This window comes from Spiroplasma endosymbiont of Seladonia tumulorum (genome assembly GCF_964020235.1).
Lineage (GTDB): Bacteria > Bacillota_I > Bacilli_A > Mycoplasmatales > Mycoplasmataceae > Spiroplasma.
In genome coordinates, this window is record NZ_OZ026545.1 from 1,672,473 (window position 1) to 1,730,143 (window position 57,671).

General features: G+C 27.7%; 60 protein-coding genes, 2 pseudogenes and 1 riboswitch (1 of these 63 only partly in view). Of the genes and pseudogenes, 58 read left to right on the forward strand and 4 right to left on the reverse strand.

Annotated features, from left to right (window positions below):
• Positions 1-2: 2 nt before the first annotated feature.
• The 45 genes and pseudogenes from AACL22_RS10675 (at position 3) to AACL22_RS10900 (ending at position 45,829) form a co-directional block, all read left to right on the forward strand.
• Entirely contained in the window at positions 3-2,198 is a 2,196-nt protein-coding gene (locus AACL22_RS10675) for an ATP-dependent helicase (protein WP_338992050.1), read from the forward strand.
• A gap of 126 nt (positions 2,199-2,324) precedes the next feature.
• Positions 2,325-2,588: an HPr family phosphocarrier protein gene (locus AACL22_RS10680; protein WP_338992052.1), complete on the forward strand. Its 264-nt coding sequence runs from the start codon at positions 2,325-2,327 to the stop codon at positions 2,586-2,588.
• Positions 2,589-2,724: 136 nt separating this feature from the next.
• A complete protein-coding gene (tsaD, locus tag AACL22_RS10685; protein ID WP_338992054.1) occupies positions 2,725-3,681 on the forward strand; it encodes a tRNA (adenosine(37)-N6)-threonylcarbamoyltransferase complex transferase subunit TsaD in 957 nt (318 codons plus the stop codon).
• 5 nt (positions 3,682-3,686) lie between these two features.
• Positions 3,687-4,502 (forward strand): MurR/RpiR family transcriptional regulator, encoded by an 816-nt coding sequence (locus tag AACL22_RS10690; RefSeq protein ID WP_338992056.1) that lies wholly within the window; start codon positions 3,687-3,689, stop codon positions 4,500-4,502.
• 266 nt (positions 4,503-4,768) lie between these two features.
• Positions 4,769-5,239, forward strand: coding sequence for a MurR/RpiR family transcriptional regulator (locus tag AACL22_RS10695; RefSeq protein WP_338992058.1), 471 nt, complete (start codon positions 4,769-4,771; stop codon positions 5,237-5,239).
• Between the two features lie 187 nt (positions 5,240-5,426).
• Positions 5,427-6,136: pseudogene (gene deoD, locus AACL22_RS10700) on the forward strand (purine-nucleoside phosphorylase).
• A gap of 20 nt (positions 6,137-6,156) precedes the next feature.
• A complete protein-coding gene (asnS, locus tag AACL22_RS10710; RefSeq protein WP_338992064.1) occupies positions 6,157-7,524 on the forward strand; it encodes an asparagine--tRNA ligase in 1,368 nt (455 codons plus the stop codon).
• A 148-nt stretch (positions 7,525-7,672) separates the two neighbouring features.
• Positions 7,673-7,969: a helix-turn-helix transcriptional regulator gene (locus tag AACL22_RS10715; protein WP_338993074.1), complete on the forward strand. Its 297-nt coding sequence runs from the start codon at positions 7,673-7,675 to the stop codon at positions 7,967-7,969.
• Positions 7,970-8,132: 163 nt separating this feature from the next.
• Positions 8,133-8,360: a hypothetical protein gene (locus tag AACL22_RS10720; protein WP_338992066.1), complete on the forward strand. Its 228-nt coding sequence runs from the start codon at positions 8,133-8,135 to the stop codon at positions 8,358-8,360.
• 91 nt (positions 8,361-8,451) lie between these two features.
• Positions 8,452-8,622: a hypothetical protein gene (locus AACL22_RS10725; protein WP_338992068.1), complete on the forward strand. Its 171-nt coding sequence runs from the start codon at positions 8,452-8,454 to the stop codon at positions 8,620-8,622.
• 173 nt (positions 8,623-8,795) lie between these two features.
• Positions 8,796-9,089 (forward strand): hypothetical protein, encoded by a 294-nt coding sequence (locus tag AACL22_RS10730; RefSeq protein WP_338992070.1) that lies wholly within the window; start codon positions 8,796-8,798, stop codon positions 9,087-9,089.
• A 10-nt stretch (positions 9,090-9,099) separates the two neighbouring features.
• Positions 9,100-9,312 carry a hypothetical protein gene (locus AACL22_RS10735; protein WP_338992072.1) on the forward strand — a complete coding sequence of 71 codons (213 nt, stop codon included), beginning with the start codon at positions 9,100-9,102 and terminating at the stop codon, positions 9,310-9,312.
• 70 nt (positions 9,313-9,382) lie between these two features.
• The gene (locus AACL22_RS10740; RefSeq protein ID WP_338992074.1) at positions 9,383-9,943 is read left to right on the forward strand and encodes a hypothetical protein; all 561 of its coding nucleotides are present in this window, start codon (positions 9,383-9,385) and stop codon (positions 9,941-9,943) included.
• Positions 9,944-10,058: 115 nt separating this feature from the next.
• On the forward strand, positions 10,059-10,418 hold the full coding sequence (gene rpsP, locus AACL22_RS10745; protein WP_338992076.1) for a 30S ribosomal protein S16: 360 nt from the start codon (positions 10,059-10,061) through the stop codon (positions 10,416-10,418).
• A gap of 25 nt (positions 10,419-10,443) precedes the next feature.
• Positions 10,444-10,695 (forward strand): hypothetical protein, encoded by a 252-nt coding sequence (locus AACL22_RS10750; protein ID WP_338992078.1) that lies wholly within the window; start codon positions 10,444-10,446, stop codon positions 10,693-10,695.
• Positions 10,696-11,187: a 16S rRNA processing protein RimM gene (locus AACL22_RS10755; protein WP_338992080.1), complete on the forward strand. Its 492-nt coding sequence runs from the start codon at positions 10,696-10,698 to the stop codon at positions 11,185-11,187. It begins immediately after the preceding gene.
• Between the two features lies 1 nt (position 11,188).
• Positions 11,189-11,920, forward strand: coding sequence for a tRNA (guanosine(37)-N1)-methyltransferase TrmD (gene trmD, locus AACL22_RS10760; RefSeq protein WP_338992082.1), 732 nt, complete (start codon positions 11,189-11,191; stop codon positions 11,918-11,920).
• Between the two features lie 25 nt (positions 11,921-11,945).
• Positions 11,946-12,302, forward strand: a complete 357-nt coding sequence (gene rplS / locus AACL22_RS10765) for a 50S ribosomal protein L19 (protein ID WP_422397491.1) — start codon at positions 11,946-11,948, stop codon at positions 12,300-12,302.
• Between the two features lie 66 nt (positions 12,303-12,368).
• Positions 12,369-13,214, forward strand: a complete 846-nt coding sequence (locus AACL22_RS10770) for a ribosome biogenesis GTPase RsgA (protein WP_338992084.1) — start codon at positions 12,369-12,371, stop codon at positions 13,212-13,214.
• Between the two features lie 58 nt (positions 13,215-13,272).
• Positions 13,273-14,163, forward strand: coding sequence for a ribosome biogenesis GTPase YlqF (ylqF, locus tag AACL22_RS10775; protein WP_338992086.1), 891 nt, complete (start codon positions 13,273-13,275; stop codon positions 14,161-14,163).
• On the forward strand, positions 14,156-14,779 hold the full coding sequence (locus AACL22_RS10780; protein WP_338992088.1) for a ribonuclease HII: 624 nt from the start codon (positions 14,156-14,158) through the stop codon (positions 14,777-14,779). Before ylqF ends, AACL22_RS10780 begins: the two co-directional genes overlap by 8 nt.
• Before the next feature lie 199 nt (positions 14,780-14,978).
• A complete protein-coding gene (locus AACL22_RS10785) occupies positions 14,979-15,596 on the forward strand; it encodes a DNA-processing protein DprA (RefSeq protein ID WP_338993078.1) in 618 nt (205 codons plus the stop codon).
• A 258-nt stretch (positions 15,597-15,854) separates the two neighbouring features.
• Positions 15,855-15,952: riboswitch (purine riboswitch) on the forward strand.
• A gap of 106 nt (positions 15,953-16,058) precedes the next feature.
• Positions 16,059-16,583, forward strand: coding sequence for a hypoxanthine phosphoribosyltransferase (gene hpt / locus AACL22_RS10790; protein WP_338992090.1), 525 nt, complete (start codon positions 16,059-16,061; stop codon positions 16,581-16,583).
• Positions 16,584-18,122, forward strand: coding sequence for a glutamine-hydrolyzing GMP synthase (guaA, locus tag AACL22_RS10795; protein WP_338992091.1), 1,539 nt, complete (start codon positions 16,584-16,586; stop codon positions 18,120-18,122).
• Positions 18,123-18,373: 251 nt separating this feature from the next.
• Positions 18,374-18,532 carry a hypothetical protein gene (locus AACL22_RS10800; protein WP_338992092.1) on the forward strand — a complete coding sequence of 53 codons (159 nt, stop codon included), beginning with the start codon at positions 18,374-18,376 and terminating at the stop codon, positions 18,530-18,532.
• A 30-nt stretch (positions 18,533-18,562) separates the two neighbouring features.
• Positions 18,563-18,799 (forward strand): hypothetical protein, encoded by a 237-nt coding sequence (locus AACL22_RS10805; RefSeq protein ID WP_338992093.1) that lies wholly within the window; start codon positions 18,563-18,565, stop codon positions 18,797-18,799.
• A gap of 29 nt (positions 18,800-18,828) precedes the next feature.
• Positions 18,829-19,797 (forward strand): uracil-xanthine permease family protein, encoded by a 969-nt coding sequence (locus AACL22_RS10810; protein ID WP_338992094.1) that lies wholly within the window; start codon positions 18,829-18,831, stop codon positions 19,795-19,797.
• Between the two features lie 178 nt (positions 19,798-19,975).
• Positions 19,976-22,942, forward strand: a complete 2,967-nt coding sequence (locus tag AACL22_RS10815) for a chromosome segregation protein SMC (RefSeq protein WP_338992095.1) — start codon at positions 19,976-19,978, stop codon at positions 22,940-22,942.
• 89 nt (positions 22,943-23,031) lie between these two features.
• Complete coding sequence (ptsS, locus tag AACL22_RS10820; protein ID WP_338992096.1) at positions 23,032-24,354, forward strand: phosphate ABC transporter substrate-binding protein; 1,323 nt, start codon at positions 23,032-23,034, stop codon at positions 24,352-24,354.
• Between the two features lie 2 nt (positions 24,355-24,356).
• The gene (gene pstA / locus AACL22_RS10825) at positions 24,357-26,465 is read left to right on the forward strand and encodes a phosphate ABC transporter permease PstA (RefSeq protein WP_338992097.1); all 2,109 of its coding nucleotides are present in this window, start codon (positions 24,357-24,359) and stop codon (positions 26,463-26,465) included.
• On the forward strand, positions 26,443-27,252 hold the full coding sequence (gene pstB, locus AACL22_RS10830; protein ID WP_338992098.1) for a phosphate ABC transporter ATP-binding protein PstB: 810 nt from the start codon (positions 26,443-26,445) through the stop codon (positions 27,250-27,252). Before pstA ends, pstB begins: the two co-directional genes overlap by 23 nt.
• Before the next feature lie 20 nt (positions 27,253-27,272).
• Positions 27,273-27,932 carry a phosphate signaling complex protein PhoU gene (gene phoU, locus AACL22_RS10835; RefSeq protein WP_338992099.1) on the forward strand — a complete coding sequence of 220 codons (660 nt, stop codon included), beginning with the start codon at positions 27,273-27,275 and terminating at the stop codon, positions 27,930-27,932.
• A 521-nt stretch (positions 27,933-28,453) separates the two neighbouring features.
• The gene (locus tag AACL22_RS10840; protein WP_338992100.1) at positions 28,454-30,130 is read left to right on the forward strand and encodes a phospho-sugar mutase; all 1,677 of its coding nucleotides are present in this window, start codon (positions 28,454-28,456) and stop codon (positions 30,128-30,130) included.
• Between the two features lie 41 nt (positions 30,131-30,171).
• Complete coding sequence (locus AACL22_RS10845) at positions 30,172-31,350, forward strand: hypothetical protein (RefSeq protein ID WP_338992102.1); 1,179 nt, start codon at positions 30,172-30,174, stop codon at positions 31,348-31,350.
• 8 nt (positions 31,351-31,358) lie between these two features.
• Complete coding sequence (locus tag AACL22_RS10850; protein ID WP_338992103.1) at positions 31,359-31,925, forward strand: 2-oxo acid dehydrogenase subunit E2; 567 nt, start codon at positions 31,359-31,361, stop codon at positions 31,923-31,925.
• Positions 31,926-31,969: 44 nt separating this feature from the next.
• Positions 31,970-32,911 (forward strand): 3'-5' exoribonuclease YhaM family protein, encoded by a 942-nt coding sequence (locus AACL22_RS10855; protein WP_338992104.1) that lies wholly within the window; start codon positions 31,970-31,972, stop codon positions 32,909-32,911.
• A 235-nt stretch (positions 32,912-33,146) separates the two neighbouring features.
• Positions 33,147-34,505, forward strand: a complete 1,359-nt coding sequence (locus AACL22_RS10860; protein ID WP_338992105.1) for an FAD-dependent oxidoreductase — start codon at positions 33,147-33,149, stop codon at positions 34,503-34,505.
• Positions 34,506-34,510: 5 nt separating this feature from the next.
• Entirely contained in the window at positions 34,511-35,497 is a 987-nt protein-coding gene (locus AACL22_RS10865; protein ID WP_338992106.1) for a lipoate--protein ligase, read from the forward strand.
• A 37-nt stretch (positions 35,498-35,534) separates the two neighbouring features.
• Positions 35,535-36,638: a pyruvate dehydrogenase (acetyl-transferring) E1 component subunit alpha gene (pdhA, locus tag AACL22_RS10870; protein WP_338992107.1), complete on the forward strand. Its 1,104-nt coding sequence runs from the start codon at positions 35,535-35,537 to the stop codon at positions 36,636-36,638.
• Entirely contained in the window at positions 36,638-37,627 is a 990-nt protein-coding gene (locus AACL22_RS10875; protein WP_338992109.1) for an alpha-ketoacid dehydrogenase subunit beta, read from the forward strand. The genes pdhA and AACL22_RS10875 overlap by 1 nt, the downstream gene beginning before the upstream one ends.
• Positions 37,628-37,646: 19 nt before the next feature.
• Complete coding sequence (locus AACL22_RS10880; RefSeq protein ID WP_338992111.1) at positions 37,647-38,930, forward strand: dihydrolipoamide acetyltransferase family protein; 1,284 nt, start codon at positions 37,647-37,649, stop codon at positions 38,928-38,930.
• Between the two features lie 16 nt (positions 38,931-38,946).
• On the forward strand, positions 38,947-40,329 hold the full coding sequence (gene lpdA / locus AACL22_RS10885; protein WP_338992113.1) for a dihydrolipoyl dehydrogenase: 1,383 nt from the start codon (positions 38,947-38,949) through the stop codon (positions 40,327-40,329).
• Between the two features lie 145 nt (positions 40,330-40,474).
• Positions 40,475-42,517: a hypothetical protein gene (locus AACL22_RS10890; protein WP_338992116.1), complete on the forward strand. Its 2,043-nt coding sequence runs from the start codon at positions 40,475-40,477 to the stop codon at positions 42,515-42,517.
• Between the two features lie 71 nt (positions 42,518-42,588).
• Complete coding sequence (locus AACL22_RS10895; protein ID WP_338992118.1) at positions 42,589-44,796, forward strand: hypothetical protein; 2,208 nt, start codon at positions 42,589-42,591, stop codon at positions 44,794-44,796.
• Between the two features lie 565 nt (positions 44,797-45,361).
• Positions 45,362-45,829: a hypothetical protein gene (locus AACL22_RS10900; RefSeq protein WP_338992119.1), complete on the forward strand. Its 468-nt coding sequence runs from the start codon at positions 45,362-45,364 to the stop codon at positions 45,827-45,829.
• Between the two features lie 348 nt (positions 45,830-46,177).
• On the opposite strand, the pseudogene AACL22_RS13925 reads toward AACL22_RS10900, so the two are convergent.
• Positions 46,178-46,481 (reverse strand): annotated as a pseudogene (locus tag AACL22_RS13925) (transposase); the annotation flags it as partial.
• An 840-nt stretch (positions 46,482-47,321) separates the two neighbouring features.
• Between AACL22_RS13925 and AACL22_RS10905 the strand changes: the two are divergent.
• From AACL22_RS10905 to AACL22_RS10945, 9 genes are all read left to right on the forward strand, one after another.
• Positions 47,322-47,606 carry a hypothetical protein gene (locus AACL22_RS10905; RefSeq protein WP_338989094.1) on the forward strand — a complete coding sequence of 95 codons (285 nt, stop codon included), beginning with the start codon at positions 47,322-47,324 and terminating at the stop codon, positions 47,604-47,606.
• A complete protein-coding gene (locus tag AACL22_RS10910; protein ID WP_338992120.1) occupies positions 47,561-48,052 on the forward strand; it encodes a hypothetical protein in 492 nt (163 codons plus the stop codon). Before AACL22_RS10905 ends, AACL22_RS10910 begins: the two co-directional genes overlap by 46 nt.
• Before the next feature lie 213 nt (positions 48,053-48,265).
• A complete protein-coding gene (locus AACL22_RS10915; RefSeq protein ID WP_338992121.1) occupies positions 48,266-48,424 on the forward strand; it encodes a hypothetical protein in 159 nt (52 codons plus the stop codon).
• An 11-nt stretch (positions 48,425-48,435) separates the two neighbouring features.
• The gene (locus AACL22_RS10920; protein WP_338989091.1) at positions 48,436-48,894 is read left to right on the forward strand and encodes a hypothetical protein; all 459 of its coding nucleotides are present in this window, start codon (positions 48,436-48,438) and stop codon (positions 48,892-48,894) included.
• Between the two features lie 18 nt (positions 48,895-48,912).
• A complete protein-coding gene (locus tag AACL22_RS10925) occupies positions 48,913-49,125 on the forward strand; it encodes a hypothetical protein (RefSeq protein ID WP_338992122.1) in 213 nt (70 codons plus the stop codon).
• Between the two features lie 50 nt (positions 49,126-49,175).
• The gene (locus AACL22_RS10930) at positions 49,176-49,439 is read left to right on the forward strand and encodes a hypothetical protein (protein WP_338988774.1); all 264 of its coding nucleotides are present in this window, start codon (positions 49,176-49,178) and stop codon (positions 49,437-49,439) included.
• Positions 49,440-49,579: 140 nt separating this feature from the next.
• Positions 49,580-50,293 (forward strand): IS3 family transposase, encoded by a 714-nt coding sequence (locus AACL22_RS10935; protein WP_338992935.1) that lies wholly within the window; start codon positions 49,580-49,582, stop codon positions 50,291-50,293.
• Between the two features lie 29 nt (positions 50,294-50,322).
• A complete protein-coding gene (locus AACL22_RS10940; protein WP_338992123.1) occupies positions 50,323-51,399 on the forward strand; it encodes a hypothetical protein in 1,077 nt (358 codons plus the stop codon).
• Positions 51,400-51,726: 327 nt separating this feature from the next.
• A complete protein-coding gene (locus tag AACL22_RS10945) occupies positions 51,727-53,046 on the forward strand; it encodes a hypothetical protein (RefSeq protein ID WP_338992124.1) in 1,320 nt (439 codons plus the stop codon).
• A gap of 90 nt (positions 53,047-53,136) precedes the next feature.
• On the opposite strand, the gene AACL22_RS10950 is transcribed toward AACL22_RS10945, so the two are convergent.
• The 3 genes from AACL22_RS10950 to AACL22_RS10960 are packed head-to-tail and all read right to left on the reverse strand — an operon-like array spanning position 53,137 to position 55,377.
• Positions 53,137-54,198, reverse strand: coding sequence for a hypothetical protein (locus AACL22_RS10950; protein ID WP_338992126.1), 1,062 nt, complete (start codon positions 54,196-54,198; stop codon positions 53,137-53,139).
• On the reverse strand, positions 54,188-55,114 hold the full coding sequence (locus AACL22_RS10955; protein WP_338992965.1) for an IS3 family transposase: 927 nt from the start codon (positions 55,112-55,114) through the stop codon (positions 54,188-54,190). Before AACL22_RS10955 ends, AACL22_RS10950 begins: the two co-directional genes overlap by 11 nt.
• Positions 55,081-55,377, reverse strand: coding sequence for a hypothetical protein (locus AACL22_RS10960; RefSeq protein WP_338992129.1), 297 nt, complete (start codon positions 55,375-55,377; stop codon positions 55,081-55,083). Before AACL22_RS10960 ends, AACL22_RS10955 begins: the two co-directional genes overlap by 34 nt.
• Before the next feature lie 91 nt (positions 55,378-55,468).
• Between AACL22_RS10960 and AACL22_RS10965 the strand changes: the two genes are divergently transcribed.
• The 4 genes in view from AACL22_RS10965 to AACL22_RS10980 are tightly spaced (at most 29 nt apart) and all read left to right on the forward strand, a layout consistent with a single transcriptional unit that may run on beyond the window.
• Positions 55,469-56,038: a hypothetical protein gene (locus tag AACL22_RS10965; protein ID WP_338992131.1), complete on the forward strand. Its 570-nt coding sequence runs from the start codon at positions 55,469-55,471 to the stop codon at positions 56,036-56,038.
• A gap of 12 nt (positions 56,039-56,050) precedes the next feature.
• Entirely contained in the window at positions 56,051-56,809 is a 759-nt protein-coding gene (locus tag AACL22_RS10970) for a hypothetical protein (protein WP_338992132.1), read from the forward strand.
• 14 nt (positions 56,810-56,823) lie between these two features.
• Complete coding sequence (locus tag AACL22_RS10975) at positions 56,824-57,555, forward strand: hypothetical protein (RefSeq protein WP_338992135.1); 732 nt, start codon at positions 56,824-56,826, stop codon at positions 57,553-57,555.
• 29 nt (positions 57,556-57,584) lie between these two features.
• On the forward strand, positions 57,585-57,671 hold the start of the coding sequence (locus AACL22_RS10980; protein ID WP_338992137.1) for a hypothetical protein. Its footprint extends 2,649 nt past the window's final position; 87 of the gene's 2,736 nt are visible here — the first part of the coding sequence; it begins with the start codon at positions 57,585-57,587; the stop codon falls past the right edge of the window.

Here is a 57,671-nt window from a genome sequence, read left to right on the forward strand (position 1 = left end):
TCATGGTCAATGAATTTATTGAAAGTTTAAATCCAAATCAACGCGAAGCTGTTTTAAGAATTACTGGACCAGTGCGAATTATTGCTGGAGCTGGAAGTGGTAAAACACGCATTATTACTAACAAATTAGCATATTTAATTAAATATGCTAATTTGCAACCATGACGCATTTGTACTGTTACATTTACTAATAAAGCTACTAATGAAATGAGAGCCCGTATTGTTGAGATGATTGGAAATAGTGGCCAGCGTTGTATGATTGCAACTTATCATGCCCTATGTGCTCGTATTTTACGAGAAGATATTATTCATTTAAATTATGATCGTTATTTTAATATTATTGATATGGCAAACCAAGATAGTATCATTCGTAATATTTATAAAACATTACCTATGAAATATGATGCACAAGAAGCAAAAATGGTAAAAAATTTTATTTCGAAATGAAAAAATGACTTTATTAGCCCTAATAGTGCAAAAGCATCAGCAAATGGTGATGAAATGCGATGAGCAGAAGTTTATGACACTTATGAAAAACGTTTACGAGAGATAAATAGCGTTGATTTTAATGATTTAATTTTATTAACATATAAGTTATTTAAAAATAATGGGGAAGTATTAAAAAAATGACAAAATCGTTTTGATTATTTTTTAGTTGATGAATTTCAAGATACCAATGAATTGCAATTTGATATTATTAAATGATTAGTCGGTGATAATCACAATATTACTATTGTTGGGGACCCTGATCAAACAATTTATTCGTGACGGGGAGCAAAAATTAATTTAATTTTAAATTTTGATAAATATTTTCCGCATACACAAACAATTGTTTTAAATGAAAACTATCGGTCAACACAAAGCATTTTATCATTAGCTAATAATTTGATTATTCATAATAAAAATCGGATTGAAAAAGATTTATTTACTATCAAAACTTCAGGGCAATTACCAATTTTATATCACGGTGCTAATAGTAGTGATGAAAGTGATTTTGTAGCTCGTAAAATTAAAACTTTAATTAAAGAAGAAAATTATGCTTATAATGATATTTTAATTTTATATCGTGCCAATTACTTATCACGTGATTTAGAAACGGCCCTTGCTGATTATGGTCTTTCATATCGTATTTTTGGGGCTTTTAAATTTTATGAACGAAAAGAAATTAAAGATGCACTTGCTTTTTTAAAAATAATTATGAATAATGATTCTTTAGCCATTGAACGGATTTTGTTGTTAACACCAAAAATTGGTCCAAAAGCATTTGAACAAATTATGCAAATATTAAAAGAGCAACAAATAATGTTTACAACATTACTAGAGCAACATTTTGATTTATTGCCATTAAATCTTCAACATAGTTTAAATAAAGTGCGAAAAGCAATTGTCCTAGCATTAGCACAATTACCAACTGCTAAATCAGTTGAAAGTTTATTAGTTCTTCTCTTAGATAAAACAGGTTATTTGCAGCGTTTACGAGATAACTATGAAGAAGAACGAGAAGAAAATATTTTAGAATTAATTGCGTCAGTTGGTAAATTTGATCAGCAAAATAAGGAATTAGCAGGAACAGAATTATTAAGTGAATATTTACAATTAATTTCATTACAAACTGATAGTGATAGTGATAATTTAACTGATAATACTATTTCTTTAATGACAATTCATAATGCAAAGGGATTAGAAAAAAAGGTTGTTTTTATTGTTGGTTTAAATGAAGGAATCTTTCCAACAACACAAGCTATTAAAATGGGAACTGAACAATTAGAAGAAGAGCGTCGAACCTTATACGTTGCCATTACAAGAGCAGAAGAATTGTTGTTTATTAGTTATGCTGATGGTTATTCATATATTACAGGTAATGAACGCTTTGAATCACGATTTATTAAAGAGTTAGATAACGATTTTTATGAAAAAGTTAATAGCGAAAGATTGTTTAGTAAGCCAAAGTCAATTACTATTTTTTATAATAATCAAAGTGAAAAACAATCAAGAACTGTCTTTAATCTTAATAAAAACATTGAATCAGCTTTTAAAACTAATCCATGAAAAGTAAAAGATATGGTTAGTCATGAATTATTTGGAATTGGAGTTGTTGTTAAAATTATTGCGCAAAATGTCCAAATTGTTTTTCCGCATCCTTATAATGTCAAGATTATTTCAGCAGATAGTCAAGCAATTAAAAAAGTGGAATCATAAAAGAAAATAACAATACCAAATATTTGAAATTTTTATTTAAAAACATAAAAAATTGTTAAGGGATAATATACTTATTTTTGTTTTTTTTGATATAATGAGTTAGTATATTTTAAAGGAGGAAATCTAATGGCATCATTTAAAGCTGTTATCACTGATCCTGTTGGGATGCATGCACGTCCAGCGGCATTAATTGTAGGAGAAGCAGGAAAATACCAGTCAGATATTACTATTTTCTCAGGAGGAAAAACTGGTAACTTAAAATCAATCATGACTATTATTGCATTGGGAATTCATCAAGGTGCAGAAGTAAAAATTGTTGCAAGTGGTTCTGATGAAGACGCTGCAATTGCAGGGATTGAAAAAGTAATGAAGGATAACAAGGTTATTTAGGGTAATTTTATTAAATATACAAAAATTAAAAAATAATAGATTTATCTATTATTTTTTTGTATATTTTTGTTACTTGTTTCTTTCTTAGTATTTTTTTAAGGAAAAATTATTATATAATAATGAGGAGGTGGATGAAATGGTAATTCTTGCAATTGAGACAAGCTGTGACGAAACTAGTATTGCTATTTTTAAGAATGGAAAAATTTTAGCAAATATTATTTCATCACAAATTAAGGAACATACAAAATACGGTGGAGTTGTGCCAGAACTTGCTTCGCGGTTACATTTAAAAAACTTTTCTTATGTTCTACTTGAAGCTTTGCAAAAAGCTAATATTCATATAACAGAATTACAATACATTGCATACACAGCAAAACCTGGTTTAATTGGAGCACTACATATTGGGAAAACAATAGCAGAAACATTGTCTAATTATTTAGAAATTCCAATTTTACCTTTAAACCATTTATATGGTCATATCTATGCTAGTGCAATCGATAATGATTTTTTATTTCCTCTTTTAGCAGTGCTAGTTAGTGGTGGCCATACTCAGTTAATATTAATGAAAAAACATTTGAATTTTGAAATTTTAGGCTCAACATTGGATGATGCAATTGGTGAATGTTATGATAAGGTTGCTCGAATGCTGGACTTAGGGTATCCGGGCGGACCTGTTATTGATAAGCTTGCAGCGACAGGAACAACAACACAATATCACTTACCACTATCATTAAATGAACAAAGTTATAATTTCTCTTTTAGCGGATTAAAATCAGCTGTAGCTAATTTAATTGCAAAAGAACAACGTAATACTAAAATTAACTTGTCTAATTTTTGTGCGACATTTCAAAAAACATGTGTTGATATTATTATGCGAAAAACAAAATTAGCAATTCAAAATTTTCAGCCTCAAATGGTTACGTTAGTCGGTGGAGTTTCAGCTAATAGCGCATTACGAGCAGCAATTTTAAATTTAGCAACACCAAATTTAAAAATAGTTATTCCAAAATTAGAATATTGTACTGATAATGCTGCAATGATTGCTCGCTTAGCAGCACAAGAACTACTGGAAAATAACATAAAAGGAGATTAGATAAAATGGCATCATTTTTATCAAAATTAGAAACATTCGATTCAAAGAATTTTACTAAAAAAGAAAATGAAATTATTAAATATATTAAAGAAAATATGAAGGAAGTAACAACAATGAATATTGAAGTTTTAGCACAACAAGTAAATACTGGTTATAGTGCAATATATGGTTTGTTACGAAAAATGCAGATTAATGGTTATCGAGACTTTTTAATTGCGATTGCTGCTGATATTGAAATTAAATCATTAAATTTTGAAAATATGGAGAGTCTAATGAAGAAAACATATTTTGATATTCTTAATCAAAATGATACGATGATTGATAATGAAAAGATGAATCAAACAATTAATGCAATTAAAAAAGCATATCGAATTTTTGTAATTGGGATGAGTTCAACAAATGCATTGTCACAAACATTAGCGCTAGAATTATATCGTTTTGGTTTTAATGCTTTTAATCTAAATGAAAATGAAGAAGACTTAATGGTTCGTTCTCGGATTATGAATAAAAATGATTTAATTCTAGCTTATTCATTATTTGGTAATAATGAAGCAGTTAACAAAGCATTAACAATTGCAAAAGAAAAAGGAGTAACGATTGTAGTAATTTCTGGGAAAGATATGTCAAAAGCAGTTAAATTAGCAAATTGGTCGCATATTATTTCAACCCCAAATCAACGAGTAAATGATTATAAAATTTATGTTAATAAATTATTACCTTGAATGTATTTTACTGATGATTTAATTAATAAAGTCTGGTCATCAGATATTGTTGATAAAGATTTTGTAATGGCTCAACAAGATAATCGTTGAAATTATTAAAACAATGGATAATATTTTAATTCTCTCAAAATTATCAATGATTCAAGGAACTTGCACAAAAAAAAAAAAAAAAAGAAATTAAAATTGCAAACTATATTCGTGAAAATATTCATAATATTTGAAACCTTAAAATTGAAGGTTTATCAAAAGCGACTGGAATCGGTTATTCACCAATTTATTCTTTAATTAAAAAGTTAGGCTTTATTGGTTATCGTGATTTTATTATTGCAATAGTTGCAGAACAAGAACGTTTAGAAACCAATAATTTGCATTTAGATAAAACAGAAAGTATTTTTTTATATTATCAAGATATGCTAGAGCGTAATCAACAAACTTTTGATGATGTTAAGTTTTTAAACACAGTTACCTTATTAAAAAAAGCGAAAGGAATTTATTTAGCTGGTTTAGGAATTTCATCTTTAGCAGTAAAAGAACTAGCTACCCGTTTATTTAGTTTTGGCTTTACTTGTAGTTTGTTGGTAGAAAATGAAAATAATATTATTACTCGTGCCAGTTTGATACAACCAGATGATTTATTAATCTGTGTAAGTTTAGAATGAAAAACAATGGCTGTAATAGCAGCAGCTAAGGAAGCCAAAAATAATGGGGTAAATGTAATTGGTGTTACATCAAAATATAATTCGGATTTATCAAAATATACTGATATTATGCATACTGTTGTTTCTTCAACTTTATATGAAAAAATGAAATTTTTATTTCTTCTTTATTACCATTAATATATTGAAATGATAATTTAATTAAAGCGCTTTTATTTATTAATAAAGAGCACCAATATTTAGAAAATCGGATTAAAAGTAATAAAATTTTAAAAAATATTGTTAAAATTAAAGGAACTAATGTTCTTTTTTTTTTTTTTATAGTACAATATAAATTAAATATAAAAAATGTTAAGAGGGAATGAAAATGACACCACATATCAATGCTAAACAAGAAGAAATTGCTGAAACAGTTTTAATGCCCGGAGATCCATTACGAGCAAAGTTTATTGCGGAAACTTTTCTCGAAAATATAAAATTAGTGAATGAAATTCGAAATATGTTTATGTACACCGGAACTTATAAAAATAAAACAATTACAATTGCTGGAAGTGGAATGGGATGTCCTAGCATTGGAATTTATTCATATGAATTATTTAAATTTTATAATGTTGATAATATTATTCGAATTGGTTCAGCAGGTAGTTATGATGCTGCACTAAAGATTTATGATATTGTTAACGCAACAACAGCTTATGGCGAAAATAATTATGCTAGAATTGTAGCAGGAATAGAAGATGATGTTTTAAATTCTTCACAACATCTTTTTGCAACAATTGAAGGAGTTGCAAAAGCAAAACAAATTAAAACTTTTCCTGGAATTGTTCATTCATCTGATGTTTTTTATCGTAAAAATGATGATGATTGAAAAAAATTAAAGCCAAGTATAAGACAGTATGTGTTGAAATGGAAGCATTTGCTTTGTTTGCAAATGCCTTAGCATTAAAGAAAAATGCAGCAATATTATTAACAATTTCTGATTCCTTTATTACTGATGCTGTGACAACAGCAGCTGAGCGGCAAAATAATTTTTACCAAATGGTAGAATTAGCATTAGAAAGTGCAATTAAATTATAAAAGAAAAAAGGAGAAAAAATATGACAACAGTTTTAGAGCTATACCAAGATCAAGTTAAAGATCAAAGTGAAGTTACAATTTTGGGGTGAGTTCGTTCTAATCGCAGTAGTGGTAAATTAGGCTTTTTAGTTATGAATGATGGAACAGTTTTTAATAATGTGCAAATTGTTTATAAAGCGGAGCAACTTGCTAATTTTTTAGCAATTAGTAGTTTACGAATTTCATCAGCAATTAAAGTAGTTGGAAAGTTTTGTGTAACAACATCTGCCAAACAACCATTTGAAATTCAAGCATCCGTAATTGAAATTCTTGACGAGGCAAGTGAAGATTATTCATTACAAAAAAAAGAGCATTCTTATGAATATTTACGTGAAATTGCTCATTTACGTGCAAAAACAAACACTTTTAATGCGGTGTTCCGAATTCGTAGTAGTAGTTCTTTTACAATTCATGAATTTTTTAATAAAAACAATTTTATTTATGTTCATACACCAATCATTACCGGAAATGATGCTGAAGGTGCTGGCGAATCATTTATTGTAACAACAAGAACTGATAATAATTATAATGAAGATTTTTTTGGGAAAAAAGCTAGTTTAACTGTTTCAGGTCAACTTCATGCTGAAGGATTTGCACAAGCTTTTCGAAATGTTTATACTTTTGGTCCAACATTTCGTGCTGAAAATTCTAATACAACAAGACATGCTGCTGAATTTTGAATGATTGAGCCTGAAATTGCTTTTATTGACCTGGAAGAAAATATGACATTAATTGAAAAAATGATTAAGCATATTATTAATTATTTATTTATTAACAACCATTATGAACTTGACTTTTTAAATAGTAATGTTGATGATAAATTATTGGAAAGATTAAAAAGTGTTTTAAATGATGAATTTGTTTATTTATCATATACAAAAGCAATTGAAATTTTGCAGAAAGCTGTTACAAAAGGTCAAAAATTTGAAAATCCAGATATTTTTTGAGGAATGGATTTACAAACTGAGCATGAAAGATATTTGTGTGAAATAGAAACAAAAAAACCAACCTTTTTATTTAATTATCCGAAAGAAATTAAAGCATTTTATATGAAAATTAATGATGACAATAAAACAGTTGCTGCGTGTGATTTACTAGTACCAGGAATTGGAGAATTAGTTGGCGGTAGTGTTCGTGAAAATGATTATGATAAAATTGTTAGTCGTTGTAATGAACTAAAAATTCCAACGACAGATTTACAATGATATATTGATTTACGAAAATATGGTTATTATAAAAGTGCAGGTTTTGGCTTAGGGTTTGAACGTTTTATCATGTATGTGACAGGAATGACAAATATTCGTGATGTGATTCCCTTTCCACGTACGCCGCGAAACTTATTATTTTAATTTGATGCATATAAAAATTTTATTTAATTATAAAATTTTTTTTGTTATAATTTTAGCATTGCATAGATAGGGGGACATAAAATATTTAACTTAGTTACTTATGATAATATGAAAGGAACATATATAAATTAACGAAGTTATTAAACAATTACGAATTCATAAAGGATTAACTCAACGTGAATTAGCCAAAATGTCAGGGTTACAACAATCGACTATTTGTCGAATTGAAAAAGATTGTTCAAAAACAAGTTGAAATAAAATTTTAAAATTACTTGTTGCACTAAAATTAGATGTTAAAAAATTTATTGACAAATTATATACATACAATGAATACAAAGTATATGAATTTTTATCATTAATTATTGATAACCCCAAAATTCGTAAAGAGCTTGATCAAAATCCACGATTATTAGCATTAAAAGTATTACGAATTTTTACTAATTAAGAAAAAAGTTAGATAATTTTGTCTTACCATGCAGTTGAATTAACTATGAAAATAAAATAAAGACCTAACAGGTCTTTTGTGTTTTAATAAACGGTTTAATAAAAAAATGATATAATAATGCTATATATTAATTATTAATTATAGCAATGTGAGGAATAAAAAATTGATTTGAGATTATTATTTTATCTTTGATGGTAACGGTAAAGAACAAAATTTACGATGTATTTGTAAAACAGCTACTGATGCAGAACGAGCGTTAGAAGATTGTTATTTAGATAACAAATATAATGCAGATATTATTAAAGCAATTTCATTTTGTTTAATATTTACATTTGATAGTACAACTGATAATTACGAACTAAACAAGCAAAAAAACAGAAGACTTTATTAAAAAGTTACCAATTTGTCAACAATGTAATCGTGTTAAAAGCAAATTAGCTCGTTATCAACTTTGTTCAGAATGTGAAAGTGAATTAGTTGGTTTGGAAATTTTTCAATGTGATTTATGTAAAAAACATTGTCTTGTTTGAGATGATTTTAATCGCGAATTATTTGGAAAATTATTAGTAAATAATAAAGAATATATAATTTGTTTTAAATGTGCTGCACAAAATTTTCAAAAGGATACAAAAACAAAAGGAATGAAAAGATAGCGAATACAATTAAAAATTTATATATTGTTTTTTTACACTGATAATGCTGATACTCCTAACCAAGGGAAAGTTGTTAAAGTTTTTACTGATAGTAAACTAGCAAAAAAATATTTGTTAACAAAAGTTAATTTAAATGGAAAAAAATTACAAAGGATAATAAATGAATTTTAAAAGTGTATGGTTATGTTGGATCTAATGATTCTTATGAATATTCAAAATGAGAAACAACTCAATTTAAAAATATGGTTGTTAATTGTATCCATTGTCATCAATATTTTTTACGAGAAAATAATGCCAATATGTGTGATGAGTGTTTAGGACAAGTGAGACAGGTCTTAAAAGAATGTGAAGTTTGTCATAATTTTTTTAATCCAGTTGGGATTAAATTTGTTTTAAATGGTGATGTTTTTCCCTCTTTAGCTTGCCAAGAATGTTCACAAATATTATTACATAATATTAATTATTAGGAGGTTTTTTATGTTAAAGTGAAATACTAAAATTTTATTTTATGTACAATTAAGTGTTTTATTTTTAATTTTATTTTTTTTAATTACTGATTTAGTGTTAGCAATAATTAGTCCACAACCTCAATTTCGTAATTTAGGATATGCAGAACGAGTATCAAATTATTATTCGTTTTTTACAACGCAAACTAATTATATTGTTGTTGTTTATTTTTTTTTTATTTAAAAACAAGTTTAAAATTCAAAGTCCTAGTTATTTAATTAAATTAGCTGTGACAACATATATTACAATTACAATGGTAGTTTTTTGACTTGGAATTTTTACAAGTACACAAGATGTTAATCAATACAATGTATATGCTTGAATATCGACAATTGTTTTGCACTTAGTAATTCCAATTAGTATGATTATTAGTTATATTTTAACAGCCGGAACTTTTGAATATAATTTAAAACAACATTATAAATTAGCATTATGATTAATTTTAATTTATCCAGTTTGTTATTTTATTGTAATTTTAATTCGAGGAACATTGCGTCATTTAGATAAGAGACCACCTGATACTTGATATCCTTATTTTTTTCTTAATGTTTTTCAAGAATGGGGATGATTAATTTTAACTTTTTCTTTTATTTGTATTTTAACCTTATTCATTGGTTTACAATATTTATATATTTTTTTAAATAATAAGTTACATTCTAAATATCAAGGCGAAACATTAAACAAACGTGTAAATGAAAAAATATTTGGAATTAGTGGAAAAGGGATGACATTACATAAAAAAGATGTTTTTATCCCACAATTAGTGTTAAATGTTTTTAAAAATGATTTTTCTGAAGAAGGAAAATATGATTAGCAAAAAATAAAGTGTTAAGTTAAAAAACTTGACTCTTTTTTAATTTCAGGTATTATATAAAGGATGTTAAGTTTTATAGTTTAACATGAACGCAGAATTAGAAAGGAAATTATTAATGGTAAAATTACGTTTAAAAAGAATAGGTAAAAAGAAAGCAGCATTCTACCGAATTGTTGCAACAGATGCTCGTGTCAAACGTGATGGAAAATATATTGAGTTAATTGGAACATATAATCCTATTAATGGTGATGTGAAAATTAATCATGATCTTGCTTACAAATGATTATTAACAGGAGCACAACCAACTGATACTGTTCGTAATTTGTTAAGTAAAGAAGGTTTAATGACTAAATTGCATAATGAAAAATATGCTGCTAAAAAAACAAAGAGTACAAAAGAAAAGGCAGCAACAGATAAAAAAGCAAAGGTAACAAAGAATCCGAAAGCAAAGACAACAACAGATGCCAAAAAATAGTTGTAATTAAGTGTGGTGTTAATTAATGTATATTACTGAACTTAAAAATTTAATTAATCCGTTAATTTGTCAAAATGATAATGAATTATATTATGAAATTCGCCAAATGCCATCGACAAACGTAGGAGAAATTAATTTATTAGTAATGTGTAATGAAGAAGTGTTAGGATATGTTGTTGGTAAAGCAGGAATAATTGCTAATAGCTTAAGAACTTTATTAAATATTAGAGCACATGTTGATCAAAATAAAGTTAATATTAAGTTTGAGGTTTTATAGATGGAAACTTTGTTAAAAATTTTTAAACTTAAAAAGCCCCATGCAATTAAAGGTGAACTTAAAGCAACTTTATTAATAAACATTAAAAATATAAATAAATTGCTTAATAAATTAATGTTTATTCAAATTCAAATGATGTATACGCCAGTAACATTAATTAAAATTACTGCTACTAAGCAAGATTATATTTTAAAGTTTAAAGAGTTTACTAATATTAATGAGGTAATAGCTTTTAAAGAATGCTATTTATTTGCTCAAAAAGCAGATTTGAATTATACAAAAGTTATTAATCAGGAAAATTTAATTAATTTTACAGTCTTTCATAATCAAAAAAAAATTGGGATTTTAGTAAATCAATTTGAAACTAAGGCACATCTTGTTTTTGAAATTAAAACAACAGATGGTACATTAATGATGATTCCAAATGTTGATGCATATGTTGAACAAGTTGATCTGCAACAACAAGAAATTATTTTAAAAAAGGTGATTTAAAATGAAAAAGTTTACAGTGTTAACTTTATTTCCAAAAATGTTCAATAATTTTATGACAACATCAATTATTAAAAAAGCACTTTATGAAAAATTAATTGCAATTAAAATTGTTGATATTCGTGATTATAGCATTGGCAAACATCATCAAGTTGATGATTACCAATATGGTGGTGGTGAAGGAATGGTTTTAATGATTGAACCATTAGTAGCAGCGATTAAAGCTCGCCAAACAAAAGATAGTGTAACAATTTTGTTAACACCACAAGGTAAGCAATATGTGCAAGAACAAGTGCAACAATTTGCAGCAAATGATAATGATTTAATTTTAGTTTGTGGGCATTATGAAGGCTTTGATGAAAGAATTTTATATTATATTGATTATGAATTATCAATTGGTGATTATATTTTAACTGGCGGTGAATTAGCTAGTATGGTTGTAATTGATAGTGTTACTCGTTTATGCAAAAATGTAATTAATACACAATCACATCTCAATGATTCTTTTTCTAACAATCTATTAGATTATCCTGTTTATACAAAACCAGTTGAATATGATGGCCATTATGTTCCTGAAATTTTATTAAGTGGTCATCATCAGAAAATTGCCCAATGACGAGAATATGAAGCATTAAAAAAAACTTGATTAAAACGTCCCGACCTTTTAGAAAAAAAAATTTTAACCACAGAACAACAAATATTATTAGAAAAAATTAAAAACGAAAAAAAGGTTTAACGACCGTAGAAAGGAAAAAACAGTTATGAAGATGAATTTAACAGAAGAAATTACAAAAAATCAACTTCGTAGTAATTTGCCACAATTTTCTTCAGGAGATACAATTAAAGTACATTATAAAATCCAGGAAGGAAATAAGTTTAGAATTCAAGCTTTTGAAGGAGTAGTAATTAAGTTACAAGGTAGCGGAATTGCAGAATCAGTTACAATTCGTAAAATTAGTAATGGAGCTGGCGTTGAAAGAAAATTCCCTTTACATTCGCCATTAATTGATAAGATTGAAATTGTAAAATATGGACGAGTTCGTCGTGCTAGAATTTATTACATGCGTAATCGAACTGGTAAAGCTGCTCGAATTAAAGAGATTATTAAAACAAAATAACCCTAAAAGACTGATAAAGTCTTTTTAATTTGTATTAAAATAATAACACAAGGAGGAAACACAATTATGTGTGATAAGAAATTTTCAATTCCCAAAGAATTTATTAAAAATAATAAGAGGGTTTATAAACTTGCTGAAGCAGCTGATGTTATTATTGAAGTAGTTGATGCAAGAATTGCACATTCTGGTGCTAATCTTTTAAATTATGCGAAATTAAATGATGTGAAAAGAATAATTTTATTTTCAAACACACAAAAAGCTGATGTTGAGCAAACAAAAAAATGAATGGAATATTATCATAGCCAAGAAATTTATTGTCAAATGTTATTATGTCATGAAGAGCAAACTAGTAAAGAATATCAGCGGTGTTTAGCCAATTTTAAGAAACTTTTAAAAAAGTATGCTAATAAGAAAATATTAATTATTAGTTTACCAGATAGTAATAAAGAACTTTTATTAGAAAAAATATTTGATAATAATGAAACATTTGAAAAAGGAAGAGGAATATTTTTTACCCGTGAAAAAATTTATCGTTATAATAATGTTGAATTTATTGACACAGTACCAATTACAGGGATTAATTTTTCTCAACCAGATGTTTATTGAAATACACAAATTTTAGGACTTTTAAAAATAGAGGATAATACAGAAATAGTAGCAATTAAAGCATTCCAATTGTTATTAACAAAATATCAAAAAAAATTAGAAACAGCATATAGTGTTCGAATTCAACAAAAATCATCAGTAAAACAAATTGTTAAAGAATTTATTAAATTAATGACAACAAATTTATCTTTACCAGATAGTGAAACAACCGATAATTTACTTCTATGTGCTAAATTTTTAGAAGATATTAAAAAAGAGAAGAAAATTCCCGCAATTTCATTGGAATGAGTTGAAGATTATGTTTAATAATTTTTATTTAAAATGATAAAAATTATTAAAAAAAGATTAAAAGGAGGAAAATAAAATGACAACAAATATTCATTGGTTTCCTGGCCACATGGCAAAGGCAATTAAACAAATTGATGAGCAAAGTAAATTAATTGATTTAGTAATTGAAATTGTTGATAGTCGAATTCCGTTTTCCTCTTCAAATCCATTGGTTGATAACTTACGTGGTTTAAAACCAAAGTTAATTATTTTAAATAAAAAAGATTTAGCGGACCCAGTTGCCATCAAGGCATGACTTGAATATTACCAATCTCAACAGATTGCTGTTTTACCATTGGATAGTAAGCATGGCAATATTACAAAATTAATTATTGAAAAAATTTATTTTGTTTTAGCTGGTAAAATTGAACGTGATCAAAATAGAGGAATTAAATCACCAAAACTAAAAGTAATGATAATTGGTATTCCAAATGTTGGAAAATCTACTTTTATTAATGCTTTAATAAAACGAAATTCAACTCGAGTTGGTAATAAACCAGGTGTAACAAAAGGCCAACAATGATTAAAATTAAATCATCAAATTGATTTAGTTGATACTCCCGGAATTTTATGGCCTAAAATTAATGACCCACAAGTAGCAATGAATTTAGCTTTTACACGGTCAATCAAAGAAGATATTTTACCAAAAGAAGAAATTTGCTTAGCTGCAATAAAATGAATGCATAAATATTATTTTTCTTTGTTAGCGAAGCAATATCATCTTTTACCAAGTGATAATTTTGATGTAACAGATGAACAAAAACTTTTTGAATTATTATTAGTAATGCAACAAAATCGTTTTCATAAAGTTGATGAAGATAATGTTAATAATATTGTTACTGATTTTTTAAATAATTTATGAAATAATAAGTTTGGTTTAATGTCTTTTGAGTTTCCACCTGGAAGAGGAACAATTAATTATGAATAAATTTGAACAAGAGATTTTAATGTCATATCCTAATACAACAATTATGGCAGGAGCTGATGAAGCTGGCCGCGGGTGTTTAGCAGGTCCTTTAGTTGTTAGCGCTGTTATTTTACCGCTAAATTATGTTAACGATAAAATTAAGGATAGTAAAAAATTAACACTAAAGCAACGAAGTAAATTAGCAGATGAAATTATGTCTATTGCAATTAGTTATACGATTGAGATTATTTCTGTTGCAATGGTTGAAACTTTGAATCCCAAGCAAGCAAGTATTATTGGTATGCAACAAGCAATTGATAATTTAATGGTTAAACCAGATATAATTTTAACTGATGCAGAAAAGTTAGGACCATCTTATCATCACCAAGCAATTATTAAAGGAGATAGTCTTTCACAATCAATTGCGGCAGCTTCAATTTTAGCAAAAGTAACAAGAGATAATTTAATGCTCAAATTTGATCAAGATTATCCACAATATGATTTTAAAAATAATAAAGGGTACGGAACCAAAAAACATTTATTAGCATTACAAGAATTTGGAATTACATCATTGCATCGGAAAACTTATCGCCCTGTTCGTGAAGCTATGTTAAAAAATAATGTTAATTATAAATAAAAATAACAAAAGTAAAACTGTTAATGTTATATTTCTTATATTAAGAAAATTCTAATTATTAAATAGAAAGGAATTAATATGCGTCAAGTTTTGCTTTTTTTTTGCTTTAAAATATGATGGGGACTGACTTAAAATTTATCAAGCCTTAGAAACAAAAGAAAAAATTGCTTATGAAGATTTAATTAATATTGAAACTAAAATAACATGTCGTTATGTTACTATTATTGATCGTGAATATCCAAAATCATTATGCAATATTTATCGACCTTCCTTTGTTTTATTTTATGTTGGTGACTTGGCTGTTTTAAATAGTCAAAAACATAAATTAGCAATTTGTGGAACAACAGCACCAAATAAAAGAAGACTAATGACAACTAAGATGTTAACAAAGAAAATATTAAAGCGAAAAATAACTTTAATTGTTACTTCAGAACCAGGCATTAATGAATGTGTGGTTAAAAATCTTGGTAATGGAAGTAGTATTTTAATTCTTAAAAATTTAAATGATTATGAACAAATGACAAAACAATATCCTAATACAAAATTTCAAATCATTATTGCTGAAGCATACCAAAATAATGTTAATAAAAGTCAGTATGAACTTTATCGGATTATGTCAGGATTGATGGATGGTGTTATCATTGTTCAATCAAGTTTAGATGATGAAACACATCGAATTGTGTCATTGGCTAAACATGATGAGAAAGAAGTTTTTTGTTTTCCAGCTCAAATTACTGTTGCTAATAAAAACAATGGTTTTATTAAAAACGGAGCGCAATTAGTAGAAAATGTTGATGACATTTGTGGGAAATTATAATTTTGTAAAGGAACATAGATTAATTTATGTAATCATGTTAACGAATAAAAAAAAAAAAAAAAGAATTCATTTTTAACAAAAATGTATAATGTATATACCATATACATTTTTTATTTATGCAAATTATTTTAAACTCTTTTCACATAAAAATAATTCTATGAGATGGTGATTAAAATTTATAATTATTTAATTAAATTACCTAATTAAAGTTTTATAAATTATCTTGCATTAATTTTAAGAATAAGTTATAGTTAACGTGTGATAAAAAAATAAAATGCTGATATATGTTAGTATTATGGACTAATGTTTCTACATCTTACCGTCATTAAGATACTATAGGGCATAATTTTTTTTGTTTTATTTTCGTAAATTTAACAAAAATAATTTGCATAACCTATTTCGCACATTAGCAATGATAGTTTATGCTTTTATTTTTTTATTTTGTAAAGGAGAATAACAATTGTGCAAATAGACAAATTAGAATTATATCTACCAGAGGATAAAATTCAAAATAAAATTAAGGATTATGCGGAAAAATTAAATAAATTATACGAAGGTAAAACATTATATTGTATTGGTTTACTAAATGGAGCATTATTTTTTATGAGTGATTTGTTAAAACAACTTAAAATTCAAATTGTGATTGATACAATGAGTATTTCAAGTTACATTGGAACTCAGTCAACAAATAAACTTACTATTCATAAGGATATTTCAAAAGATATTACTGGACAAGATGTTTTATTAATTGAAGATTTGATTGATACTGGTAAAACGTTATCGGCTGTCATTGAGCAAATTCAAGCAAAAAAACCAAATAGTTTACGAGTAGTTTGCTTAGCAGATAAAATTGCTATGCATCCAAATTTTAATTATCCCTATGATGCACTATTTATTGTTCCAAATGAGTTTATTGTTGGTTATGGTTTTGATTATAATGACCAATTTCGACAATTACCAAATGTATACATATGGAGAGGTGAATAAATGAAAACAACAAATAAAATTATTATTTTAGATTTTGGGTCACAATACACTCAATTAATTGCCCGTCGGATCCGTGACTTAGAAGTATATTGTGAAGTATGATCATATAATACAGCATTAAAAAAAATTAAAACAACACCAATGAAAGGAATTATTTTATCAGGTGGGCCTGCTTCTGTTTATACAGAAGATGCATTTTTAATTGATAAACAATTGTTTGAATTAAAAGTTCCTGTTTTAGGAATTTGTTATGGAATGCAATTAATAAGTCATTTACATGGAGGGACAGTACAACGAGCAACAAAACAAGAATTTGGTTTTTCAGAATTAATTATTGATAATCAAGAAGATTTATTTGCGAACATCCCTGTTAAATCACAAGTGTGAATGAGTCATGCTGATCATATTGAAGGCATTCCAACAAATTTTATTCAAATTGCTCATAGTGAAAATTCAATTAGTGCAATTAAACATTCAGAAAAGAAAATTTATGGTTTACAATTTCATCCAGAAGTAACCCACACTTTAATTGGCCAACAATTATTAAGCAATTTTGTTTTTAACATTTGTGGTTGTGACCCAAAATGAAAAATTACAGAGTTTATTTCAGCAGCAACAACTGAGATTAAGAATAAAGTTGGAACTGATAATGTTGTTTTAGCATTATCAGGTGGTGTTGATTCTAGTGTTTGTGCAGTTTTATTACATAAAGCAATTGGAAAACAATTAACATGTATTTTTGTTGACACCGGATTATTACGCCAAGATAGTGGATGAAATGATTTACAAAAATTTCAAGAAAAATTTAAATTAAATATTATTAAAATTAATGCGCAAGAAAGATTTTTAACTGCTTTAAAGGGAGTTACTAATCCAGAAGAAAAGCGAAAAATTATTGGGAATTTATTTATTGAAATTTTTAATGAAGAAGCAATAAAAATTCAAAATGTTAAATGATTAGGACAAGGAACAATTTATCCAGATGTGATTGAATCTGTCTCAGTGAAGGGACCATCTGCCACAATTAAATCGCATCATAATGTTGGGGGATTACCAAAGGATTTACCATTTCAATTAATTGAACCATTACGTGAATTATTTAAAGATGAAGTTCGCCGAACTGGTGAAGCATTGGGCATTGATTCTAAATTTGTGTATAAGCATCCGTTCCCAGGACCAGGTTTAGCAGTCCGAATTATTGGTGAAATTACAGCAGAAAAAGTAGCTTTATTACAAGCAGCTGATCAAATTTTTATTGATGAATTATATCAGGCAAATTTATATGATCAAGTTGCACAAGCATTTGTTGTTTTATTACCTGTTCAGTCAGTTGGTGTAATGGGCGATGTACCAACATATGGATATACTGCTGTTGTGCGTAGTGTTGATACAACTGATTTTATGACAGCAAATTGAAGTCGGCTGCCATTTGAATTATTGGAAAAAGTATCAGCTCGAATTGTAAGTGAAGTTCATGGAATTAATCGAATTACTTATGATATTACATCAAAACCACCAGGAACAATTGAATGGGAATAAAAAAATATTAATAATTTTTTACATTAATATTAAAAAATGTTATCATTATTTGCAGGAATGTTGAGGTACAAAATGCAAATTGGTTTGATGAAAGAATTTGAAGTTTTTTACAAAAAAAGAAGATTCTTTTTGATATCTTTAATATTCTACAAAATAAAACAATAATTAATGTTAATAATGCAATTTACTAGTTAGTAATAATTTACAAACTAGTTTTTTTATGCAATTTTAAAAAAGAAGGAGAAAAAATAATGGAAAAAGAACAAACTACTTTAATTGAAAATAATATTAAATTATTATTAGGTCCGCATGATCGCCCAAAAAGCTTTTTGCAATGGTCAATTTTAGCATTACAGCATGTTTTTGCTATGTTTGGTTCAGCGGTGTTAGTACCATTAATTATTAATTAAACAGCTGGAGTTGAAGTTATGAACATTGCAATGGCCTTGTTTTGTTCAGTGGTTGGAACATTAATTTATATTGCAATTACCGCTGCAAAAGTACCAATGTATTTGGAAAGTTCGTTTGCATATATGGGAGCAATGGGAGTGTGTTATCCTTTATATGGCAATGCGGTTTTTATTGCCGTAATGATGGTTGGTGTTATTTATATCACTTTTGGAGTATTAGTATATTTTATTGGTAATAAATTTTTAGAACGAATTCCCCAGCAGTAATTGTTGGACCATTAATTATTATTATTGGAATGTCTGTTGCCCCAAGTGCAATTAATAATGCTGGTTTTAATCCAACTGCTTGAAAGCAACCTTATTCACATTGGATTGGGATTGAAATTGCTATTTTTACCTTTTTAGTAACAGCAATTATTGCTTTGAAATGTAAAGGATTTGCTAAGGTAGTTCCAGTCATTATTGGTGTTGTCGCAGGATATTTATTATATGTAATTCTTCATTTCGCAATTGGAACAGAATATCAAATTTTAGATACATCAAAAATTACTGACCCAAGTCAATGACAATGATATCCATCGTTTAAAAAAATTTGAGATTTAAAAGCAAGTAATATTTGGCCAGCTATTTTAGCAATTAGTCCCTTGGCAATTATTGCGATTGCTGAACATATTGGTGATCATATTAGTATGAGGCAAATGACAGGAAAAAATTTTGTTAAAGACCCTGGAATGCATCGGACATTAGTTGCTGATGGAGTTTCAATTATTTTTGATGGTTTAGTTGGCGGACCAGCAAATACAATATATGGTGAAAATGCTTCAGTAGTTGGGATGACACGAATTGCTTCGGTATGAGTAACAGGATTGGCTGCCCTGTTTGCAATTGGATTATCATTTATTGCTCCAGTGAATCAATTAGTACAAATGTTGCCAGCACCAGTAATGGGCGGGATTAGTATGATTATGTTTGGTTTGATTGCTACAAACGGAATTCGAGTGTTAATTAATAATCAAATTGATTATACAAATATGAAAAATGTTTTTGTAACAGCAATTATGTTAGTGTTAGGCTTAGGAGGGGCGGTTTTTAATTTTAATTTAGGGACTGGTAATTTACAATTTACAGGTGTTGCACTAGCAGCATTTACTGGAATTTTCTTAAATTTATTGTTACCAGATCATCAAAATAATGGTTTTCAATGATGAGAAAAATTAAAGTTATTTATTAAAACACAAAAAGAACAAAAAAGAGAAAAAAAATAAGAAAAAGTAAGTACTTATAAATGAGAATAAAATAAGAATAAATTTTACTCTCATTTTTTATTAGGAAACTTTATTTTGATGTTTTTATTAATTTTAGTTGCAAATAATAAACTTTTATAGAATAATTATTAAAGAATAATTTGGTTGTTAATTTTGAGATTTAAGGAAGTGATGAGTAGTGTTATTTTTAAAAAAATTAGAGTCATTTGGTTTTAAATCATTTGCTGATCCATTAACAGTCAATTTTGATCATGAAATGATAGGGATTGTAGGACCAAATGGGAGCGGAAAATCAAATATTAATGATGCAATTCGTTGATGCTTAGGTGAACAATCAATTAAATCACTTCGTGGAAATAATAGTGAAGATGTTATTTTTAATGGGTCAGAAACAAAACCAGCATTAAATATGGCAGAAGTTAAACTATTTTTTGATAATACAAACCGGATTTTTGCAATGGACTATGATGAAATCGAAATTATTCGTCGTGTTTTTCGAGGAACTGGTGAAAATGAATATTTTATTAATAAACAACGAGTTCGTTTAAAAGACATTCAGGATTTTGCAATGGATAGTGGTTTAACAAAGTCATCATTAGCAATTATTTCACAAGGAAATATTAATGCTTTTGCAGAAGCAAAGCCATTAGAACGACGTGCTTTATTTGAAGAAGCTGCTGGGGTTGCAAAATATAAACGCCGTAAATTAGAAGCTTTAAAAAAATTGGACCGTTCAAATGAAAATTTAGCACGTTTAAAAGATATTTTAAATGAAATCGAACGTAAATTATCAAGTTTGAAACGACAAAGTGAAAAAGCAATCAAATATACAACATTAAAAGATAAATTAAATCAAATTGAATTAGCTGTTTTAGTAAAAGATATTACTTTTTTTAATGACAAATTATTAGAATTACGTTCACAGCAGAAAAAAATTATTAGTACAAAACAAGATGCTGATCGAGAATTAAAAAATAAAGAAATTGAATATAATGAATTAAACAAAGAAAACTTTAATTTGGATAGTAAAATTAATGTTTTAACTAAAGAATTTCAAAGTTTAGTTTCAGAAATTAGTGATTTAAAAGTACATAAAATTGAATTAGATAATAAAGAAGCAGCTTTAAAAATGTCTAATAATGATATTACTATTACTAATATGGTTAATGATTATAATGAATTAACCGTTAACTTACAAAATGAACGTGAAAAATTGGCAACATTAGAAACACAGCAACAAGAATATCGTGCTCAACGTGAAACTTTTAATACAAAGCAAGCTGGGCTAAATGAGCAATTAGGAGCAATTAATAAAACAATTATTCGTTTAGAAAATGAATTAGAACGTGCACAACATAATTTTGAAAATCAGGATAATTTACATGAAGGTGTTAAAAATATTATTAATAATAAAAATGTTTTGCCTGGAATTATGGGATTAGTTCAAGATATTATTAATGTTGATGAAAAATATGAGCAAGCAATTGTGACTTCTTTAAGTGGGCGTTTACAAGATATTTTAGTTAAAAATGTTGATAGTGCAAAACGAGCAATTTCATATTTAAAACAAAACCGTGCTGGACGAGCAACATTTATTCCGTTAGATGTAATATCGCCACGCTATCTTAACAGTGATGAAGAATTTGTAATTAAATCAGTGCAAGGATATTTAGGCTTAGGAAATAATTTAGTTAAAGTAAAAAAAGAATTTCGAATTGCAGTTGATTATTTACTAAGTCGTTATTTGATTTGTACTGATTTTGATAGTGCACAAGAAATTGGAAAGTTAACAAAATATCGTTATAATATTGTTACATTAGATGGCGAAATTGTTCGCCCGCAAGGAGCTGTTACAGGGGGTTCTCGACGAACACGGATGACCATTGTTAATCCAGAAAAAGAATTAAGAATTCTTAATGAAAAATTAGCAATGCAAACTGAAGAATATCATCATATTTTAAAACAATTAAATATGCTTCGACGACAATTAGATGAAATTAATGAAGTTATTGCTGAAAATCAAGCTTCAATTGGGGCAGGGAAACGACAAATTGAAATTATTATGTATGACCAAACAAAGTTGCAAAATGAATATCAGTTACTAACATCAAAAAATATTAATGAAACAAAAATAGTTAAAAATGAAGCAGTGCTTAATATTACGGATCAAATTAAACAAAAAGAACTTTTAAAAACAAAAATTGAACAACAATTAAATGTTGCCCGTAGTTTAAAAGAAAAGCAGTCATTAGTAATCAATGAGCTTAATAATCAAATTGGAGAAAAACGATATTATATTTCAGCTTTGCAAGAACAAATTAGCAAAATGAATACTGATTTATCGATTATTAATGTTAAAATTCAGCAAAATCTAACAAGACTAACAGAAGAATATCAAATGACATATGACCATGCTAAGACATTGGAATTAAAGGTAATTGATAATGAAGATTTAATTCGTGATGAAATTAAACAGTTACGAAGTAACTTATCTCAAATTGGCAATGTTAATTTAGAAGCAATTGAAGAATATAAAGAGGAAAATGCTCGTTTTCAATTTATGAATAATGAATATAACGATGCAAATGATTCGGTTAAAAACTTGTTAAAGTCAATTGATGAAATGGATAGTATTATGAAAGAACAATTTGATAAAACAATTAAAGAAGTAAATGAGAATTTACCATCAACTTTTGAAGTATTATTTGGGGGTGGTTCAGCAAGAATTATTTATACTGAACCAGAAAATTTATTAGAAACAGGAGTTGATATTAAAGTATCACCACCAGGGAAAAATATTACTAATTTAAATTTATTATCTGGAGGAGAAAAATCATTGGTTGCTTTATCAGTTCTTTTTGCGATTTTAAAAGTCCGACCAATTCCATTAGTAATTTTAGATGAAGCAGAAGCACCATTAGACCCAGCAAATGTTGAGCGATTTGCTAAGTATATTCGTAGTTTTGTTGATACCACTCAATTTATTGTTGTTACCCATCGCGTTGGAACAATGGAACATTGTGATGTATTATATGGGGCAACAATGCAACAAAAAGGAGTTACAAAAATTGTTGGAATTAAATTACAACAAGCTGCTGAAATGATTAAAGAATTTGAGAATAAACTTGAAAATAAAAAAGCATAAATTATTTATGATTTTTTATTTTTTTGATACAATTAGTATAAATAAGTTTTAAAGAAATAAAACCATATAAAGGGGAGGAAACTTAACGAATGAAGCCAAACGAATCTACTAAGGCTGTTAAGGAAAAGAAAGAAAAAAAACATTTTCTTAAGAGTGTAGTAGGAGAGATTAGCCATCATAAAATGTTTACTTTAGTTGGTTCTGCTTTGGTATTAGTAATATCAATTATTATTTGAACAATTGCATCGGCGAGTAATGTAATTGTTGCTGGAGGGAGTACATCAGTTGCCCAAGTAATGGCAAATATTACGGAACAATATAAACGTGATAACAAAGAAGATATTTTATATAATTCATTAGGAAGTGCTGCTGCCTTAGTTGGTGTAAAAAATGGTAGTTATGCTTTTGGTTTTTTATCAAAAGATGTTAATTCAACGCCTAAACCAGGGGATAACCACTCTAATGCTCAACAACTATGAACAGATTATCATACTGGTCGTTTTGTTTTTGCCCGTGATTATATTATCTTGGTATATCATTTACCAAATGGTTGTCAAATTAAACCACACCAAGATTCGTTACAATTTCAAAGTTTTTTTGGTGGAGAAGGAACTGAATTAATTCGTAAGATTTATACTAATCCAAATTTTACTTGACAACAAGCTTTTGGTTCGCAATTAGTTTGTAGTAGTGGTAGCAATAAATTTTATACTTTAACACGTGAGTCTGGAAGTGGGACAAGAGATTTTTTTGAATCAGCAGTAATTAAAAACAAAAAATATGAAACAAATCAAGTAGCTTCATCAAATGGTTCAATGTATCAAGCAATTTCAACTACTCCTGGGTCAATTGGTTATATTTCTTTTTCATATATTAAAAGAATTATTAGCAATGAAGATTTAGGGGCAAAAGCAATTGCTAGTGTTATTAGTAAAGGAAGTACAGAACCAGAATTACCATATAAAGTTATTGATAATAATTATGAATTTAATCCAGCTTATTCTTTAACAAGACTCTTTACTGGAATTATTAATTATCAAGGAAAACAATTCAATAATGCCTTACCTTTTATTGCATGAATGTTAGATCCATTACCATATTCAAAAACAAAACCAAAACTACGAAATGGGAAAGATAATCCTTATTATGACTCAAATTTTAAGTTAAGTCCACATGATGCTGCATATTGATATATGGAAGAAGGCGAAAAACCATTATCAATTGATGACTTTTTCTTCCGAAAGTATAATAATAATACAACTTTTGCAAAAAGTGGAAGAACAACTGATAGTGAAAAAGTAGCTTGAAATTTTAAATCAGATTATCAAAGTATTTGAGATATTATTGTGAAAAAATTTCCCGAAAAATATCAAGCATATTCTGAATATGAATATAACGGAATGGAGAATTAACTATGGCCAAGAAAGAAGTTACGAAAGAAAAACAACCGTTTTCCCAAAAAATGACACTATGAAAAATTCGTTTTACAAATAATTTTCGCGGACGAAAACAAATTATTGATTTTACTTCAAAAATTATTATTTATTGTTTTGCGATTTTAACAATTTTAATTTTATTAACTCTAGTTGGTTTTATCATTTATAAATCAATTTATTTCTTCCAACATTATTCTGGTGGTTTTTGAGGCTTTTTATCAGGTAATACTTGAAATGCTAATAATAGTCAATTTGGTATTTGACGAATTATTATTGCAACATTTTTTGTCTTATTAATTGCTTTACTATTTGCAATTCCGTTAACTATTTTTTCATCATTATATATTTCAGAATATTTAAGTCCAAGGATTAAACGTAAAGTGATTGGTATTATCCAATTGCTAGCTGGAATTCCATCTGTTGTTTTTGGATTATTTGCTTTAGCAATTTTAGGACCGCTTTTCATGTTAATGGGCGCTCCTTCAACCTCAAACTTATTAGTAACATCAATTACTTTAGCTTTTATGGGTTTACCAATTATGATTTCATTATCAATCAATGCTTTAGAAAATGTTCCTGATTCATATCGCTTTGGTTCATTAGCATTAGGATTAAGTAAAACCCATACAAATTATCGTATTGTTTTACGTTCATCTTGATTTAAAATTATTACTGCTATTATGATGGGAGTTGCACGGATTATTGGAGAAACAATGGCGGTGATGATGATTGCTGGAAACGCACCAGATGGTTTAAAACTTGGAAATGGTTTTATTAATTTTATTTTTTCATCAATAGCAACTTTAGCATCAACAATTGGATTAGAAATGTTGGAAAATTCAGGGCCAATGCATGAATCAGCATTATATGCAATTGGACTAGTATTATTTATTATCGTCTGTATTATTAATATTTTTATTATTTCATCACAAGCATTTCATAATCGAAAACGAAACTATCATGCTCGTAAAACAACAAAAGGTTTACGATTAAGTAAATCATATAATGCTAATAAAATTAATAAGTTATTTTATGAACATATTGAAAAAACAAGGGGTTTGAAAAAGTTAAAAGATGGAATCGGAATGTTCTTTTTAATTTCTTCAACTGTAATTGTTGTATCATTTACATTAGTTATTTTAGCTACAATTATTTGAAAAGGATTATTTGGAATGGTATGAAGTGATCTAATTTCAACATCAACCTTTGATGGCGGAGCAGGAATTCTTTCAACATTTTTAGTTACTCTGTTATTAGTTATTTGTTCAATAATTTTTGCGATACCATTATCATTAATGGTTGCCATTTATTTAAATGAATATGCCCGTCCAAATAGCATTTTTGCAAAAGTGGTGCGTTTTGCAATTGATGTTTTATCATCAACACCAAGTATTATTTATGGAACTTTGGGATTAGCTTTCTTTATTGGTGTTTGTCGTTTACCATTATCCATTTTAAGTTCTGGTTTAACCTTAACAATTGTTATTTTACCAATTATGATTCGTAGTATTGAGGATGCTTTATCAGGTGTTGAAAACTCATTGCGACATGCCTCGTTAGCATTAGGAGCTAACAAAACATCAACAATGCTGAAAGTTGTTTTACCAAATGCGATGCCAGGTATTATTACTGCCATTATTTTAGCAATTGGACGTGTTATTGGTGAATCAGCGCCAGTTTATTTAACATTAGGAACCGCGGTACGGTTACCAATTGCTGGATTTATGTCACCAGGGGCAAGTATGACAACACAAATTCTAATGCTCTCAAAAGAAGGAGCAACAGCAGGAGCAATGCGAATTATGTTTGAATTAGCTTTTGCGATTATGGTTTTAATTTGGTTATCAAATAGTTTGACCCATATTTTAGGGAAGAAATTTGCACCAAATTATGTTAATATTGGATTTAGAGCGAAGTGAAAAAATCGAATTAATAACTTGAAATTTTTCTTTTCAAAAGAAAATTATCTTCATCAAAAACAAAGTTTTAATAATTTTTGAAAAAAATTTGTACCAAAGAAAAAACAACGCCATGAAGAAAATAAGACGAAGAAGGGGAAAAATAATGGATCCAAAAGTAATTATTAAGAATCCAACATTTGATTCATCAGATAATAATCCAGATTTAATTAAAGTAAAAAATGTTGACTTTTTTTATAAAGGAAACAAGCAGGCTCTTTTTAATATTTCAATGAAAATTAAAGAACATACTGTTACTGCTTTTATTGGTTCCTCAGGATCAGGAAAATCAACATTATTGCGTTTATTTAATCGAATGAATGATGTTGTGCCAAAGTCAATTTTTAAAGGTGAAATTTTAATTAATGGGAAGAATATTTATAGTCCTGAAACAGATATTGTTAAATTACGAACAGACATTGGGATGGTATTTCAAAAACCTTCACCTTTTCCAATGTCAATTTATGATAATGTTGCTTATGGACCACGGAATCAAGGAGTTCGTGATCGAAAATTAGTTAATAGTATTGTTGTTGAAAGTTTAAAACGAGCAGCATTATGAGATGAAGTAAAAGATAATTTACGAGATTCTGCTTTTGCATTATCGGGGGGACAACAACAACGTTTATGTATTGCCCGAGCAATTGCGATGAAACCTAAAATTTTATTAATGGATGAACCAACCAGTGCATTAGATCCAATTTCAACATCAAAAATTGAGGAATTAATTACACAACTAAAAAAAGATTTTACAATTGTTTTAGTAACCCACCATATGCAACAAGCCGCACGAGTTGCTGATTATACTGCTTTTTTTGCAAAAGGGAAATTAATTGAATATAATAAAACTAAGATTATTTTCTCTCGTCCGGCTAATAAAAAAACAGAAGATTATATTACTGGGCGTTTTGAATAACGAAAGGAGGGGGACAAAATATGAGCATAAAAATTGAAAATGATTTAGCACAAACAAAACAAATGATTATTGATATGATTGCAATGACAAAAAATCAATATGATGATATGGTTAAATGTTTAGAAACAAATGATGTTGAGCTTGCTCAAAGTGTTATTTCCGCTGATGAAACAATTAATAAAATGCAAGAGGCTTTCATTGAAGTTTCACTATGAAAAATTGCAAAACAACAAATGGTTGCAAAAGATTTACGACGAATAGTTGGTTTCATTTTGATTGTTAAGGAAGTTGAACGTATTGCAGATTATGCAAAAAGTATTTGTCGTTATTATATCAAATATAAACCTTCGACAAAGTTAATTAATTTTTTAAAAAAATTAGTTGCAAAAGTCATTGAAATGTTAACAAAAGTGTCAAATATTTTTGAGGAAGAACGAATTGAGTCAGCATATAATATTTTAAAATATGATACTGAATTAGACAATATTTATAAAGTTGAAAATGATGCTTTAATTGAAAAAATTCGTGAAGCAAAATCAAAAGAAGAAATTAAAGTTATTACTTTAACAATGCAACAATTACGTTCAATTGAACGGGCTGGAACACATATCATTAATATTGCTGAAACATTAATTTATATTATTGAAGGAAAAATTTATGATTTTGAATTACCAATTTAATATGGTCTTCATGATGAAAATCATTTTTAATGCAAAATTATCAATGAATTTTTACTACTTGTAGTTTTATATTTAATATAATTAAATTTATTACTAAATAGTTAAAAATAAAAGTATAATTTATAATGGATATAAAAAAATAAAAAAGGTGACAAAAAGATATGAAAATTTGTAATAAATACAGTGAAATGTTGAAAATGAAGAATTACACTTAATGAAATTGTTAATAGAAAATGAACAAATTAACAATCCTTGTAAAGATTGTTTTAATCAAAAAAAGAAAATAATTTTGAATTATAGTTGGTATTTAATTATTGTTTCAATAGTAATAAGTACTAATTTAAGTATCTATAAAATTCTATCGAGAAAATATCTCATTAAATAATATGAAGACAATAAAATAGATAAAATCAAAATAGAAAAATTTACTATATAAGGTGAAAATTATTGGTTGTAGCAAACAAGAATGTATTATGGTTAAAACCAAAAACTTTGTTGCTTGTTAAAAAAGGAGAATTAAGATGTCATATTTAGATAATTTAAAATTATGGAAAGATGCTAAAAATTTAGATCCAACATTAGCCGCTGAATTTCAACAAATGTCTGAAGCAGATTTAATTGCTGCTTTTTCAGATGATTTAGAATTTGGAACTGCTGGATTGCGAGGATTATTAGGTCCAGGAACCGGAAAAATGAATTTATATACAATTCGAAGAGCAACATTAGCTTTTATGCAATATTTAAAAACAATTTATTCTGCGACAGATTTAAAATCAAAAGGAATTGTAATTGGGCATGATAACCGTCATTTTTCAGCTGAATTTGCACAAGAAGTAGCAAATATTTTTGCTAGTAATAATATTAAAGCAATTTTATTTACTAATAATGACCTTCGCCCAACGCCAATGGTTTCTTATACCATTCGGAAAATAAAAGCGGTAGCGGGTGTTATTATTACAGCAAGTCATAATTCGCGTGAATATAATGGTTATAAAATTTATGATCATAATGGTTCACAGTTTTTGCCAGTCGCAACTGATGTCATTGGTGAAAATTACTTAAAAATTAAAGGAGAAGTTTTTACTTTAACTTTAAATCCAGATTCAACTTTAATTACATATGTTGCAAAAGAAGTCGAGGATAATTATGTCAGCGATGTTAAAGCAATGCAGTTTTATCCAAATCAAAAACGTAATATTAAGATTGTTTTTTCTAATTTGCATGGAACAAGTAAAGAATGGACTCCACGAATTTTACAAGAATGTGGCTATGATGTTACGATTGTAGAAGAGCAATTTGATAATGATCCTAATTTTACTTTTGCCCCTAATCCGAATCCAGAATTAACAGAATGTTATGATTTAGCATTAAAATATGCGAAAAAAATTAATGCTGACGTTATTATTTTAAATGACCCTGATGCTGATCGTTTAGGAATTGGTGTTAAAATCAAAGATCATGAGTATTATTTAATGACTGGAAATGAAACAGCTCCGGTATTAATTGAGTATTTATTTTCCCATTATCAACGTCAAAAAACATTACCTAAAAATGGGGTTATGTATAATACTTTTGTTACTGGAAATTTATCAGATAAAGTAGCTGAAAGTTATGGTGTTCAAGTTATTAAAACATTAACTGGTTTTAAATGAATTGGGGATCAAATGAGCAAAGCAACAGATAAAGGGTTAGAATTTTTATTTGGATTTGAAGAAGCATATGGTTATGTTTTAAAAGACATAACTCGTGATAAAGATGGAATTCAATCATCATTAGTCTTAGCAGAAGCTTGTTGGTATTATCATAATCAAGGAAAAACATTATATGATGTTTTAGTTGAACAATATAATAAATTTGGTTATTTTTATTGTAAAACAGTTAATTTAGTTCGTGATGGAATTGATGGCAAAAAAATTATTAATAATATGTTAAAAAAATTACGACAAGAAACAATTACTAGTTTAGATAAAATTAAATGTATTAAAAAAGAAGATTATTTGCATGGTTTATATGAAATGCCAGGCCAAGACTTACTAAAGTTTTATTTTGCAGATGGTAGTTGATTTGCAGTTCGTGCAAGTGGAACAGAACCAAAAATAAAATTCTATTTTGTTTGTGTTGATAAAACAAATGAAGAAGCAAAAAGAAAAATGGAAGCAATGTACCAAGAATTAGAAACTAATTATTTAAAAGAATAAAAGTTATGCTAATATATAGTTAGAAAATAGGGGGTTTGGGTATGGCAAAAATTATTTTTGAAGCTGATGATAATCGCAAAGGAATTGTTGATAAAATTTTTGTTACAAATAAACAAGTTGTCCAAAAGGGGGATAAACTTGCTAACATTATTACACAAAATAAAGTTTATGAAATTAAAGCGCCAATTACTGGCGAAGTGTTAAATCTTATTGTTTATGAAAATAAAGTTATTAATAGTGGTGATGTTTTATTAGATTTATTACCATTTGAGGCAACCCTTAATGAACATGACAATAATTTTGAGCAACCCTATAATACTATTTCTTTTAATGGTTTTGGAAAATATAATGTACAAAATCGGCCACCAATTGATGTTAAAAAATCAGAAACAGAAATTTTTCGCGAAGAATTAATTGAAACATTACTAGCGCGTGAAGTAGCTGGTGAAAATCCACAAGATGATTTTGAAGATTCAATTGAAATTGATTTACCAAAAGAAAATATAGCACAAGATTCAACCCCATTTTTTAGCCAGAATAATGATTCAAAGACATTTCCGTTTAAAGATAAAGTTAAAAATGTTCTTGAGAATATTCCTAGTGAAGAAAATATTGAAACATTGCAAAAAGATTTGGGTGATTTAAAAGAAGATTTGGCAATTGTTAAAGATGATTTAGCAACAATGACAATTGAAGAAGAAGTTATTGAAGAACTTGAAAATTTAGAACGTGATTTAGCATTTACAGCAGAAATGGCTGCGAGAAAACAAGTTGATGATAAAAAACTAGACCCCTTACATCATCAACCCTTTAAAAGAGAAGAATACAAACAAGAAAATTATACAAAAGAAGAATTAAAAAGTAATTTTGCTCAAAGTATAAATAATGTTGATGATTCAAAAATGGAACCTATTATAAATTTAGAACAAGATAAATTAGTGGAAAATAAGTCGAAGGAGCATCATAGTGAACATTCAAAGTCACATTCGACGGTTCATTCGTCTGTTTCCTCTTATCTTAAAAAGCATAAGTCAGAAGATGCAACGTCAAGGGAACATTCCGCTTCTTCAGAACATAAAATAAAAGAAAATCTACAAACTTTGCAAGTTGACAAGGTAAAATTAAATCAAGAAGCAATTATTCGTGCAAAAGAAATTATGGAAAGTAAAAAAATATTGTCCATGGTTTTATTGATGTTGAAGTTGATGTTAGTGAGTTAGTTAGTTTATTGTCAATTATGCGTGAAGCATATTCACAAAATGATATTGAATTAACATTATTGCCTTTTTATGTTAAAGCAGTCTATGATGGATTAAAAAAATTCCCTGTTTTAAATGCATCCTTTATTAGTCAAAAAAATGAAATTTTATTAAAATGATTTTATAATATTGCTTTTAGTGTAGATAGTGATACTGTAGTAAAAATGCCTGTTTTATATAATTTAAAAAATGTTTCAATTAAAGAAATTGCTTCAAAGGTAACAAAATTAATAAGTAAAAGTATTAGTAATGAATTAAAAGAAAAGGACTGTCAAGATGCCTCATTTTCAATTATAAATTATGGGGAATATGGAATAACACGGGGAACATTTACAATTCCAGATGATAATGTTGCCGGAATTGCAATGGGTATTATTTTTAAAAAACCTGTTGTGGTTGAAAAAAATAATATTGCAATTCGTGATATTATGGTAATTACATTGGGGTATAATGAAGCTGTAATTGATATTACTGAAGCAAGTAAATTTATCCATTATGTTGCATATTTATTATCAAATCCAGGGCTTTTATTATAAGATAAAAAGTCATTACTCACTTTTTTATTTCTAGGAGGGGAAAAATGAATATTAAAGATTTAACAAAAGAAGTTAATAATGTAGAATTAATCGTAATTGCTGATAAGGTGACCCAAGGGACAGCATCTAATGGCAGCACTTATTTATCAATAACCTTGAAAGATCGTACTGGAACAATTGAAGCAAGGTTATGAGATGCTCGTCCTGCTGACATTGAAAGTTGAATTAAAGGTAATTGTTACAAAGTAAATATTAATATTATTGAGTATCGAAAAGTTTTACAAGCAAAAATTAATAGTTATAATATTGTTGATAATGCCAGTATTAATCTAGATGATTTTATTGAAGTTGCGCCGCTTCCAGCAGATGCAATGTATGATGAAATTATTACAACAGTAAAAAAAATGAAAACAACCGAATATCGTGAAATTATGACTTTAATTTTAGCAAAATATGGTGAGCAATTTAAAATTTGACCAGCTGCTATTCGTAATCATCATGAAATTAAATCAGGTTTAATTTGGCATAGTTTAACTATGCTGCAAATGGCAAAAAATGTTGTCAATGTTTATCATGATCGTTTAATTGATGCGGAACTATTATATTGTGGTGTTATTTTACATGATTTAGGAAAAGTTATTGAAATTACAAGTGGTGCTACAAATGATTTTTCATTTGAAGGAAAATTACTTGGTCATATTTCAATTATGGCAAATGAATTAAATCATCTTGCCCAAAGTAATAATTTAAATTCAGAAAAAATTGTTTTATTAGAACATATGATTTTAGCTAGCCATGGTCGATTGGAATATGGTTCACCTGTTGAACCACACTTATTAGAAGCAGAAATCTTATCATTTTTAGATAATTTAGATGCACGAATTTACCGTATTGATAAAGAACTAGAAAAAACATTGCTTAATGAGCAAACACAACGCTTGTTATCTGTTGAAGGCCGTTGATTTTTAAAACATTTTGAAAAATAATGATTAATTTAATTGTAAAAAGTTTAAAATTTTTTTAAAATTTTATATTTTTTGCAATTTTTTCTGTTTTTCATTTGATTTTTCTTTTTTATTTTTTATAACAGGTATATAATAAGATTACGGTATGATTTAATTTTCAGGAATAAATGCCATAACAAAATAACTATTGGCACATTTAGTTAGTTATATCGAAAGAACTATTAATACTACTAAGAATAGAAAAGGAGAATATAACATGAAGATTATTGTAGTTGGAACTAACCATGCAGGTACAACTGCTGTTAGAACCTTAAGACGATTAGATCCGAAAGCAGAAATTGTTACTTATGATAAAAACAACAATATCTCATTTTTAGGATGCGGAATTGCACTATGAGTTTCAGGAAAGGTAAAAGATCCAAACGGTTTATTTTATGCTTTACCAGAAGTATTAAAAAATGAAGGTATTAAAGTAAACATGGAGCATGAAGTATTATCAATTGATAATAAAAATCAAAAAATTCGTGTAAAAGATCTAAAATCAGGAAATGAATTTGATGATAATTATGATAAATTGATTTTAGCGATTGGTTCTTGACCAATTATTCCACCAATTGAAGGAATTAAGCAGGAAGGTGTTCATATTGTTAAATGATTTCAACATGGGGAATTAGTAAAAAAAGCAAATGATGACAAAAATATTCAAAATGTTGTTGTATGTGGGGCAGGATACATTGGCGTTGAATTAGTTGATGCTTTTCATCAAAAAGGAAAAAATGTTACTTTAGTTGATATTTCAGATCGCATTATGCCACGTTATTACGATAAACCTTTTACTGATAAAGTTGAAGCAGCAATGCGTAAAGCGGGTGTTAATTTACGTGGTGGCGAAAAAGTTATTAAATTTGAGGGTAACAATAATAAAGTAACAAAAGTAGTAACAGATAAAGGTTCATATGATGCTGATTTAGTAATTTGGTCAGTTGGTTTTAAACCTGCAACAGAAATTTTAAATGGTGTTATTGATTTAGACAAAAATGCAGCCATTAAAGTTGATCAATATATGCAAACATCAGACCCAAATATTTTTGCAATTGGTGATTGTGTTGAAGTTTATGATAATGCTAAGAAACAGCCAGCATATATTGCTTTAGCAACAAATGCTGTCCGAACAGGAGTTATTGCAGCTGTTAATGCCTTAAAACCAGCAGGTTTAGCATCACCAGGATTCCAAGGTTCAAATGCAATTAATGTTTTTGGTTGAGCGCTAGCTTCAACAGGAATGACAGAAACGGTGGCAAAAGATTTAGAATTTGATTACGATCAAATTACATTTACGGATAATGATCGTCCAGAATTTATGGATACATATCAAGAAGTTTTAATTAAAATTCTTTGAGACAAAAAAACAAGAAAAATTATTGGTGCACAAGTAGCTTCAGATGCTAATCATACCGAAGTTATGTATATGTTTTCATTAGCAATTATGAAGGGAGTTACAATTGATGAACTACCATTAATTGATATTTTCTTCTTGCCACATTTTAATAAGCCATATAACTTTATTACTTTACCAGGCTTAGAAGTATTAGGATTAAATTACTTTAAAAAATAAGAAAAATGATTTGTTTTAAAAATTCTTCTACAGATGTTTATTTTAATTTGGCTTTAGATGAGTATCTTTTAAAAAGTGATATTAAAGACAACATTTTCTTTTTGTGAAAAAATTTTAATACAATTGTTATTGGTCGAAATCAAAATACGATTGAAGAAATTAATTTACAAGCGGTTGAAACTGATAAGGTGAATGTTGCTCGTCGAATAACAGGTGGTGGGGCTGTTTATCAAGATGATGGTAATTTGTGTTTTTCCATTATTGTTAATAAAGATGATAAAATAGCGCAAAATTATGAAAGTATTTTACAACCTATTATTAATGTTTTACAAAAACTTGCTTTAAATGCTAAGTTTGCTGGTAAAAATGATATTGAAATTGATGGCAAAAAAATCTCTGGTAATGCACAAATAAAGTATAAAAATCGGTTGCTACACCATGGAACATTTTTATTTGATGTTGATTTAAGTAAAATGCAAAAATACTTAAATGTTAGTCAAGATAAAATTATTTCAAAAGGAATTAAATCAATTCCGGCACGAGTGACTAATATTCGACCATTATTAACAAATGATATTACAATTGATGAATTTATGCTATTTATTATTAATGAGTTTTTAGCACAAGGAACACCAGTGTTAGATTTACCACCAGATATTATTGCGGCAGTTAATAAACTAGCTAATGAAAAATATCGAACATGGGAATGAAACTTTGGTAATTCACCTGAATTTAGTTATCAGAATAAAATTCGATATGAAGGAAAAGGTACCGTTGATGTGCGTTTAAATGTTAATGAAGGAAAAATTACGAACATTAAATTTTTTGGTGATTTTTTAGGTTCTGGTGGAACAGAGCCACTTGAAACTCTTTTAACAGGTTGTGAATATAATCTGGATAAAATAAAAACAAAATTATTAGAAATTAATATTAAAGATATTTTTGGAGATAAATTTGAACTACAAGAAATTTTAGATGTTATTTTTACCTAAAAATATTTAAAAAACAGGAAAGGCAGGAATCAAAAAGATGTATTTTAACAAATTTGATTCGTTAAAAAATGAAATGCTTCAAATTATGGATGCAACGGGAAAGATTGTTAAACCAGATTTGATGCCAAAAATTAGTGACGATGAAGTTTTAACAGCGTATAAATTAATGTGCTTATCACGTCGCCAAAATGATTTTCAAAATAAAATTCAAAGACAAGGAAGAATGCTATCATTTCTTTCATCAACTGGGCAAGAAGCAACTGAAGTAGCATACGGAATGCAAATTATTAAAGGAAAAGACTGATTTTCCTCAGCATATCGAAATAATGCTGCTTGATTAGCAACAGGTGTTCCAATGCGCAATATTATGTTATATTGATGTGGAAATGAAATGGGAAGTTATATGCCAGAAGGAATTAATACTTTACCAATTAATATTCCAATTGCAACACAATATTCGCATGCAACTGGGTTAGCATTTTCTGAAAAATATAATAAACGTGATGGTGTTGTTATTACAACAACTGGTGATGGTGGTTCTTCTGAAGGAGAATTTTATGAAGCAATGAACTTTGCGAAGTTACATGAAGTTCCAGCAATTTTTATTGTGGAAAATAATCAGTATGCAATTTCAACTCCGCGTTGTAAAGCAACGAAAGCAATAAACTTTGCAGTAAAAGGAATTGCGGTTGGAATGCGAAATATTTTAGTTGATGGGAATGATTTTTTTGCAGTTTATGCTGCTGTGCAAGAAGCTATTAAATTTGCTCGTAAAGGTGAAGGACCATCATTAATTGAATGTAATACTTATCGAATTGGGGCGCATTCATCAGCTGATGACCCCAAGGTTTATCGTGATGAAAAATTACATCAAGAGGCATTAAAAAAAGACCCTTTAATTCGTTTAAAAGCTTATTTAATTAAACAAAAAAAATGATCAGAAAAAGAACAAGATAAATTAGATGCTGAACAAGATAAATTTATTAAAGATGAATTTGCATGAGTTGAAGCAAACAATACTGTTTCAATTCATGATATTTTTGCTTACAATTATGCTGAAATGCCAAAATTTTTAGAAGAACAATATCAAGAAGCAGAAGCATTTTTTGCAAAATATCCAAGTAAAGGAGGACACCACTAATGCCAGTTGTAAATAATATCCAAGCATTAACTCATGCTTTAGATTTAGCAATGGAAAAACACCAAAATATTGTGATTTATGGTGAGGATGTTGGTTTTGAAGGAGGAGTCTTTCGTGCTACTCTTGGTTTACAAGCAAAATATGGTGAAAACCGTTGTTTTGATGCGCCAATTGCCGAAGCAACATTAGTTGGAACAGCAGTGGGGATGGCCATTAACGGAATGAAACCAATTGTTGAAATGCAATTTGAAGGATTTTCGTATCCAGCATTTCAGCAACTTTTTACCCATGTTGCTCGATTACGTAATCGTTCACGCGGTCGTTTTACTTGTCCATTAATTGTTCGTATGCCAATGGGTGGTGGAATTCGTGCGTTAGAACATCATTCTGAAGCAGTTGAAGCAATGTTTGCACATAATCCAGGTCTAAAAGTAGTTATTCCTTCAACTCCATATGATACCAAAGGATTATTTTTAGCAGCTGTTGAATCACCTGATCCAGTTATCTTTTTAGAACCAACGAAGATATATCGCGCTTTTAAACAAGAAATTCCTGATGAATATTATACTTTACCAATTGGTGAAGGTTATAAAATTCAAGAAGGAGATGATTTAACAATTGTTACTTATGGAGCACAAGTTAGTGAATGTGAAAAAGCTTTAGCACAATTAAAAGAAGAAAGTTTTTCTGTTAATGCTGATTTAATTGATTTACGAACAATTCAACCATGAGATCGTGAAATCGTTATTGAATCTGTTAAAAAAACAGGACGAATTTTAGTTGTTCATGAAGCTGTTCGTTCATTTTCAGTCGCATCCGAAGTTATTACAACTGTTAATGAAAAATGTTTTGAATATTTAAAAGCCCCAGCGGTACGAGTAACTGGTTATGATATTATTATTCCATTTGATCGTGGTGAACATTATCATCAACCATCAGTTCAAAAAATTGTAGTTAAAATTAAAGAATTAGTTAACTACCAATTTTAGATAGGAGTTGAAAGTAAAAATGGTAAAATTTAAATTCGCCGACATCGGTGAAGGATTAACAGAAGGAAAAGTAGCCAACGTTATGATTAAAGTTGGTGACAAAATTAAAGACGGAGATGAAATGTTTGCCGTTGAAACTGATAAAGTTAATACGGAAATTTTTGCACCATGTGATGGTATTGTTAGCAAAATTAATATGAAAGTTGGCGATACAATTTATGTTGGTGATGTAGTAGTTGAAATTGATGATGGTACTGCTGGCGATAGTCCAGCACCAGCAGTTCCCGAACAACCAACAGTAGCACCAGTTGAAGAAGAAAAAGCAGCAGGAGTAGTTGGAGCAGTTCCTATTTCTAATACCGTTTTAGCACCACGTCATTTACCAAGTAATGGTAATACTAATGTTGATCATAATAAAAATGTGTTATCAACACCAATTGTGTGAAAAATGGCAGCTGATTTAAAAATTGATTTAACACAAATTCAAGGTTCAGGACCAAACGGTAAAATTATGAAAGCTGATTTAGACCAAAGGGCGAAAAGGGCAGTAACTGGTTCTACTTTATCAACATTGCCAATTGATATTCCGCAAATTAATGCAACTGGTGCTGTTCGCCGCGAAGCAATGTCACCAATTCGGAAAGCAATTGCAAAACAAATGACTTTATCAAAAACTGTTATTGCTGAGACAACATTAATGAAAAATATTGATGTAACAAAATTAATTGAAATTAGAACACAATTAAAAAGTCAAGCAGAACAACAAGGAATCAAGTTAACATATATGCCTTTTTTTATGAAAGCTTGTGCAATTGCTTTAAAAGATTTTCCAATTTTAAATGCGTCATATGATCAAGACCAACAAGAAATTATTTTTAAAGACTATTATAATATTGGAATGGCAACTGATACACCGACTGGTTTAATGGTTCCTGTTGTTAAAGGGGTTGATCAGTTAAATATTCTGCAAATTGCAAAAATGATTAATGATTTAGCAGCAAAAACACGTGAACGTAAATTAAAACCTGATGAAATGAAAGATGGAACCTTCACAATTACTAATTTTGGGTCAGCGGGCATTGAATTTGCCACACCAGTAATTAATTTCCCAGAGGTAGCAATCTTAGGGGTTGGAATCATTAAAAAAGCACCAGTTATTAATAAAAATAATGAAATAGAAATAAGTTCAATCTTACCATTATCGTTAACGATTGATCATCGTTTAATTGATGGTGCTGATGGTGGTCGCTTTTTAGCACGAGTAACAGCGTTACTAGAATCACCAGCTTTATTATTATTGTAAGAGAAGAGGTTATGAAATGGAAAACAAATATGATGTAATTATTGTTGGAGCAGGTCCAGGTGGCTATGTTACAGCGATTAAAGCAGCACAAGAAGGTTTAAAGACACTAATTATTGAAAAAGAATATTATGGTGGTGTTTGTTTAAATGTTGGTTGTATTCCAACAAAAGCGTTATTAAAAAGTAGTAAAGTATATGATATGATGAAACATGCTGACAATTATGGGATTGATGTCGCAAAAGCAGCAGTAGCGCCAAATTGAATAAAAATGCAAGAACGAAAAGCAAAAGTAGTAACGCAATTAACAAAAGGGGTTGAATTTTTATTGAAAAAAAATAAAGTTGACCTAGTTAAAGGCGAAGCAAAAGCAATTGACAAAAATACTGTTGAAGTTGCTGGTAAACGTTATTTATGTACTAATTTAATTATTGCAACTGGAAGTGTTTCACGTGGATTACCATTACCAGGGTTTGAGCAAGCTGAAAAAGCTGGTTATGTTATATCATCAACAGAAGCTTTAGCATTACCAGTAATTCCAAAAAAATTAATTATTATTGGTGGTGGTGTAATTGGCATTGAATTTGCTTGCTTATATCATCGTTTAGGAACCGAAGTAACAATTTTGCAAGGTTTAGACACTATTTTAGAGTTATTGGATAAAGATATTCGTGAAGAATTAACAAAATTGTTGATTAAAAATAAGGTAAAAATTGAGACTTCAATGAAAATTAAAGCAATTAAAGATAAATCAGTAATTTATGATAATAGTGATGGTAAAGAAGTAAAACTAACATCAGATTATTGTTTAGTTTCAGTTGGTCGAACACCAGTAACAACTGGTTTTGAAAACATTGGGTTAAAAATCGGAGAAAGAAAAAACATTGAAGTTGATGAGCAATATAAAACAAACTTGCCAGGTGTTTATGCAATTGGAGATGTTGTGGGACGTGCGATGCTGGCTCATGTTGCTTCAGCACAAGGAATTTTAGTAATTGATAGTATTAAAGGAAAAAATGTAAAAATGAATTATAATCGAATTCCTTCGTGTATTTACTCATTCCCAGAGGTAGCAACAATTGGAATTACTGAAGAACAAGCAATTAAAGCTAAAATTGCTTATAAAGCATTTAAATTTCCGTTATCAGCAAATGGTAAAGCAATAGCTGATGGTGAAACTGATGGTTTTGTTAAAATCTTATGTGACCCAAAATATGGCGAAATTTTAGGAGCGCATATTGTTGCTGCAACAGCAACAGATATGATTTCTGGAATTACTGCTTGTATGGAAACAGAAGGAACAATTCATGAATTGGCAAAAACAGTTCACCCACATCCAACCCTATCAGAAATTATTATGGAAGTTGCTCATGGTTTAGAAGGCCATGCAATTCATATTTAAAGTTACAGAAGTAACTTTTTTTATTTAAAAAGAACAATTAAAAAGCTTAATTTTGTTCAAAAAGGTTGCTTTGCATTTAATATTAATTTTGTTATAATAAATCCATTCAATAGGTCTATTATTAAGCTTACTAAAGGAGATTTCAATGGCAAGAAAACCAGGTAGTTGACAAAAACTTAATAACTTAACAAAGAATGTTACTGTAGCATCACGTAAAAAAGGGTGACTTGCCGCAATTTGTGCTGTGTTATATCTTGGTGCTTTAATTCCCTCTGCTTATTTTGGTGTGTCATTTTTAGCAAATATTTTAAATTATGGTGAAATTGAAACTGATGGACCCTTGCCTGATGTTAATGATGGGGATTATTTTGAAGTTAACTTTGCAAAAACAAAACTACGCGATAATACAACAACAACTTCGGTTTTTGAAACTTATGAAATTCCTTTTGACCCTAATACTGGGCAAGTTGCACAAACTCGCGCTCGTGCGAGATCATTACGATTAGAATATGCTTATAATTTAATTTTTGAAAAAGCACCTAGTTTATACATTACAAACAATATCTTTTTTAAGAATAAATACAAAGATCCTAAGCAAATTCAAATTTTAGATATTTATACTGATTCATGAGGGACACAACAGTTATGTCTTGCTGATGTGCAACAAAACCAATTTAATTTGATGAAAAATTTATTATTTTTAAAAATCAAATACGAAGACGTAATCCAAAAAAATCTGGTTTGAATGCCAACCCTATTTGTTGGAAATGAAGGATTTTTATCAAACTTTTTAAGTTTTAAATTAGGAGAAACAAGAAACAAAGATGATTTAAAACCAACAATTTGAGAAAAACAAACAAATGTTCTAGGTAAACAAGCTAATAATATTATGATTAATGGTATTAATGATAGTTTGGCATTAGCAGATCAAGTTTATGCTGCCTATAAAGAACGTTTTGCTGCTTTTTATGCAGAAAATAAAGGAAATGATAAAGAATTTATTGGTGATTATAATCCATATAGTAATTTTGTTATTTCAAGTGTTAATCAAAATGATCAACTGTTTCCAGGAACTGCTATTGATAGTACGCATTACATGCTTGATATTAATCGGGTAATTCAGTCAGCATATAAAAAGGGTGATTCAGAGCAAAGTTTTGCAAAAACAGATACTCAAATTAATGGTAAATATATTCCACAATTATTAATTTTTTTAATTAATATTTTAGAAACATCACAAAATCGTGGTTTAGTCTTACCAAAAGAACTTGTACCAACCGAATGACAATTTTGATATCAACATCTTCAACCAAAACGTTTAAATGTTAACCAACCAGAGCAATTTTACTTTATGTTTTTACCGCAAGGTGAAACAATTCAAAATGTGATTGCAAATCGATTGGGAGAGCAAATTAAAGATGTTTTAAATGGAAAATATTCATTAGCAACAGCAATTAGAGAATTACAAGAAGATGTTTTGAGTAACCCTAATAGTTCAAAATATAAATGAGTTTATGATTGAAATATTTTACCATTTCAATCATATGGAATAATTGAAAAAGCAGATTATACTGTTGTTAAAAGAACGATTCAAGAAAATGGTGATTTAACAATTAGTTTTAATAATAATCAAGTGGCAAAAACAAACTATGTAATAATTGATCAACCATCATTACATTCAATTACTAATTTAGTTAATCCTGGTGATCATGATGCCTATTTAATTAGTGATAAACAAAAACGAAATACTTTATTTGCAAAATATTGAAGTGCTAATTTATATGGAGTACAAAAACCATTAAATTACATTGATATTGATGTTCGAAATATTCCACATGATGTAACTTCATTTAAAACAATGTTACAAAAACAAATTGTTAATCGTACATGGGAATTTATACAAAATATTAGTCAAATGGTAGGAAACAATTTAAACATTAGTGATAATGTATCACAAATAGATTATGCTAATGGAATTGCAAAAGATATTATCACATTTACACCTTTAAATAATTATCATAATAGTGCTGCTACTTTTAATGATTGATTTTATGCATTGCAAATTAGCAGTGAAGAAAGATATAGTAATTTAACTGTTCTTGATATTAAATTAGAATTAAAAGCAAAAGAAAATGTTCCAGACTATCTTCAAGCAATTACTTTCCGTTTTAACATTAATTATATTTAAAATTTATGTATAAAATATGAAAATGTGTATAATAATAGTAAATATTAATGTTTGAAAAGGAAGGGATTTACATGCGTAAAATTTTAACACTCCTAACAACATTTCTGGCTACAAGTGCTCCGATAGCTAGTGTTATATCGTGCGGAATGCCTTCTCCATCAAAAATTGCTGGAAGAGAGAATATTTCAACAGAATTCACTTTAACTAATAATGTTATTGTTACTGATAATAATATGACTGTAGAAGAATCAATTTTTAATCAAGCAAAAATTGAAGGGAGGCTCTCTCAAGATTTGTTTTTAGATTTTTTTGAAATTACTGATTCGGAAAATATGGTAAAACCGGTTACTGCTAATACACCACAAACTGGATATGTTGTTTTAACAATTCGCCACGATGAAGATATTCCATATATTGGTTCAATTACCGTTCGTTTTACTTTAGTTAAAAAGTTGTCAATGGATATTAGTCAAATTATTAACTTAGAAAATATATGAGATGTCACAAAATATGAAAATGTTGAGGAATTATATAATGAGATTTGAGAAAAGGCCGTTGATAGTTTTAAACCAGAAACGCCAATTGATGCAGAAACTTATGATATCTCAGGTTTTCAATTGCCAGGCGATTATAACAAAGCATTGCCTGTAACAATGTTTGCTGAATATAATGGCAAAGCAAATACGCCAACAAGTCTTTTTAGTGGGACAATTACAATTAAATTAAGCATTATTAGTTATCGTGATATGGTTAATTTGAAATTACAGCAGAATAACTTAGAACCAGCAAAGTTATATGACTTAGTGTGAAAAGAAGTTAAACAACAGTTTAACGATGATTCGCAAGTTTCAAGTGATTATAATGCCTATCAAATTGATTGAAATACTGTAACAGAACCAAATATTGGTGGTAATACAGAGTTGAATTTTTTAGCAACACCAATTGATGAAAGCATTCATCATTATATGCGAGTTGTTGGATTCATTGTTAAAGATCAAATTGAATTACCACCAACAATAGAATTATCAATTCCAATTGTTGTAACTCAACAAGAACGACCAAATGTTGATAAAGATTGAATTTGAAAATTAATAATGCGTGAAGCAAACATCAATGGTGGCCCAGCATTAACTAATTTTGACACCACAAGTTGACAATCAATATTTAATAAGAATTGACCTAATATTGGGCGAAGAGAAAAAGTTACTTTGCAGGCACTTAATCTTAACACTGACCCAATGTTTAAAGGCAATATTGCAATCACATTAACATTAATTAATCAAAGAATTGATCCTGGGTTATTAGCATTAGAGCCAATTTTATTGGCTGAAGATGATAAACACACAACAAACTCAGTTTTAGATTTAGTATGAGATAAATTGATTAATAATAAGGCATGGAATCCGCATTTATCACGTGATTTAGTGAATTTTGAACCTCAAGACCTAGACAGACTAAGTAATGCTTTAAAAGAAACTAAAAAAAGTGGAAAATGAGAAACTTATGTAATGAATATTTTTGGAAAACAAGAAGTTGCTGGTCGTGATTTTAAAGTTACTGTTCACGGTCAAATTAAAATGGTTAATAAGCCAATTGAAGAAACCCCCGTAGTTGATTTATCCTATAAAACTTATCAATTTGTGCCAAGAAAACAAAGTAGTTCGGACAACCAAGTGCCATATTTAGCTTATCAAATTTGAGGCGATATTATTAAAAATTCAATATTTATTGATGAAGATAAACCAACTTTTGGGCTTTCTAAAATTCAAACGGATTGAAACTACTTTGAGTCAATTTGTCAACAACTAGATGAAGTGATTAATAAATATGATGTAAGTAGTAGTGATAATAAAATTCCTTTAGAGTTGCAGTTTTCATCTAAAAATAATGCTATTTTTACAGGTCAAGTTACTCTTAAATTAAATTTAACCCCAACTGTCCCAATTAAGTTTAATCTTGATTTAACAAGTTCAATGTTACCAATCTTTATTCGTAGTTTACCAAGAACATTAGCAGATAAAAAAGAATTAGTAAAAAATATGGTTAATGCAATCCTATATGATGGAATCATAAAAAATCCAAGTTTAAAAGAACAACAGCCAAATATTTTATGAGAATTATTATCTTATGATACAGAATCAGAAGAATTCATTGCACAATTTAATTTCCCAACAGAAAATAGTCCACAACAAGAATTGATTATTAAGGTTAAAACATCAACTGGCCAATTCGCTAATGGTACATTTATGTTAAAAATAAACTTAATTTATCAGCCTTAAAACTCTTCAAAAAAGAAGAGTTTTTTCTTTTATTAGATAGAATAAAAGTTAGATAGTTCCTAATATTAGAAAACCAGCTGTCTATGCACTAATTTTATATGCATAAAATAAATTTGGTAAATCAAAAATTAGTGAATCTGTAGGTTTAGATATACTATCTGAAAGTGACAAAACTAAAAATTTTTCAAAGTCAGTTTCAAACCTAAATAGATTTAGATAGAATATTCAAGATTTTTTATCTAAATTTTAGACCAAATGATTATTTTTTTATGTTAATTTTTAAGAAAAATTTAACAGATATTAAAACTACAAAAAGGTAGTTTTATCATATTTTTTAATGTTGAAATAGATATGATAAACTACCTAATTATGATACAATTTTACATATAAAAATAATTATATTAATTATTAGTTTATTAAAATAATAACAACTAAATAGAAAAAAAGTTATTAAATATTTAAAATTAATATAGATAGTTAATATTATACAAATAATCAATCTTGGTAATAATTTGAAAATTAATTTATTTTTTAAAATTTGTGAATTATGGAAGGAAGATATTTAGTGAAAAAAATAAGTATTTTAGTTGAAATAATATTATTTGTATATATTTTAATAACAATAATGCTAATGAAAAATATAGAAAGATTCCAAATCGGAAATAGAATAAAGATTGAAGAAAAAAATAATGACAGTATTGAAGAACCATCGGTCTTAGAATCAAAATCACCAAAAATAACTCCATCTAAGACAGCAACAGCCCCAAAGGTAATACATTCGTTAAAAGGAGGAACAGCAGTTGGAAGTCCATCAAATAGAAAAACATCAGTTGGAAATCCAACGCATAGAAGAACATCAAGCAGAATACCATCAGGAAGAAGAACAAATCCAAGAGAATTTCCACCAATAAAACCAATTGAAGAATCAGGAGGGTCTGGACCATCAGGTCCGCCATCAAGTAGTAGTGCTTCGAATTCTTCGAATTCTTTAAGAAAAGAAAAGACAGTATCATCAACAAGTTTAGAGGAGTAAGTTCAAACATCAAGAGAAGTAGATGAAAATCTAAAGGTACCAAAAAATAACAGTGAAACATTAAATTTACAAGTAGAAGATGAAAATAAAGCGGATAAATTAAAAGCACTTGAAATTGTAGAGGAACAATACGAAGAAGTTTTAAAAAATAAGACAGAATTAGAATCAAAATTTTTAGAATTTGTAAATTGTACTATGAAGTGTAGCACTTTATTTGATTTCATTATAACATCAATAAAATAAATGTTCAATATAATTTATTTTAAAAAAATTTAGTAGTTTTGTCTTAAATTTATGAATTTTGACACAACGAAAAATAAAATGATTAAAATTTTATAAGTAATTATATTAAAAATTAAACATTTGTATAAAAACTTCTTTTGAAGATAGTCAATGTAAAGATTTTTTTAAGTTTATAGTTTATTATATTGGCAACTTCTTGATAATAATTTCTTGAATAAATACTTAAATCAATTCCTTTGGAAAATCAATGTCTAAAATCACGAATTGCTCTTTCAACTTTGGGTTTTTGTGTTGGAGTTCCAGCGTCACAAAAATATACTTTAGCATTTGTTATTTTTTCAATTTTTTCTCAATCAGCAAATTCTTTGCCTTGATCTGTTATTATTCCTTTGCATCTATCTTTTAAAAATGGCGTCCTGTACGATGAACCGGCAAAAAAACAACTCTTGTGAGATTGTTTTTTTTATTTTTATATTAAAAAACATAAATTTATTTGCATTATTCATCGGATAGTATCTTTAAATTTAGAACTTTTATCATAAAAAAACAGATTAAATTCTGCTTTCCCTACACAAAATAAACAATATTTTTATAAATCCTTTCAATAAAGGTATTATCCGATGAATAATGCGGCACTTAAAATTTAATATTTTGATGCTTAAAGATGAATAACTCATCTATGGCACGAAGCCTTAAAGAAAGTGTGAAAGCGATTGGATTTACTACTCCTATTTATTTCTTTAATTCTTGGCAAGATTAATCACTTGCGAAATGTCAGAGCGCGTGTTTTTTGCTTGTTTTCATAAAAAGAGTGCTGTTAAACCGAAAAAAATAATATCGGACACTAAAAAAACAAGAGAGTTGGAACTCCAAAAGGTTATTTTCTTTATATAAAGTTGTCTAGGGATGGATGAAGCGTAATTAATAACTGGGTAAACTGTTTCTTTGTTTATTTCCGTATGGGGGTAAACTCTATCAAAATATCTTATCCCGCCCCCGCTCACCTTCAAAGTGAAGCGGGGGCGAAGTAATTAAATACTAAAATAAATTATTTACTAAATATCAAAATATTAACCAATAAAGGAATATTATGTTTTTTTACAGAAAGGAAAATATTTGATGAAAAAATGAAATAAAAAAATTAAAAATAAATTACAAGAATTAATGATACGAGCTTATCTAGTAACGGTAAATGATATTAATGATGAAATTTGAGCAACAAATAAAAATAATTAAGGAGTATAGATAAATGACAGAATATAAAAGTTTGTATATTAATAAAACTTGAAATGAAATAACAACGTCATTTGATTGAGTTAATTGTCAGCCTGTTAATTGTCGTATTTCACATCATAAAAAGCATTATGATTTGCAATGTTTAGAATGAGCCAAAATGTACTTAATTTTATTTGAAAACAATTGAGATGTAATTGCTTCTTATATGCAACATTACAAAATTAACGATATTTTAGATTTAGCATCCGATGGATGAAAAATATTACAAATTGACAAAAAAATAAAACAAATAAATTAAAATATATTATTGCAATTGAGCCTGCTGGAATTGGACAAACTGGTATGATTATTTATAATGTTTTGCAAAAGAAAATAATTAATAATATTACTTTTAATTCTAAAAATGAAGAAGAAGCAATAAATAATATGTATTTAATATTAAATGAGTTTAAAAATAAAATTTGTTCTTATTTAAATAAAGTTATTGTAATAATTGAAGATTATCAACTTAATAAAGGTTTAAAAATAAAAAATCCATTAGCTACTCCTAAATTTATTGGTGGTTTAAGAGTTTTATGTAAATATCTATTTAATTTAAATTATGTTTTACAATCGCCAGTTGTTAAGAAAAATTATATTTATAAAGGAAATATTAAAATGACAGAGCACGAACACGATGCTTGAAAACATTTACAATATTTTATAACAGAAGGAGTTGAAAAAAATGGCACAAACAAAAAGTAATTTACTTAAAAAATCAATAACTAATAAATCTAAAATAAAAAAGTTAATAAATTAGAATTAACTGTTAGATTACATGAAAACCCAATTAAAACTAAAATTAAGGCACTGGTTGCTGGTGGTGTTGAAGTTGATGCTTGTTCTGCGAAATGTCAGTGAGAAGGATTAAATTACTCAACATTATCAATTTATAATCCGTCAGTTGTATCTGCTTTTTTGAAATTAAAAAAAGATGATGAGATAAAAATTAAAGGCTTAGTATTTAATCAGTTAAATATAAAAACTAAACGCTATTTTTTATCTTTTCGAGTCGATAGTTTCGAAATTATACAAAAAGCGATTAGAAAAAGAACAAATACAAATATTAAAAAATAGGAGGAAAAACAATGGCATTAAAAAATGTAAAATTTGTTCTTATTGATAAAAATAATGAACCTATTAAAAATGAAGATGGTAGTTTAGATATTAAAACTGCTGAAATTATTTTAGAAAATACTGTTGAAGTTGAAGAATTTAATGCAAGTAATTTAGAAAATAGTAATCAACAAATCAACGAACTACAAACAAAAAATACTGAATTAACTTCACAAATTGAAGAACAAACAATTCAATTAAAACAAATTGAAGTAATTGATTTTATTAATTCTTTAACTGATAATGAAGATTTTAAAAATGTTTTATTAAAATCTTATGATATTACTGATGATATTGAAATCATTAAAGCACAATTGCAGAGTGTTTATGATGAATTAATTAAGGTACAAACAGTTAATACTGGTGGCGTACCAAAATCAGAAAATAAAGAAAACAATATTTTAGATACAGACAATGTATTTAATAAATAAGAAAGAAGGAAGTAAATTATGGCACAAAACCCACAAAGAATATTCGGCGATATTGTTAATCAAGCAACACAAAAAGATTGTGAATCATTTGACCAATGATATTTACAAACTTATCAACAAAAATTTAGCTGAGAGGCATTATTTGCGTGAAAAGAAGCAAATAAGTTTGGTTTAACATATAAAAGAAAGAAAAAAAATATAGAGTGCACTAGAGTGCACCCAAAAAAGTAAGTAAAATAAAAAAAGATTTTGCTAAATTTTTATAGGGGGTGCATTTTTATATGGCAAAAAAAGGACAAAAATATAACAAATATACATCAGAATTTAGAACAAAAATCATTGAGGAAATTAAACAAAAAAGTTGTTGAATAGTAGCAAAACAATATAATATAAATGCAAATACAGTAGAATCTTGATGAGCAAATCATAAAAAAGGAAAATTAAACAATCCTAAAGGACCTAAAATTTCTTTTGCCAAAAGAAATTTAGAATATTATAAAACAAGGTATGAATTATTAAAAAAGCTCCATGACTTTTACAATTAAGCAAACTAAGAATTGTCTCTTTTATTAAACAAAATTTTTGTGAATATTCAATAAAATTATTACTAGAAGTAACAGGGTTAAAACGTAGTTATTGAGATAAATATAAAAATTATGACAGTAGCAAAAAAGATAAAAAAGCAATAAATGATATTGTAAAAGTCTATGAAGAAAATTTAAAACAATTTGGTTATCGAAGAATTACTAAATATTTAAAGGAAGATTATGGTATAAAATATAATTCAAAAAAAGTTTTAAGAATTATGCGTGATAATCAAATACAATCTGAATATGTAAGAAAAATGAGAAGAAAAATGAAATATAAACAGAATAAAGAAAAAAGCTTATTGCAATATCCTGATTTAATTAATCGTAAATTCAATGATATAAAAACAAGGTTTTCAGTACTATATACTGATGTAACATATTTAATTTGAAAAGGAGAAAGATATTATCAATCAACAATTATTGATGGATATACTAAAGAAATAGTTGATGTAAAGTGATCTAAATATAATGACAATAAATTAGTAATGGATAATTTAAATGATGCAATTAATAAAATAAAATTAATAAAAAAAGATCTGAATGGAATAATAATTCACTCAGATCACGGATATCAATATACATCCACTATTTATCACGATAAATGTTTATCTAACGGTATTACAATTTCAATGGGAAAAAATTACCACTGTGCAGATAATATTGTTATAGAAAGTTTTCATTCATTACTTAAGAAAGCTACAATCCATAATAAAATATATAATTCACATGAAGAATATATACAAGATGTTATAAAATGAAATACATGATATTCAAATCGTAAAGAAAAAGATATAATTAAAAAAAAGTAAATACTTTTTATTAGTACTTACTAAAATGGGTGCACTCTAATATTAAATATAATGAAGGTATAGGAAAAGATAAAAAAGTATTTAATACTGATGACAGTCTTTTAAACTATACTGAAGTAAAGTTTGAAGATGGAACAGTTGAATTAGATACAATTTTAACTTTTGCTCGTAAATTAGACTCCGTAGAAAGTGATTTTAATCCCAATCTTTGGGCGGCTGATATTGAGCAAGCAATGGATACTGAAGTTGCTTATAAACGCAATAAAATTTTAGAAATTATTAATAAAGGAACTGTTACAACTATTCAAGGACAAAAATCAGATGATACAAATGCTTTACAAATCCACGATGAAATTATGGATAAAATATATGAAAATGGCTTTACCCCATCAGAAACAGTTGTCTTGGGTTCGGCTGATTTTATTCGTGGAATTCGTAATAAATTACAGTTACAACTTGGCGCAAATGACCAAATAAATAGCGTAATTGAAACAAGTGGAGCAATGAAAACTGTTGAAGGAACAACATATTATATGGTTCCTAAAAAATTACCAATTATTAATAAAGATGGTTCAGAAGGAACAATTGAATTATTACCAAACGGAGTTAATGCAATTGCCTTTAAATTTAGTAAAAAATATGATCCTCTTATTTTACGCAAAAAAGACCATACTCCGCTAAGGGTTGGTGCTGCTGCGTTAGGTACTGGAATGGGTAATACTTTAATTATGGAAAGAGTTTTATATTTAGGTGGAGCAGTAGTTGAACCTAAAGGAATTATTAAACATATTGTTACAAAAATTGATATTAGTAAAATTAATAAATTAGATAAACCAACTATTCATGTTGTAAATCCAACACAAACAACAGCAGAACAGTTAAAACCACAATTTAAAGATGTTGTTTTAAAAGCAGTTAAAGCCGTAAATAGTTCTTTAACTGAAAGTGATTTTGATTACTTTATTGAAGTAAAGGTGAAGATTGACCAATTAATATTACAAATGATAAAACTGTTTCTGTTCAAATTGAAGGTAAAAACAACGCTACTGGTCAAACATCTCCGATTGATGTTAAAATTAAAAATTCTTAATAGTACTAAAAAATAGTACTTTTTCGTTTGATAGATATGCCAATTAGAACATCTAAAACAGCTCTTATTTATGCTGTTAAAAAAATCCAACTAGATTGTCAATCCAACAACAAGAAAAAATTTTGGTTTACAGTTATTAGAATTTTTAGGAATTCAAGTTTTAGCTCTTGGTTTATCAGTTTTAACTGGTGGTATTGCTTCGGCTGTTGGTCTTGGTACGGGATTATCTAATTTTGCCGCAGCATTTATCTCGTTTGGAGTAGAAACAGCAACCGATTTTGCCGTAAATCAAATATATGATAAATTAACATCAGAAGTAACAGCAAAAAGTACCGCCTTAAATTTGTTACCAGCAATTGGCGGTGTTGGTAAATTAACGCGTGCTGCTCGAACAACTAGAATTTTAAAATTAGCAAAAGAAACTAAATTACTTGAAAAATTAGGTGTAATAACTGCTAATAATTTAGAAGATGTTGTAAAACAAGTTACAGGCAAAAAGATTTTATCTGATAAATTAATATTTGATTTTAAAAAGCAGGCTAATAATGAAACTTTATTATATACATTTGGTAAATTGGCCCGAAATGATTTTTATAAAGGTTTTAAAGTTTCTAATTTAGAAACAATTAATAATTTATTAAAAATTGAGAAAAATATTCAAAAAATAAGCCCTACATTAGTTCAAAAAATACCGCGCGTAAATGAAAAAAATGCTAATAAATTGTTATATGAATATGGATTAAATATTGATAAAATAAGCAAAATTAATACTAATGAGTGATATAACATTATGACTAATCTTCATAAAAAAGGTGTTGGTAAAAATCTACTATTAAATGCTAATTTAATGCGGAGCAGTAAAATATATAATAATAAATTATTAAATATTTTTCACCAAACACCAATTAAATTAAATAAAATTTTAAATCATTTAAACCCAAATTTTTATATTCAAAAAGTAACTAAAAAATTATTAGCCCCAATTGAAAAACAAATAATTACAATTAAACAAAAAGTAATTAATAAAATTACTGATAAAACTAAAAAAATATTCTCTAAATTTGAAACTAAAGCTATTAAAAAAAGCCAATTATTACCCTTTGCTTATGGTTCTGATGTTTTTTTAGCAGTAAAAATTGTTCCATTATCAGTTGCGGGCGAAGTTGCTTTAACAATATATTATAAAAATCCTAAATATGTCCCTATTGTCGTTATGACAACTTTAATCAAAGCAGAACAGTTTGTTTTGGCTCCTGAACCGTTTAAATTCTATATGAACAGTGAGTGGTTTATTGGTTGGGGATTTAAAAAAACAAGTTTGTTTAATTTTGTTTCTTTTGCTAATTTTAAAATTCTAGTTGTTCGAGCAGCACGCGTTAATTTACCAACACCGCCAATTGCTGGTAACAAATTTAAGGCGGTACTTTTTGCTGTTACTTCTGATGTTAATTTATCATATATTTGATTTACGGCAAAATCGGTTGCTGTTTCTACTCCAAACGAGATAAATGCTGCGGCAAAATTAGATAATCCCGTACCAAGACCAACAGCCGAAGCAATACCACCAGTTAAAACTGATAAACCAAGAGCTAAAACTTGAATTCCTAAAAATTCTAATAACTGTAAACCAAAATTTTTTCTTGTTGTTGGATTGACAATCTAGTTGGATTTTTTTAACAGCATAAATAAGAGCTGTTTTAGATGTTCTAATTGGCATATCTATCAAACGAAAAAGTACTATTTTTTAGTACTATTAAGAATTTTTAATTTTAACATCAATCGGAGATGTTTGACCAGTAGCGTTGTTTTTACCTTCAATTTGAACAGAAACAGTTTTATCATTTGTAATATTAATTGGTCAATCTTCACCTTTACTTTCAATAAAGTAATCAAAATCACTTTCAGTTAAAGAACTATTTACGGCTTTAACTGCTTTTAAAACAACATCTTTAAATTGTGGTTTTAACTGTTCTGCTGTTGTTTGTGTTGGATTTACAACATGAATAGTTGGTTTATCTAATTTATTAATTTTACTAATATCAATTTTTGTAACAATATGTTTAATAATTCCTTTAGGTTCAACTACTGCTCCACCTAAATATAAAACTCTTTCCATAATTAAAGTATTACCCATTCCAGTACCTAACGCAGCAGCACCAACCCTTAGCGGAGTATGGTCTTTTTTGCGTAAAATAAGAGGATCATATTTTTTACTAAATTTAAAGGCAATTGCATTAACTCCGTTTGGTAATAATTCAATTGTTCCTTCTGAACCATCTTTATTAATAATTGGTAATTTTTTAGGAACCATATAATATGTTGTTCCTTCAACAGTTTTCATTGCTCCACTTGTTTCAATTACGCTATTTATTTGGTCATTTGCGCCAAGTTGTAACTGTAATTTATTACGAATTCCACGAATAAAATCAGCCGAACCCAAGACAACTGTTTCTGATGGGGTAAAGCCATTTTCATATATTTTATCCATAATTTCATCGTGGATTTGTAAAGCATTTGTATCATCTGATTTTTGTCCTTGAATAGTTGTAACAGTTCCTTTATTAATAATTTCTAAAATTTTATTGCGTTTATAAGCAACTTCAGTATCCATTGCTTGCTCAATATCAGCCGCCCAAAGATTGGGATTAAAATCACTTTCTACGGGGTCTAATTTACGAGCAAAAGTTAAAATTGTATCTAATTCAACTGTTCCATCTTTAAACTTTACTTCAGTATAGTTTAAAAGACTGTCATCAGTATTAAATACTTTTTTATCTTTTCCTATACCTTCATTATATTTAATATTAGAGTGCACCCATTTTAGTAAGTACTAATAAAAAGTATTTACTTTTTTTAATTATATCTTTTTCTTTACGATTTGAATATCATGTATTTCATTTTATAACATCTTGTATATATTCTTCATGTGAATTATATATTTTATTATGGATTGTAGCTTTCTTAAGTAATGAATGAAAACTTTCTATAACAATATTATCTGCACAGTGGTAATTTTTTCCCATTGAAATTGTAATACCGTTAGATAAACATTTATCGTGATAAATAGTGGATGTATATTGATATCCGTGATCTGAGTGAATTATTATTCCATTCAGATCTTTTTTTATTAATTTTATTTTATTAATTGCATCATTTAAATTATCCATTACTAATTTATTGTCATTATATTTAGATCACTTTACATCAACTATTTCTTTAGTATATCCATCAATAATTGTTGATTGATAATATCTTTCTCCTTTTCAAATTAAATATGTTACATCAGTATATAGTACTGAAAACCTTGTTTTTATATCATTGAATTTACGATTAATTAAATCAGGATATTGCAATAAGCTTTTTTCTTTATTCTGTTTATATTTCATTTTTCTTCTCATTTTTCTTACATATTCAGATTGTATTTGATTATCACGCATAATTCTTAAAACTTTTTTTGAATTATATTTTATACCATAATCTTCCTTTAAATATTTAGTAATTCTTCGATAACCAAATTGTTTTAAATTTTCTTCATAGACTTTTACAATATCATTTATTGCTTTTTTATCTTTTTTGCTACTGTCATAATTTTTATATTTATCTCAATAACTACGTTTTAACCCTGTTACTTCTAGTAATAATTTTATTGAATATTCACAAAAATTTTGTTTAATAAAAGAGACAATTCTTAGTTTGCTTAATTGTAAAAGTCATGGAGCTTTTTTAATAATTCATACCTTGTTTTATAATATTCTAAATTTCTTTTGGCAAAAGAAATTTTAGGTCCTTTAGGATTGTTTAATTTTCCTTTTTTATGATTTGCTCATCAAGATTCTACTGTATTTGCATTTATATTATATTGTTTTGCTACTATTCAACAACTTTTTTGTTTAATTTTCTCAATGATTTTTGTTCTAAATTCTGATGTATATTTGTTATATTTTTGTCCTTTTTTTTGCCATATAAAAATGCACCCCCTATAAAAATTTAGCAAAATCTTTTTTTATTTTACTTACTTTTTTGGGTGCACTCTATGCTATAATCATTGTAAACAAGGGAGAAATTATTAAATTAGGTGATTATTGATGAAGAAAGCAACACAAGATTTTCAAAAAAATGATGTTCGGTTAACAAGAATGTATTTTACTACACCAATGGAAGTTACTGCTAGAATTATGATTTTAATTGGACAAGCGGTTATGCTAGGAGTAATTATTATTGTATCAGCTTCTTTAGCAATGATTGCAACTAGTAAATTACCAATTCCTGCCGTTTTTAATAATTTTGGTTTAGCTGATGGTGTTTTTCGTGGTCTTACCATTGTTATTGCTCTGTTTGGGATTATCTTTTCTTTAATATTTGTAGTTCCAACATTAATTGTTCGTAATATTAAACTTTTAAAGGTAACTGGAATTATTTTTAATACAGTCGGATGCATCTTTGTTTTACTAATGTTAGGATTAAGCATTATTGCATATCTTTATATTCCTGTTCGGCTAAATTTACCAGGGGTAATTATGGCTGGACTTTGTATGTTAATGTTATTTTGAGGCAGTTTTTTATTATGATTCTCAGCAATTCGCCAGCAGAAACGAATTAACCTTGCTGTTGCTGAAAGTTTAGATTTTAGTTCTAAATTAAACATAATTGAATAGGAAGGTGCTTTAATGAAAAAAACAGAAAATAGTAAAACAATAAATCAAGAACAATCAGCAAAAGTAGTAAAAAAAATACAGTTTGTTGTTGATAATCCTTTGCCAGTTTTAAAAAATTTAGATAAAACTGTTATTGATCACACCGTAAAATCATTAGGGAAATATGAATTAAATCGAAAACAACAAATTCGTCCGTTACCTTATCAATACAACATTGAAGCAAGTAAGTATTATTTTTCTACTAAAAGTGAAACAATAGCGAGAACTTTAATTGTCTTTTCACAATTATTGTTAATTGTAGTTGCTCTAATATATATTCCAACGTTAGGGCAGGTAGGAGCACAATTTATTATTTCTTTATTATCCAAATTTAAAACTCCATTTACTGATCAAATTGTAGCAATTGGTCAACCAATTGTAATTGGAATAATTATTTTATTAGCTATTTTATGGGTTACAACATTCTTTTTTATAACAATTCCAATTTTAATTACTAAAACATTAAAAACTGTTAATATTTGAATAATTATTGTTAGTATTGTTGGTAATATTAACTGTTCTTCAATTCTTGGATTAGCTATTTTACAATTTATTTATGCTAAAAATTCAGTTGCTGGATTAAATATTAACCCATTTGTGTTACCTTCAATTGTGATTGTTGCTTTTTGTTGTTTTATATTGGGGTGCTTATTTTTAAAAAGTGATCGTAAAAAATATCAAATCAAATTAGAAAATAAAATATCAAACCAAATTAGAGCACTAAGAGAGTAAGGAGAAAAACTATTATGTTAACAAAAATTAGTTCAAAACGAGATGAATTAGCACTCCAATGAAATACACGAATTGAAGTTGCAGCACGTTTATTAGTTATTAGTTTTTCAATTTTAGGAACTTTTATGGATTATTTTATTAGTGCTGGTTGTGCAATGGCTTATAATAATATTAAAAATTTAACAGGTGTTATTTCCCATCGAACTTATGAATTACATTATATTATTGCTGGTATTGTTGGTCTAATTTGTGCTTGTTTTTTCTTTTGTTTTATTGGTTTGCCATATATAAAATTAAAAAAAGCAGCTAGTTTTAAAAGTTGAATTATTATTTCAAGTATTTTTGCAATAATATATTATACAACATGTTTTATCTTAGCAGTAATTTTTATGAATATATTTAACACTATGAATAATTATTTTATTGTGGGTTTTACTTTGCTTATTATTTGTTTTTTAGTAATTTTTTTATCATATTTTTTATTATGACGTGAAGTAAAAAAACAATGAATTTTACGAAAAAAATTTGAGTATTTAGCAGATGAAGAACAAATGAAACAAGTAGAAACAAAATTAGCAACTTTAGAATTACGACGTCAGCGCCTTGTTGAATTAAAAACAATTAAGTATAATAAAGAAAAGTATAGTTTAAATTATTTAAAGGAAAAAAAGAAAAATATTTATGTACAAAAACCTGTTTTAGAAGAGAAAGAACAAGAAGTTTTAAAATCATCTAAGCAAGAATAATATAATAAATATTAGAGGAGACTGTATTAATGAATAAAGAAGATAACAATAATAATGTGGTGAAATTAACAACTCAACCAGTTCGTCGAAAAATTTCTCGGAAAGCAAATTTAAAT